This is a genomic window from Streptomyces sp. NPDC037401 (assembly GCF_055602345.1).
In genome coordinates this window covers 1-41,398 of sequence record NZ_JBVJWO010000021.1, presented here as the reverse complement: position 1 = coordinate 41,398, position 41,398 = coordinate 1, and the positions used below count along the sequence as shown (strand labels likewise).

General features: G+C 73.2%; 31 protein-coding genes, 1 tRNA gene, 1 rRNA gene and 1 pseudogene. 13 read left to right on the top strand and 21 right to left on the bottom strand.

The features are described 5' to 3' along the window. Positions 1-215 precede the first annotated feature (215 nt). From ACZ7H1_RS22830 to ACZ7H1_RS22815, 4 genes are all read left to right on the top strand, one after another. A complete protein-coding gene (locus ACZ7H1_RS22830) occupies positions 216-1,940 on the top strand; it encodes an FAD-dependent monooxygenase (protein WP_470789115.1) in 1,725 nt (574 codons plus the stop codon). 40 nt (positions 1,941-1,980) lie between these two features. After that, a complete protein-coding gene (locus ACZ7H1_RS22825) occupies positions 1,981-2,067 on the top strand; it encodes a putative leader peptide (RefSeq protein WP_470789237.1) in 87 nt (28 codons plus the stop codon). Between the two features lie 85 nt (positions 2,068-2,152). After that, on the top strand, positions 2,153-2,707 hold the full coding sequence (locus ACZ7H1_RS22820; protein WP_470789113.1) for a cupin domain-containing protein: 555 nt from the start codon (positions 2,153-2,155) through the stop codon (positions 2,705-2,707). Then, positions 2,704-3,105: a rhodanese-like domain-containing protein gene (locus tag ACZ7H1_RS22815; protein WP_470789111.1), complete on the top strand. Its 402-nt coding sequence runs from the start codon at positions 2,704-2,706 to the stop codon at positions 3,103-3,105. Before ACZ7H1_RS22820 ends, ACZ7H1_RS22815 begins: the two co-directional genes overlap by 4 nt. Positions 3,106-3,240: 135 nt before the next feature. On the opposite strand, the gene ACZ7H1_RS22810 is transcribed toward ACZ7H1_RS22815, so the two are convergent. The 4 genes and pseudogenes from ACZ7H1_RS22810 to ACZ7H1_RS22795 all read right to left on the bottom strand — a co-directional run bounded on the left by ACZ7H1_RS22810 (position 3,241) and on the right by ACZ7H1_RS22795 (position 9,335). Further along, the gene (locus ACZ7H1_RS22810; protein ID WP_470789235.1) at positions 3,241-5,817 is read right to left on the bottom strand and encodes an ABC transporter permease; all 2,577 of its coding nucleotides are present in this window, start codon (positions 5,815-5,817) and stop codon (positions 3,241-3,243) included. 129 nt (positions 5,818-5,946) lie between these two features. After that, a pseudogene (recX, locus tag ACZ7H1_RS22805) lies at positions 5,947-6,645 on the bottom strand (recombination regulator RecX); the annotation flags it as partial. Beyond that, complete coding sequence (recA, locus tag ACZ7H1_RS22800; RefSeq protein WP_470789109.1) at positions 6,528-7,655, bottom strand: recombinase RecA; 1,128 nt, start codon at positions 7,653-7,655, stop codon at positions 6,528-6,530. The gene recA and the pseudogene recX, both read right to left, overlap by 118 nt. A 147-nt stretch (positions 7,656-7,802) precedes the next feature. Next, entirely contained in the window at positions 7,803-9,335 is a 1,533-nt protein-coding gene (locus ACZ7H1_RS22795; RefSeq protein ID WP_470789108.1) for an alpha/beta hydrolase, read from the bottom strand. Between the two features lie 174 nt (positions 9,336-9,509). Between ACZ7H1_RS22795 and ACZ7H1_RS22790 the strand changes: the two genes are divergently transcribed. Then, positions 9,510-10,343: an MBL fold metallo-hydrolase gene (locus ACZ7H1_RS22790; RefSeq protein WP_470789106.1), complete on the top strand. Its 834-nt coding sequence runs from the start codon at positions 9,510-9,512 to the stop codon at positions 10,341-10,343. Between the two features lie 94 nt (positions 10,344-10,437). After that, a complete protein-coding gene (locus ACZ7H1_RS22785; protein ID WP_470789104.1) occupies positions 10,438-11,181 on the top strand; it encodes a Clp protease N-terminal domain-containing protein in 744 nt (247 codons plus the stop codon). Here the strand turns inward: ACZ7H1_RS22785 and ACZ7H1_RS22780 are convergent. Both ACZ7H1_RS22780 and ACZ7H1_RS22775 read right to left on the bottom strand, forming a co-directional pair. Beyond that, entirely contained in the window at positions 11,135-12,223 is a 1,089-nt protein-coding gene (locus ACZ7H1_RS22780; protein WP_470789234.1) for an AI-2E family transporter, read from the bottom strand. The two genes, ACZ7H1_RS22785 and ACZ7H1_RS22780, sit on opposite strands and share 47 nt — an antisense overlap. A gap of 315 nt (positions 12,224-12,538) precedes the next feature. Further along, positions 12,539-12,733, bottom strand: a complete 195-nt coding sequence (locus ACZ7H1_RS22775) for a DUF3046 domain-containing protein (protein WP_470789102.1) — start codon at positions 12,731-12,733, stop codon at positions 12,539-12,541. An 80-nt stretch (positions 12,734-12,813) separates the two neighbouring features. Between ACZ7H1_RS22775 and ACZ7H1_RS22770 the strand changes: the two genes are divergently transcribed. Continuing rightward, the gene (locus ACZ7H1_RS22770; protein ID WP_470789100.1) at positions 12,814-13,755 is read left to right on the top strand and encodes a hypothetical protein; all 942 of its coding nucleotides are present in this window, start codon (positions 12,814-12,816) and stop codon (positions 13,753-13,755) included. Here ACZ7H1_RS22770 and ACZ7H1_RS22765 read toward each other — a convergent pair. Both ACZ7H1_RS22765 and ACZ7H1_RS22760 read right to left on the bottom strand, forming a co-directional pair. Beyond that, positions 13,724-14,032 (bottom strand): AzlD domain-containing protein, encoded by a 309-nt coding sequence (locus ACZ7H1_RS22765; protein WP_470789098.1) that lies wholly within the window; start codon positions 14,030-14,032, stop codon positions 13,724-13,726. The genes ACZ7H1_RS22770 and ACZ7H1_RS22765 overlap by 32 nt on opposite strands. Then, on the bottom strand, positions 14,029-14,799 hold the full coding sequence (locus tag ACZ7H1_RS22760) for an AzlC family ABC transporter permease (RefSeq protein ID WP_470789233.1): 771 nt from the start codon (positions 14,797-14,799) through the stop codon (positions 14,029-14,031). Before ACZ7H1_RS22760 ends, ACZ7H1_RS22765 begins: the two co-directional genes overlap by 4 nt. Before the next feature lie 175 nt (positions 14,800-14,974). On the opposite strand from ACZ7H1_RS22760, the gene ACZ7H1_RS22755 reads away from it, so the two are divergent. Next, the gene (locus tag ACZ7H1_RS22755; RefSeq protein ID WP_470789096.1) at positions 14,975-15,832 is read left to right on the top strand and encodes an AraC family transcriptional regulator; all 858 of its coding nucleotides are present in this window, start codon (positions 14,975-14,977) and stop codon (positions 15,830-15,832) included. A gap of 74 nt (positions 15,833-15,906) precedes the next feature. Further along, complete coding sequence (locus tag ACZ7H1_RS22750) at positions 15,907-20,559, top strand: ATP-dependent helicase (protein ID WP_470789094.1); 4,653 nt, start codon at positions 15,907-15,909, stop codon at positions 20,557-20,559. Here ACZ7H1_RS22750 and ACZ7H1_RS22745 read toward each other — a convergent pair whose 3' ends face one another. Next, a complete protein-coding gene (locus tag ACZ7H1_RS22745) occupies positions 20,560-21,267 on the bottom strand; it encodes an NADPH-dependent F420 reductase (RefSeq protein WP_470789092.1) in 708 nt (235 codons plus the stop codon). Continuing rightward, the gene (locus ACZ7H1_RS22740) at positions 21,264-21,698 is read right to left on the bottom strand and encodes a VOC family protein (protein WP_470789091.1); all 435 of its coding nucleotides are present in this window, start codon (positions 21,696-21,698) and stop codon (positions 21,264-21,266) included. The genes ACZ7H1_RS22745 and ACZ7H1_RS22740 overlap by 4 nt, the downstream gene beginning before the upstream one ends. 118 nt (positions 21,699-21,816) lie before the next feature. Between ACZ7H1_RS22740 and ACZ7H1_RS22735 the strand changes: the two genes are divergently transcribed. Genes ACZ7H1_RS22735 through ACZ7H1_RS22725 form a run of 3 tightly spaced genes read left to right on the top strand, consistent with a single transcriptional unit; the run spans position 21,817 to position 24,110 of the window. Beyond that, complete coding sequence (locus ACZ7H1_RS22735; protein ID WP_470789089.1) at positions 21,817-22,389, top strand: TetR/AcrR family transcriptional regulator; 573 nt, start codon at positions 21,817-21,819, stop codon at positions 22,387-22,389. A 50-nt stretch (positions 22,390-22,439) separates the two neighbouring features. Next, positions 22,440-23,249, top strand: coding sequence for an Fpg/Nei family DNA glycosylase (locus ACZ7H1_RS22730; protein ID WP_470789088.1), 810 nt, complete (start codon positions 22,440-22,442; stop codon positions 23,247-23,249). Positions 23,250-23,294: 45 nt separating this feature from the next. After that, on the top strand, positions 23,295-24,110 hold the full coding sequence (locus tag ACZ7H1_RS22725) for an SDR family NAD(P)-dependent oxidoreductase (protein WP_470789087.1): 816 nt from the start codon (positions 23,295-23,297) through the stop codon (positions 24,108-24,110). On the opposite strand, the gene ACZ7H1_RS22720 is transcribed toward ACZ7H1_RS22725, so the two are convergent. The 9 genes from ACZ7H1_RS22720 to ACZ7H1_RS22680 form a co-directional block, all read right to left on the bottom strand. Beyond that, positions 24,058-24,381, bottom strand: a complete 324-nt coding sequence (locus ACZ7H1_RS22720; protein WP_470789086.1) for a hypothetical protein — start codon at positions 24,379-24,381, stop codon at positions 24,058-24,060. The two genes, ACZ7H1_RS22725 and ACZ7H1_RS22720, sit on opposite strands and share 53 nt — an antisense overlap. Before the next feature lie 103 nt (positions 24,382-24,484). After that, positions 24,485-24,865, bottom strand: a complete 381-nt coding sequence (locus tag ACZ7H1_RS22715; protein ID WP_470789084.1) for a helix-turn-helix domain-containing protein — start codon at positions 24,863-24,865, stop codon at positions 24,485-24,487. 109 nt (positions 24,866-24,974) lie between these two features. Then, positions 24,975-25,520: a CinA family protein gene (locus tag ACZ7H1_RS22710; RefSeq protein WP_470789083.1), complete on the bottom strand. Its 546-nt coding sequence runs from the start codon at positions 25,518-25,520 to the stop codon at positions 24,975-24,977. A 37-nt stretch (positions 25,521-25,557) separates the two neighbouring features. Continuing rightward, positions 25,558-26,217: a CDP-diacylglycerol--glycerol-3-phosphate 3-phosphatidyltransferase gene (gene pgsA, locus ACZ7H1_RS22705; RefSeq protein ID WP_470789081.1), complete on the bottom strand. Its 660-nt coding sequence runs from the start codon at positions 26,215-26,217 to the stop codon at positions 25,558-25,560. Further along, the gene (gene rimO / locus ACZ7H1_RS22700) at positions 26,214-27,692 is read right to left on the bottom strand and encodes a 30S ribosomal protein S12 methylthiotransferase RimO (protein WP_470789080.1); all 1,479 of its coding nucleotides are present in this window, start codon (positions 27,690-27,692) and stop codon (positions 26,214-26,216) included. The genes pgsA and rimO overlap by 4 nt, the downstream gene beginning before the upstream one ends. A gap of 147 nt (positions 27,693-27,839) precedes the next feature. Beyond that, positions 27,840-28,697: a helix-turn-helix domain-containing protein gene (locus ACZ7H1_RS22695; protein ID WP_470789079.1), complete on the bottom strand. Its 858-nt coding sequence runs from the start codon at positions 28,695-28,697 to the stop codon at positions 27,840-27,842. 216 nt (positions 28,698-28,913) lie between these two features. After that, positions 28,914-31,643: a DNA translocase FtsK gene (locus tag ACZ7H1_RS22690; RefSeq protein ID WP_470789077.1), complete on the bottom strand. Its 2,730-nt coding sequence runs from the start codon at positions 31,641-31,643 to the stop codon at positions 28,914-28,916. A 150-nt stretch (positions 31,644-31,793) separates the two neighbouring features. After that, positions 31,794-32,474: a response regulator gene (locus tag ACZ7H1_RS22685; RefSeq protein WP_470789076.1), complete on the bottom strand. Its 681-nt coding sequence runs from the start codon at positions 32,472-32,474 to the stop codon at positions 31,794-31,796. A 229-nt stretch (positions 32,475-32,703) separates the two neighbouring features. Continuing rightward, the gene (locus ACZ7H1_RS22680) at positions 32,704-38,205 is read right to left on the bottom strand and encodes a HAMP domain-containing protein (protein ID WP_470789075.1); all 5,502 of its coding nucleotides are present in this window, start codon (positions 38,203-38,205) and stop codon (positions 32,704-32,706) included. Between the two features lie 252 nt (positions 38,206-38,457). On the opposite strand from ACZ7H1_RS22680, the gene ACZ7H1_RS22675 reads away from it, so the two are divergent. Beyond that, positions 38,458-41,124 (top strand): SpoIIE family protein phosphatase, encoded by a 2,667-nt coding sequence (locus ACZ7H1_RS22675; protein ID WP_470789073.1) that lies wholly within the window; start codon positions 38,458-38,460, stop codon positions 41,122-41,124. Positions 41,125-41,224: 100 nt separating this feature from the next. Here ACZ7H1_RS22675 and ACZ7H1_RS22670 read toward each other — a convergent pair. Beyond that, a tRNA-Thr gene (locus tag ACZ7H1_RS22670) sits at positions 41,225-41,300 on the bottom strand. 5 nt (positions 41,301-41,305) lie between these two features. Continuing rightward, positions 41,306-41,398, bottom strand: a 5S ribosomal RNA gene (gene rrf, locus ACZ7H1_RS22665); the annotation flags it as partial.

Sequence of the window (41,398 nt, the reverse complement as noted above, 5' to 3'; positions counted from 1 at the left end):
CACCACACCCCGACCAACCCCCCCCCCCCCCACCCCCCCCCCACCCCCCCCCCCCCCCCCCCCCCCCCCCCCCCCCCCCCCCCCCCCCCCCCCCCCCCACGGCGTTTCCGAACCCCGCTGCGAAACGCGCTGTCGGGCCTCCGTCACTTGACGCAAGCACGCGCAGTGGGTTGCATACGTTCTGTGATCAATTACCGGACCGCCGGAGTCGTGCCATGGACCCGGTGATCGTCGTCGGCGCGGGGCCCGTCGGGCTTGCGCTCTCCCTTGCCCTCGCGGGGCAGGGGGTGCCCTCCGTGCTGCTCGACGAAGGCCCCGGCAAGGACGAACCGCGCCCCGCGCGCACCGTCGTACTGCACTCCGACACCGCCGCGATGGCCCAGCGTCTGGGCTGTGCGACCCTGCGCGATGAAGGCGCCCGCTGGGCGGCCTGGCGCACGCTGCGCCGCCGCCAGGAGCCGGTACGCACCGTCTTCGAGGACTCCGGGCCCGCCCGGACGGCACCCCTGCACGTGCCGCAGCACGCGCTGAGCCGCGGGCTGCGCGACGCCGCCACGGCCCACCCGCTGGTCCAGCTGGTCACCGACTGCAAACTGGACTCCCTGGAGCAGGACCCGCACGGCGTCACCGTGCACACCCGCGGCTCCGAGACCACCTGGTGGCGCGGGAGTTACCTGGTCGGCTGCGACGGCGCCCGGTCGACCGTGCGCAAGCTCCTCGAGATCCGCTTCCCCGGCCGCACCGCCGTCGAGCGGCACGCCGTGGCCGCCCTGCGCACCGAACTCCCCTGGCCCGGCGAGGGCGTACTGCACCGCATGCCGCCCTGGCTGGACGCCGGCGCCGCCGGCGAGGTCACCGCCCGGCCGCTGCCCGACGGCGTGTGGCGGCTGGACTGGCTGCTGCCCCCGCGCGGCGAGCTCGTCACCCCGGAGATGCTCGTGGGCTGGATCCGCGACACCCTCGCGGGCTGGTGCGGGGGCACCACTCCCCCGTACGACCTGCTCGACACCGGGGTGCACACCCTGCACCACCGGCTGGCCCGGCGCTGGCGCTCCGGACGGGCCTTCCTCGCCGGGGACGCGGCCCACCTGCTGGGCGCGCTCGGCACCCAGGGGGTCGAGGAGGGCCTGCGGGACGCGGAGAACCTCGCCTGGAAGCTCGCTCTCGCCTGGCACCACGGAGCCTCGAAGACCCTGCTCGACAGCTACCAGTCGGAGCGGCGCACGGCGGTGGCGGCCCGGCTGCGCGCCGCCGACCAGGCCCTGCCGCTGCTGCGCGGCGGCGGGGGCCTGCGCACGCTCCTGCCCGGGGCGGCCCGCAGCCACGACGCCCTGCTGACCGACGGCCACCTGGGACGCGGGCCGCTGGGCTCGGCACCGGGGTACGGCCGCTCCCAGCTCGCCCCGGCGCCCTCGGAGTCGGGTACGCCGACGGCCACCGAGCCCGGCGCCCCGGTGAGCGACGTACGGGTGACCGCGCCGGACGGGGCGACCGTACCGCTGCGCGACCTGCTGGGGCGCGGACGGCTGCTGGTGGTGCTGGTCGCGCCGGGAACCGGGGTGTGGGACCGACGGCACTGGCTCACGGCCGGGGTGATGCCGCGGCTCGCGGCGGCGGTCAGCGCCCTCCCGGTGCGGGCCGAACTGCTCGTCACCGAGGCGTACCCGGGGGCTGCGGCGCACACGGTGCTGCTGGTCCGCCCGGACGGGCACCTGGCCGCGGCGTTCGCGGGCGTGCGCCCGGCCGAGCTGTACACGGCGGCCGACGCACTGCGCGGCGGCCCTGTCGTTGCTGCGGGCACGAAGAGCACAGACGGCACGGACGGCACGGACGGCACGGACGGCACGGGAGCCGCGGCGGTCGCCGGCGGCCCGGGGCGCGAGGCGGCCGTGCCCGCGGCCGCCCCGGGCGCCTCGCCGTTCAACCCGCCCCAGCAGTGATCGATTGACCCTCGAGGCCGCTCGTGGTGTACTCCGGGACATGACCGGCAACGACGTACGCCTCTGGCGGAGGGTCCACATGGACCTGCTCCGCTTCGCGGGCTGCGTGTGTCGCCCGTCCTGCTGATTCGCCTTCCCTCGCGCGCCCCGCGCCGCCCGCCTCCGTGCCCGCGGCCCGCGCGCCCCCATGCGAACCCTCAGGACGGTCTTCTGTGTCTGCTTCCGCCCACGCCCCCTCGGCGCACGCCCCGCACGCCCCGGCACGCCCGCTGACGGGCCCCACCGCCGCCGAGCTGCTCGACTTCGCCCTGCGCACCGCCGCCGATCCCGAGCTGGTCGCAGCCCTGCCGCTGGATCCGGAGGGCCGTACGTGGGTACGACTCGACGGGCCGGGCGGCAGCGAGGCCTGGCTGATCGGCTGGCCGCCGGGCACCGGGACCGGCTGGCACGACCACGCCGAGTCGCGCGGCGCCTTCGCGACCGCCACGGGCCGTCTCACCGAGCACTCCCTCGCCGCCCGGCTGCCCTCCGAGGGGTGGCGGAGCCTGGAGCTGGCCGGGGACGTGGACCGCAGCCGCACGCTGAGCGCGGGATCCGGGCGGGCCTTCCGCGAGTTCCACGTGCACGAGGTGTTCAACGGGTCCGAGACCGAGCACGCGGTCTCGGTGCACGCGTACTACCCGCCGCTGCCCCTCATCCGCCGCTACAGCCGCACCGGAAGCGTGCTGCGGCTGGAGCACGTCGAGCGCCCGGCGGACTGGCAGTGAGCGCGGCCACGCCCGGGCCGACCGGGATCGACGCGCTCCTGGAGCAGGTGCGGGCCGGATACGAGCGGATCGGGGCGCGGGAGGCGTACGCGGCCTGGCAGGCCGGTGCGCTGCTCGTCGACACCCGCTACCAGGCCCTGCGGGAGCGGGACGGGACCGTGCCGGGGGCGCTGGTGATCGAGCGCAACGAGCTGGAATGGCGGCTCGACCCGCAGGGCAGCCACCGGACGCCCGAGGCCACCGGGCACGGCCTGCGGATCGTGGTGTTCTGCAACGAGGGCTACGCCTCCAGCCTCGCCGTGGCCTCCCTGCACCAGCTGGGCCTGCACCGGGCCACCGACCTGGTCGGCGGCTTCCAGGCGTGGAAGGCGGCCGGCCTCCCGGTGACCGGCGCCTGAACAGGCACCTGAACCGGCACCTGAACCGGCACCTGAACGGCCTCTGGACAGGAACCCGAACGGGCCCCTGAACACGCGGCAGAACCGGCCGCTGCCCGGACGCGGGGACCCCGGGCGGTCCCCGCGTCCGGACGGTCAGTGGGCGGCGGTGGCGACGTCGACCGGCCGGGTCCGGAGGGCCGCCCGGCCCGGCAGGGCGGTCGCGGCGAGCGCCGGCAGCGCGGCCGCGCCGAGGACGGTTGCGTAGGCGAGGGGCACGATCGCGGGCGCCGCGCCGCCGGTCATGCCGACACTGAAGGCCGTCAGCACCGCCAGGGCGATGCCCGATCCGAGGACCGCCCCGATCAGGAGCACCGACAGCGCCTCCAGGCGCAGCATCCGGAGCACCTGGCGGCGGGTTGCCCCGGCGAGGCGGAGCAGCCCGAACTCGCGGATCCGCTCGGCGGTGGACATCGCCAGGGTGTTGACCACGGCGACGGCGGTGAAGACGAGGACCAGGCCCATGGCGAGCAGGTTGAGCTCGGCACTCGCCCGCTGCCGCTCTGCGCGCACCGTGTCGGCCTCCGATGCGGAGAGGACCGTGGCGCCCGGGAACTCCGCGACCGCGGCGGCCAGTCGGGCGCGCCCGGTGCCCGGCTCGGCGGCGATCAGCACGCTGCGGGCGAGCGGATTGTCGACATGGGCGGCGACCAGGCCGTGGGCGAGGGTCAGGTCTCCGAAGCCGAGCCCGCGGGCGTAGACGGCCGAGACGGTGAGGGTGACGGGGGTCCCGTCGCCGAGAGTGAGCTTCAGGGGGCTACCGGGTCCCACGCCCAGCCGGTCGGCGGCCAGTTCGCTGACCGCGGCGCTGCCCGTGCCGAACCCGTCGAGGCTGCCGCGGGTGACGTCCGGGTTCCAGGTGCGGGCGAGTCCGGTGGGCGTGACGCCCTGGGCGGCGTACTTGTCGAGGCCTACCCGGACGGTGGTGGGAACGATCTCGGTGGCGGCGGTGACTCCCGGCGTACGGCGGATCTTCTCGGCGGCGCCGGGGGTGACGCCGGGGCCCTGCGAGGCGAGCACCCAGTCGGCGCGGATGCCGTCGCGGGCCTGGGCGCGGGCGGCATGGCCGAGGGTGGGCTGCACGAAGAGGACCGTGCACGTCATGCCGACGAGCAGGGCGAGCGGGGTGACGGCGGATGCCATGCGGGTGGCGTTGCCGCGCAGATTGGCGGTGGCCAGGCGGCCGTTGGCACCGGCGATCCGCAACGGGCCGCCGAGCAGCGCGGCGGCGGCGCGCACCAGCAGCGGGCCGAGCAGGGCGACCGCGCCGGCCAGGACCACGACGGCCAGGAAGGTGACCGGGGTGGAGGCGGGCTCGGTGCGCAGGGTGCTGAGGACGGCGACGAGGACGGCTCCGCCGGCGAGCAGCAGGGCTCCGGCGGCAGTCCGGGACCAGCCCGGCCGGCTGGGCTCGACGGCGGCTTCGGCGAGGGCTTCGGCCGGGCGGATCCTGGTGAGGCGGCGGGCGGCGATCCGGGCGGCGGCCCACGCGCCGAGCAGGGTGGCGGCGACGGCGGCGAGCATCGGGAAGATCCCGGCGGTGCGCTCCAGGGTGGCGGGGACGGCGCCGCTCTCGACGAACCGGCCGTGCAGCCAGGCCCCGAGGGGCAGGCCGGCCAGGGCGCCGAGCACTCCTGCGGCCAGGCCCACGATCATCGCCTCGCGGGCGAGGAGGCGGCGGACCTGCCGCGGGGTGGCGGCGATGGCGCGCAGCAGGGCGAGTTCGCGGTGGCGCTGACGGACGGAGAGGGCGAAGGTGCCGGAGACGACGAGGACCGATACGAGGAGGGCCGTGCCTCCCATCGCGCCGCCCATGGAGACGAGCGCGGTGCGGGCGCCGGCCGCGTCGAGGAACTCGACCGCGCCGCGCTCGTCGCCGCTGCTGATCCGGGCGCCGGTGCCGCGGAGCGCGTCGGCGAGTGCGGTGCGCAGCTCGCCGGTGCCGACTCCCGGCCGGGGCAGGACGCCGATGGCCGTGACCTGCCCCTGGCGGCCGGCCAGCCGCCGGGCCTCGGCGGCGGAGAAGAAGAGGGAGGTCTGGTGGGCGAGCGTGCCGTCCGCGGTCCGGGCGATGCCGGTGATCGTGTACGTCCGGGGCTCCGAGGTCGCCTGGACGGCGAGCCGGGATCCGGGGCGGAGTCCGGCACGGGCGGCCAGGTCGCGGTCGACGACGATCTCGCCCCCGGTCCGGGGCGCGCGCCCCGCGGCGAGGGTGAACGGGGTCAGCGCGGCGGACTCCCAGGCGTGGCCGTAGGAGCGCTTGCCGGAGTCGGGGCCGGCGGAGGGGCCGACGGAGGGATCGGCGCCGCGGCCGGTCAGCGGCACTGCCGGGAAGGTGAGTTCGGGCACGGCCTGCGCCACTGCGGGCACCGTCCGGACCGTTGCCAGGGTTCCGGCCGGCAGCCAGGCCCGCTCTGCGAGGGGCTTGGCCTTGTGCTTGACCTTGGTCTTGCCCTTCTTCTCCTTGACCGTGGTCCGGTGGACGTTCTGGTCGGCGGAGACGATCACCGGGGCGCCGGCGTAGCGCTCGGTGCCGATCGTCCCGCGCAGTCCGGTTTCCAGCAGGGTGCCGCAGGCCGTGACCAGGGCCGCCGCACGCATGAGGGCGACGAAGGCGCCGAGGAAGCCTGCTTTGCGGTGCCGGACGGTCTGGAGTGCGTAGCGCAGCATCATGACCGCAACGATGCTGGCCGGCACCGCCCCGGCACATTGGCGTGACCCGCCGTGTGGCCACGGGGGGTACCCCCACCCCGGCCGGGGGCGGCCTCCCCCTGCCGGAAGGGCTCGAGGCTCTGGAAGGGTTCAGAAGGGTTCGTATCCCGGGCCGTCGAGGTCGTACACGTCCTCGGCGGACTCGCCTTCGTATTCCAGGGCGCTGCGGACGACCCGCAGGGCCATGCCCTCGGGGTAGCCCTTGCGGGCGAGCATGCCTGCGAGGCGGCGGATCCGCTTGTCGCGGTCCAGGCCGCGGGTGGCGCGGAGCTTGCGCTCCACGAGCTCCCGGGCCGTGTGCTCTTCCTGTTCGGAGTCGAGCTGCCCCATCGCGTCGTCGATCAGTGCCGGGGCGACTCCCTTGGTGCGCAGTTCGCGGGCGAGTGCCCGGCGGGCGAGCCCGCGGCTGTGGTGCCGGGACTCCACCCACGCGCCCGCGAAGGCGGCGTCGTCGATGAGGCCGACCTCCTCGAATCGGGAGAGGACTTCATCGGACACGTCCTCGGGGATGCCCCGCTTGTGCAGGGCGTCCGCGAGCTGGCGCCGCGTGCGCGGGGTCCCGGTGAGCAGGCGCAGGCAGATGGCCCGCGCCTGCTCCTCGGGACTCTGCGGGGGCAGTTCCCGCTCGGCCCTCGACGAGCCGGAACCGCCCTCTTCCGCACGCTCCACGGTCAGCTCTTGGCCGTGGTGGCCGTCCCGGCCTTGGCCGTCTTGGCCTTGGACGCCGGGGCGGGCACGGTCTTGGCCGCGTCCTCGGCGGGGGCACCCGCCGCGTCGGGACCGGGCTCGGCGTCGGGGGCCTTGCGGACACCCACGCCCAGCTTCTCCTTGATCTTCTTCTCGATCTCGTTGGCGAGGTCGGGGTTGTCCTTGAGGAAGTTGCGGGCGTTCTCCTTGCCCTGGCCGAGCTGGTCGCCCTCGTACGTGTACCAGGCGCCGGCCTTGCGCACGAAGCCGTGCTCCACGCCCATGTCGATCAGGCCGCCCTCGCGGCTGATGCCCTGGCCGTAGAGGATGTCGAACTCGGCCTGCTTGAAGGGCGGCGCGACCTTGTTCTTGACGACCTTCACGCGGGTGCGGTTGCCGACCGCGTCGGTGCCGTCCTTGAGGGTCTCGATGCGGCGGATGTCCAGACGCACGGAGGCGTAGAACTTCAGCGCCCGGCCACCGGTGGTGGTCTCCGGGGAGCCGAACATCACACCGATCTTCTCGCGGAGCTGGTTGATGAAGATCGCGGTGGTCTTGGACTGGTTGAGCGCGCTGGTGATCTTCCGGAGCGCCTGGCTCATCAGACGGGCCTGGAGGCCGACGTGGGAGTCGCCCATCTCGCCCTCGATCTCGGCACGGGGCACGAGCGCCGCGACGGAGTCGATCACGATGAGGTCGAGGGCGCCGGAGCGGACGAGCATGTCGACGATTTCGAGCGCCTGCTCGCCGGTGTCCGGCTGGGACAGGATGAGGTTGTCCGTGTCGACGCCGAGGGCCTTGGCGTACTCGGGGTCGAGCGCGTGCTCGGCGTCGACGAAGGCGACGGTGCCGCCGGCCTTCTGCGCGTTGGCCACGGCGTGCAGGGTCAGCGTGGTCTTGCCGGAGGATTCCGGTCCGTACACCTCCACGACGCGGCCGCGCGGGAGGCCGCCGACGCCGAGGGCGATGTCCAGAGCGGTCGACCCGGTGGGGATGACCTCGATGGGGTCGTTCGGCCGGTCGCCGAGGCGCATCACTGCGCCCTTGCCGAATTGTCGTTCAATCTGTGCGAGCGCGGCGTCGAGCGCCTTCTCGCGGTCGGTGCCTGCCATGGGTTCCACCCGGGATGCTTGAGTCGATCGCTTCACGTGAAAGACGCTAACGCCTGCCACTGACAATGCGCCTCCACGCCCTTTTCGGCTGTGGATAACTCATCAGAATGGATGTTCGATTTCCGTGTCAAGCGCGCCACGCGCGTGTCAGTTGGGGCAGGTCGTGTCCCTGCCGGGGCGCGCGCCTGTGACGAGGAACTCCGTGACCGTCCGGTCGCCGCACGCGTTGCCGTTGCCCAGATAGACGCCGTGGCCGCCCTGCTCGACGGTGACCAGGCGGGCGCGGTCGCCCAGGGCCGCGCGCATCTTGAGGGCTCCGGAGTGGGGGGTCGCCGGGTCCCGGCGGCTCTGGACCATCAGGATGTTGGAGGGTCCCTCGGGGGTGATCCGGACGGGCTTCTGCGCGGGCCGGTCCTTCCAGAAGGAGCAGGGCAGGACGTTCACCGGCATGCCGGCGGTCAGCGGGTGCGCGGCGCGGTCCGCCGCGACCGCACGCCGGGTCGCGGCCGCGGACGTCCGCGGCCAGGCGACGTCGTTGCAGATGACGCCGACCATGATCGCGGCGCCTTCGTCGGAGATCGGCCGCGCGAGCTCGGCCGGCAGGTCCGGCGTCCGCGCCGGGTCCTGGGCCGCCTTGACCAGGCGGGCGAAGGGGGCGAAGGCGGCGTCGGAGTAGAGCGCGTTCTGCAGGTTCTGGCGCAGGCCGTTCCCGGTCAGGGGCACGCCGGGGGTCGTCGACTCCTTCGGCGTCCGGTCGAGCGCGGCGGCGAGCGCGAGGACCAGGGGGCGTACGTCCTGCGCCCGCGCGGCCAGCCGCAGCCCGTCCCGCTCCCGGTCGGGGTGGGCGGCCCAGGCGGCGAAGTCGGGGAAGCGGTCGTCCGCGCCCCGTGACATGTTCGCGAGCCAGCCCCGGGCGACGCGCTCCGGGTCGGGGTCGCCGCTGCTGTCGAGGACCCAGCGGTCGGTGCGCTGCGGGTACTGCTGGGCGTAGGCGGCGCCGACGTACGCACCGTAGGAGACCCCCCAGGCGGAGAGCTTCTCCTCGCCGAGGGCAGCCCGGAAGCGGTCGGTGTCGCGGACCTGGTTGGCGGTGGTGAAGCTGCGCAGCTCGGGTCCGCCGTTGCGGTGGCAGGCCTCGGCGATGCGCCGGGAGCGGGCCGCGTTCTCCGCGGCCCCTCCGTCCGCGCCGGGCCAGGACCGCAGGGTGGTCAGGTACCGGTCGGCGGGGTCGAGGCCGCAGCTCGCGGTGGTGCTGCCGCCGACCCCGCGCGGGTCGAGGGCAACGAGGTCGTACGCGCCGCCGGTCGCGCGCCGCAGCGCCGCGCCCTTCGCGGTGAGCCGCTGGACGCCTGATCCGCCCGGTCCGCCGGGGATCACGATGAGGGTGCCGCGCCGGGCTTCGGGCCGGTCGCCGGGGACGCGGCTGACGGCGATGTCGACCTGCCGGCCGTGCGGGTCGGCGTAGTCGAGCGGTACGGAGAGCGTGGCGCACTGCTGACCGGTGGGTCCGTCGGGCTTGGTGCAGTCGCGCCAGGCGAGCGCGGGGGTGCCGGCCGTGGTCGGGGTGCCGGCCGTGGCCGGGGGCCCGGTCCGGGCGGTGGCCGGGGCGGCCGTCAGTGCGGAGGCCGCCGCGGCGGCGGAGACGGCGAGGAGCAGGAACTTCTTCGTCGGTGTCGTCATGCCGCAAGCCTTGTCGGTGACACGTCACGGACCCATCCTGCGGGCCCGCCGGATCCGCGTGGGGGTAGCCCCCGCGCGGCGCCTGCGGCCCGCCCCCCGCGCCGTGCGCGCGGATCCGGACGGACCCACGATGGAAGGGTCCCGTCCGCCCAGGGGGGCCATCGGAGCCCGATCATGACCATTACCAAGGCCGGCCAGGACGTGACCGTGCTCGGGGACTGCCTCGAGGTGCCCGGGATAGGCTTCCTGCCCGTCAACGCCTTCGTCCTGCACGCCGCCGAACCGGTGGTGGTGGACACCGGGCTCGGCCTGCCCGACCGGGACTTCCTGGAGGCGCTCGGCTCGGCCGTCGACCCCGCGGACGTGCGGTGGATCTGGCTGACCCACCCGGACCGGGACCACACCGGCGGCCTGTTCGCCCTGCTCGAGGCCGCGCCGCAGGCCCGCGTGGTGACCACGTTCATCGGCGCGGGGATCATGTCCACCGAGCGTCCGCTGCCCATGGACCGGATCTTCCTGCTCAATCCGGGGCAGTCCCTCGACGTGGGCGACCGCACGCTCGCCGCCTTCCGGCCGCCGCTCTTCGACAATCCGGCGACCGTGGGCTTCTACGACGGCCGGTCGGGCACCTGCTTCAGCTCCGACTGCTTCGGCGGCCCGATGCCGAGCGCGGACATGGCCGACGGCGGCGAGGCGGCCGCACTCGGCGCCGCGGACCTCCGGGCGGCGCAGCTGCTGTGGGCCGCGGTGGACAGCCCCTGGGTGCACAACGTCGACCAGTCCAAGTACCTGGCCACGGTCCGGCCGCTCCAGGAGATGGACGCCGAGCGGGTGCTGAGCACGCACCTGCCCCCTGCGGCCGGGATCACCGCCCGGATGATCGAGACGCTGAGCGGGGCGCCGGACGCGGACCCGTTCACCGGGCCGGACCAGCAGGCGATGGAGCAGATGCTGGCGGGCTTCGAACCGGGAGGGGTGGCGGACCGGTCCCCGGGGAGCCGGCCCTGAAAGGCCCCCACAGGCTCTGCCGGACTCCGCCACACACCCTTCGAGTGTCAACCGATGGTTGACACCCCTCCGACTGTCAACCTAGGGTTGCCTCATGACGAACCCTTCCGTGGAACCCGTTCGCATGACCAATCCGGTACGCCTCGACGACCTCATCGAGGCCATCAAGCAGGCCCACACCGACGCCCTGGAGCAGCTCAGCGGGGCCGTCGTCGCCGCCGAGCACCTGGGCGACGTGGCCGACCACCTGATCGGGCACTTCGTCGACCAGGCCCGCCGCTCCGGGGCCTCGTGGACCGACATCGGCAGGAGCATGGGCGTCACCCGGCAGGCCGCCCAGAAGCGCTTCGTCCCCAAGGGCGACGGCGACCTCGACCCGAGCCAGGGCTTCGGCCGGTTCACCGACCGCGCCCGCAACGCCGTCGTCAGCGCGCAGAACGAAGCCCGTGCGGCCGGCAACACCGAGATCCGCCCCGAGCACCTGGTCCTCGGTCTGCTCGCCGAGCCCGAGGGCTTCGCCGCGATGGCCCTGCGCGCCCAGGGCGTGTCCCTGGACGACGTACGCACCGCCGCGTCCGCCGCCCTGCCGGCGCCGGCCGAGACCGTCCCGGACCTGATCCCCTTCGACGCCGGCGGCAAGAAGGCGCTGGAGCTGACGTTCCGCGAGGCCCTGCGCCTGGGCCACAACTACGTCGGCACCGAGCACGTCCTGCTCGCGCTCCTCGAACTGGAAGACGGCAAGGGCGTGCTCGGCGGCCTCGGCGTGGACAAGGCCGCCGTCGAGACGACCGTCACCGAAGCCGTGGCCGCCGTACTCGACGCACCCGCCGGCGGCTAGGGACCGCAGCGGCGGCCACGACCTCGTACCGCTTGACGTACGCCCCCAGGAACGCCTGCAGCGTGGCGACGACCGGGATCGCGATGAGCGCCCCGACCGCGCCGAGCAGTGCGGTGCCCGCGATGACCGACCCGAAGGCCACGGCCGGATGGATGTCCACGGTCTTCGAGGTCAGCTTGGGCTGGAGGACGTAGTTCTCGAACTGCTGGTAGACCACCACGAATCCGAGGACGTAGAGCGCGTACCAGGGGTTGACCGTGAAGGCGATCAGCATCGGCAGCGCGCCCGCCAGATAGGTGCCGATGGTCGGGATGAACTGGGATACCAGGCCGACCCACACCGCGAGCGCGGGCGCGTACGGCACCCCGAGCACGGCCAGCAGGACGTAGTGCGCGGCGCCCGAGATCAGGGCCATCAGCCCGCGCGAGTAGAGGTAGCCCCCGGTCTTGGTGACCGCGATGTCCCAGGCCCGCAGTACTTCGGCCTGCTTGGCGGGCGGCAGTACGGAGCACAGCGCGCGCCGCAGGCGGGGCCCGTCCGCGGCGAAGTAGAAGGAGAACAGCGCGATCGTCAGCAGCTTGAAGAGTCCGCCGAGGACGGTGGTGGACACGTCGAGCACGCCGCTCGCGCTGTTCTGCACGTACTTCTGGAGCCAGTCGGAGCGCAGCAGACTGTCCTGGATCTCCAGGCGCGACAGCTCGGTGTGGAAGGTGGAGTTGATCCACTTGATCACCGAGTCGAAGTAGGCAGGCAGGTCCGCGACCATCTCGACGATCTGACCGGCGAGCATCGAGCCGAGCAGGAAGACGAATCCGCAGGCGGCGATCATCACCCCGAGGAAGACGAGGAAGGTCGCGAGCCCGCGGCGCATGCCGCGGGCCGCCATGCGCGCGACGGCCGGTTCGATCGCCAGGGCCAGGAACAGCGCGATCAGGATGTTGACGAGCAGGCCGAGCAGCTGGTGGAAGGCCCAGCTGCCGAGCTGGAAGCAGGCGTAGAGGGCGAGGACGAGCACCGCGGCCCGGGGCAGCCAGCGCGGCATCCGCGCCGGGCCTGCGGGCGGTGCGGCCGGAGGTCCTGCCGGGGGCCCGGCCGGCGGTGGCGCTCCGGCTCCCTGCGGTGGCGCTCCCGGTCCCGGCAGCGGTGCCCCGGCCCCGGCGCCCGCCGTGGGATCCGGGTCCGCCGTCGCGGCGGCCTCCGCGGCCGGCTGGTGGTCGGGCTGATCGGTCTCATGCGTCGCTGCCACGCGGCCCAGTCTTCCGTACGCACCCCTCGAACATCCGTCGCCCGCCTGACATCCGGCTGACATCGGCGCTCCGGCAGCCGAGAGCCGTCCGACGGCGGTGCTCCGCCGCCGTCAGCGCCGCTCGCCCGGCACGTCCATCGCCGTGCACACCGCGCGCCACACGTCCCGGGCCTCCCAGCCCGCGTCGAGGGCCTCGCGCACGGTGCGCCCGCCGAGTTCGGCCATCACGTGGTCGCGCGCGAAGGAGTCCGCGTACGCGGCGCCGAAGTGGTCGGCCATCCGCTCCCAGAAAATCGTCAACCGCATGCAACCAGTATCCCGCCCCGGAGAGTGGCCCCGGCCCGTTCCCCCCGCCGCGCACCCCGCACCGCCCTACGGTTTCGACCATGGCTGGAGACGAGGCATCACCGCTGGCCCGCGCCGAACAGTTCATCTGGCTCACCGCCCGGGTGCTGGAACAGCGCCGGTTCGCCTTCCACTTCCTCGGCGGCGGGCCCGACCCGGTCGACGCCGCCCTGGGCGCGTACCTCAACGGCGACGGCGGCTACGGGCACGCGCTCGATCCGGACCTGCGCGGACCGGCCAGCCAGCCCCTGCACACCGCGCACGCGCTGCGGGTGCTCGACAGCCTGGGCCGGTGCGCGGGGCAGCGCATCGAGCGGCTGTGCCGCCACCTGACCGAGGTGTCCACGCCGGAGGGCGCACTGCCGCTGCTGTGCCCGGCCCCGCGGGTGCTTCCCGCGCCGTTCCACCCCGTACTCGACGACGCGCCGGGCGAGCTGCTCACGACGGGCCCGGTGGTCGGGGTGCTGCAGCGCAACCGCGTGTGGCACGCGTGGCTGTTCCGGGCCACCGAGTGGTGCTGGGAGCGGATCGAGACCCTGCGGCACGGGCACCCGTACGAGATCCAGGCAGCCGTCGCCTTCCTGGAGGGCGTGCCCGACCGGTCCCGCGCGCTGGCCGCGGCCGACCGGCTCGGGCGGCTGGTGCGCGAGCGCGGCCTGGTCGTCCTCGATCCGTGCCGACGGGAGGACTACCCGCCGGCTCCCGGCTGCGCGCCCGGTGAGCAGCTCTTCCCGCACGATCTCGCGCGGCGGCCCGAGTCCCCGGCCCGCGGCTGGTTCACGGACGAGGAGCTGAGCCGCTCGCTGGACTACCTGGTGTCGGAGCAGCAGGAGGACGGCGGCTGGCCGGTGCACCGCCGCGCCTGGGCCCCGGGCAGCGCGCTGGAGCGCCGTCCGATCGCGACGATCGAGGCGCTGCTGACGCTGCGCGCGTACGGCCGGGTGCCGGGCGTCAGCCGCCCACAGCCCGCACGCCCGCGGTGACGACCACGGCCGCCCCGACGACGACGAGGAACGGCGCCCTCAGCAGCAGCGCGGCACCGGCGGCGGCCAGCCCCGCGGCGCGGGCGTCCAGGGCGAGGGCCTGGCCGGAGCTGAAGGTCTGCTGGGCGGTCAGCGCCGCGAGCAGGGCCACGGGCAGCAGGGCGGCCAGCCGCTGCACGACCGGCCGCTCCAGGGCACCGGCCGGGACGAGCAGTCCGGCGAGCTTGAGGAGGTAGCAGCCGGCCGCCGTGGCGGCGATGGCGATCCAGACGGTCATGAGCGGGTTCCCTTCCGGCCGGCGCGGCTGCCGGGGCTGCGGGGGCTGCGGCCCTTGAGGAAGAGGACCGCGGGGGCCGCGAGGGCGGCGACGAGCACCGGCAGGCCCGCCGGCAGGAAGGGCAGCAGCCCGAGGCCGAGGACGAGCGCGAGGACGGCCACGGCCCGTTCCGTGGCCGTGCGCAGCATGGGGGCGAGCAGGGCCAGGAAGACGGCGGGTCCGGCGGCGTCGAGGCCCCAGCGGTTGGTGTCGCCGATGGCCTCGGCGCCCAGGGCGCCGAGCAGGGTGGTGAGGTTCCACAGCACGTACAGGCTGAGCCCCGTGACCGTGAAGCCGAGGCGGGCGTGGGCCCGGCTCTTCTGGGCCAGGGACACGGCCGCGGTCTCGTCGATCACCCAGTGCGCGGCGAGGGGGCGGACGGCCCCGGGCAGGGCGAGCAGCTGGGACAGCCGCAGGCCGTAGAAGGCGTTGCGGGTGCCGAGGAAGAAGGCTCCGGCGGCCGCGGTGAACGGGTTCCCGCCGGCCGCCAGCGCGCCGACCAGCGCGAACTGCGAGGCGCCGGTGAAGACGAGCAGGCTCAGCGCACAGGCCTGGAGCACGGTGATGCCGGAGCCCGCGGCCGTGACGCCGAAGGCGAACCCGGACAGGCCGACGGCCACGCCCACGCCCAGTGCGTCCCGGATCACGGCGCGTCGGGCGCCCTCCCCCGCGGGCCCGTCGCCACCCGGCGCCGTGGCGCGGGGTTCTTCCCGGGGTGTTTCTCGTATCGCTGCGCCTGCTGTCCGGTCTCCCACGCCGCGAACGTACGGCGGCGGCCCCGGCTGCGTCTTGTACGTTCTTGCGCGACGGGCTCGGGGGACGTCGGCGGGCGACGGTCCTGCGGAACGTCCGTGCGCGTCGCCCCCGCGCGTTCCCGCCCGTTCCTGCACGCAGAATGGCCGTATGGGCGGCTCCACGCGCGGTTCCACGCGCGGCGACGGCGAATGGGCACGGCACTGGCAGTACGAGCAGCTGCCGGGGCTGGACCTGCTGCGCGCCCACTACGTCCGCCACACCTTCCCGCGGCACGCGCACGACGGGTACGTGATCGCGGCCGTCACCGGCGGGATCGAGGAGATCGGCCTGCCGGGCGGCACCGACCGGGCCGGTCCGGGCAGCGTGGTCCTGATCAACCCCGAGGTGCCGCACACCGCCCGCGCCGGGGCCCCCGAAGGCTGGGCGTACGCGACGCTCTACCCCGCGCGGAAGATCGTCACCGAGGTGGCCGCGGAGCTCTCCACGCTCTCCGGCACCCCCGGTTTCACGGAGACCACCGTGCCGGACCCGGAGACCGCCCGGCTGATCAGCGAAGTGCACCGGGCGGCCGAAGAGGGCAACGCCCTCGCCGCCGACAGTCTGCTGCGGGTCGTCGTGGCCCGGACGCTGCGCCGGTACGGCGGCCCGCTGCCGGCCCGCCCGGCGGCCGGGGCCGGAGCCGCGGCGGCGGCGCGCGCACGGGCCGTACTGGAGGAGCGGCTGACGGACCCGCCCTCGCTGGAGGCCCTGGCGGCCGAGCTGGGCACGAGCCCGTTCGCGCTGCTGCGGTCCTTCCGCGACGCGTACGGCATGCCGCCGCACACCTGGCTCACCGACGCCCGGGTGCGGCGGGCCGGGCGGATGCTGGCGGCGGGGGCGGCACCGGCGGAGGCGGCCGTGGCGGTCGGGTTCACGGACCAGCCGCACCTGAACCGGCACTTCACGCGGATCGTGGGGGTGCCTCCGGGGGCGTACCGGCGCGAGCGCCGCGGCCTGCGCGGCTGAGGCGGACCGGGCGGACACCGGCGGCGGGGGCGGGGTGCGGCCCGATGTCAGTGGGCGGGTGCACGATGGGGGGCATGGCCGGCAGCGCGCTCGACTCGTTCTCCCCCGCGACCCGATCCTGGTTCACGGGGGCCTTCCCGCTGCCCACGGCCGCCCAGGAGGGTGCCTGGCGGGCGATCGGCGAGGGCTCGGACGTCCTGGTGGTCGCGCCGACGGGCTCGGGCAAGACCCTGGCGGCCTTCCTCGCCGCGCTCGACCGGCTGGCGAGCGTACCGCCGCCCGCCGAGGCGAAGAAGCGCTGCCGGGTGCTGTACGTGTCGCCGCTCAAGGCCCTCGCGGTGGACGTGGAGCGCAATCTGCGCAGCCCGCTGACCGGGATCCGGCAGGAGTCCGTGCGGCTGGGGCTGGCGGAGCCGGACATCCGGGTGGGGATCCGATCCGGTGACACGCCGGCCGCCGAGCGGCGGGCCCTGTCCACCCGGCCGCCGGACATCCTGATCACCACGCCCGAGTCGCTGTTCCTGATGCTGACCTCGGCGGCGCGGGACGCGCTGGCGGGGATCGAGACGGTGATCCTGGACGAGGTGCACGCGGTCGCGGGGACCAAGCGCGGCGCGCATCTGGCGCTGTCCCTGGAGCGCCTGGACGAGCTGCTGCCGCGGCCTGCGCGCCGGATCGGGCTGTCCGCGACGGTCCGGCCGGTCGACGAGGTGGCCCGCTATCTTTCCCCGCAGCGCAAAGTGGAGATCGTCCAGCCGCCTTCGGGCAAGGAGTTCGACCTGTCGGTGGTCGTGCCGGTGCAGGACATGGGCGAGGTGTCGGTCCCCGCACCGAAGGCCGGGGGCGGCTCCCCGGACGACCGGGAGGGCGGCGACAAGCCGTCGATCTGGCCGCACGTGGAGGAGCGGATCGTCGATCTGGTCCAGGCCCACCGGTCGACCATCGTGTTCGCGAACTCCCGCCGCCTCGCGGAGCGGCTGTGCAACCGGCTGAACGAGATCGCCACCGAGCGCGCCCTCGGCAGCGCGCTGCCCGACGGGGCTCCGCCGGCGCAGATCATGGCCCAGTCTGGGGCGGCGAAGGGCGCGCCCGCGGTGCTGGCGCGCGCCCACCACGGTTCGGTCTCCAAGGAGCAGCGGGCCCTGGTGGAGGAGGACCTGAAGGCGGGCCGGCTGCCGGCCGTGGTCGCGACGTCCAGTCTGGAGCTGGGCATCGACATGGGGGCCGTTGACCTGGTGGTGCAGGTCGAGTCACCGCCGTCGGTGGCGTCCGGGCTCCAGCGGGTGGGTCGGGCGGGCCACCAGGTGGGCGCCGTCTCGACGGGCGTGGTGTTCCCCAAGTACCGGGGCGACCTGGTGCAGGCGGCGGTGGTCACCGAGCGGATGCGCAGCGGGTCCATCGAGTCGCTGCGCGTCCCGTCGAATCCGCTGGACGTGCTGGCCCAGCAGCTGGTCGCGATGACGGCGATGGACACCTGGCAGGCCGACGAGCTGCTGGCGCTGGTGCGGCGGGCCGCGCCGTTCGCGGCTCTGCCGGAGTCGGCGTTCACCGCGGTCCTGGACATGCTGGCCGGCCGCTATCCGTCGGACGCGTTCGCGGAGCTGCGGCCGCGGGTGGTGTGGGACCGGGTCGCGGGCACGGTCACGGGCCGGCCGGGTGCCCAGCGCCTCGCGGTCACCTCGGGCGGCACGATCCCGGACCGCGGGCTCTTCGGGGTGTTCCTGGCGGGCTCGACGGACTCCGACGGCGCCTCGGGGCGCAAGGGCGGCGGGCGGCGGGTCGGCGAGCTCGACGAGGAGATGGTCTACGAATCCCGCGTGGGCGACGTCTTCACCCTGGGCACCAGCTCCTGGCGGATCGAGGACATCACCCGGGACCGGGTCCTGGTCACCCCGGCGCCCGGCGTGCCGGGCCGGCTGCCGTTCTGGAAGGGCGACCAGCTGGGCCGTCCGCTGGAGCTGGGCCGGGCGGTCGGCGCGTTTCTGCGGGAGGTCGGCGGGCTCACGGACGAGGACGCCCGGCTGCGGCTGGTCGCGGCCGGGCTGGACGCGTGGGCGGCGGACAACGTCCTCGCGTATCTGGCGGAGCAGCGCGAGGCGTGCGGTCACGTGCCGGACGACCGGACCATCGTGGTCGAGCGGTTCCGCGACGAGCTGGGCGACTGGCGGGTGGTGGTCCACTCCCCCTTCGGGGCGCAGGTGCACGCCCCGTGGGCGCTGGCGCTGGGGGCCCGGCTCGCCGAGCGGTACGGCATGGACGCGCAGGTGATGCACGCGGACGACGGGATCGTGCTGCGGCTGCCGGATGCGGACCTGCTGGGGCTGGACCTCCTGGACCACGACCCGGCCGGAGTCGGCGTCGCGTCCTTCGAGTTCGACAGCGCGCAGGCACCGCTCGGCGCGGCCGACGTCACCTTCGACAAGGGCGACGTCGACCGGATCGTCACGGAGCAGGTCGGCGGCTCGGCGCTGTTCGCGTCGCGGTTCCGGGAGTGCGCGGCGCGGGCGCTGCTGCTGCCGCGCCGCAGTCCGGGCAAGCGCACCCCGCTGTGGCAGCAGCGCCAGCGGGCGGCCCAGCTGCTCCAGGTCGCGTCGGAGTTCGGTTCGTTCCCGATCGTGCTGGAGGCCGTACGCGAGTGCCTCCAGGACGTGTTCGACGTGCCGGGGCTCACGGAGCTGATGGGCGACATCGAGGCGCGCCGGGTCCGCCTCGTCGAAGTGACCACCCCGGAGCCCTCGCCGTTCGCCCGCTCGCTGCTCTTCGGGTACGTCGCGCAGTTCCTGTACGAAGGCGACTCCCCGCTGGCGGAGCGGCGGGCGGCGGCGCTCTCGCTCGACTCGAGGCTGCTGGCCGAGCTGCTCGGCCAGGCGGAGCTGCGGGAACTGCTGGACCCGGAGGTGCTGGCGGAGCTGGAGCGGGAGCTCCAGTGGCTGACGGAGGAGCGGCGGGCCAAGGACGCCGAGGGGGTGGCGGACCTGCTGCGGCTGCTGGGCCCGCTGACGGACGCCGAGCTGGCCGCGCGGGGCGCGGAGCCCGCCTGGGCGCAGGAGCTGTCGGCGGCCAGGCGGGCCATCGCGGTCCGGATCGCCGGTGAGGACCACTGGGCGGCGGTCGAGGACGCGGGCCGGCTGCGCGACGCGCTGGGCACCGCCCTGCCCGTGGGCGTGCCCGAGGCGTTCACGGAGCCGGTCAAGGATCCGCTGGGCGACCTCCTCGCCCGGTACGCCCGCACGCACGGCCCGTTCACTTCGGCCGCGGCCGCGGCACGGTTCGGCCTGGGCGTGGCGGTGACGGAGGGCACGCTGCACCGGCTCGCCGCCGTGGGCCGGGTGGTCCAGGGCGAGTTCCATCCCGCGGGCATCGGCCAGGAGTGGTGTGACGCGACGGTGCTGCGCCGCCTGCGCCGGCGTTCCCTGGCGGCGCTGCGGCAGGAGCTGGAACCCGTGCCGCCGGCCGCTCTGGCCACTTTCCTGCCGCAGTGGCAGCACCTGGGCGGTGCCCTGCGGGGGATCGACGGGCTGGCCCGTGCGATCGAGCAGCTCCAGGGTGCCCCGGTGCCTGCCTCCGCCCTGGAGAAGCTGGTCCTGCCGTCCCGCGTCAGCGGGTACTCCCCCGCTCTGCTGGACGAGCTGACGACGACGGGCGAAGTGGTGTGGGCGGGGGCCGGGGCGCTGCCCGGCAAGGACGGCTGGGTCTCCCTGTACCTCACGGACGCGGCCCCGCTGCTGCTCCCGCCGCCCCACCCGCTGGAGTTGTCCCCGCTGCACCAGGCGGTCCTGGACGCGCTGGCGGGCGGGTACGGCCTGTTCTTCCGGCAGATCGCGCAGCATGTCCGCTCCGTGGAGCCGGAGGTGACGGACCTCCAGCTGGCCGACGCGGTGTGGGACCTGGCATGGTCGGGCCGGCTGACCAACGACACCCTGGCGCCGCTGCGCTCCCTGCTCGGCTCGGGCCGCACCGCGGGCTCGACGGCCCACCGGGCCAAGCGGACGGTGCCGAGGGGCCGTTACGGCACGCTCAGCGCGACGGTGTCCCGCTCGGGCCCGCCGACGGTCGCGGGGCGCTGGGCCCTGCTGCCGACTGCCGAGGCGCGGACCACGCACCGGGCGCATGCCCTGGCCCGTACGCTGCTGGACCGGCACGGCGTGGTGACACGCGGGGCGGTCGCCGCGGAAGGCGTCGAGGGCGGCTTCTCGGCGGTCTACCGCGTCCTGTCGGCGTTCGAGGACAGCGGCCAGGCCCGCCGGGGTTATGTGGTCGAGGGCCTGGGAGCGGCCCAGTTCGCGATGGACGGCGCGGTCGACCGGCTGCGCGCGGCGGCCGCGGCCCGCGACCGGGGCGGTGCGGGCGCCGACCTGCAGGCCCTGGTGCTGGCGGCGGCGGACCCTGCCAATGCGTACGGCGCCGCGCTCGCCTGGCCGGATCCGCCGCAGGACGCGGGCCACAAGCCGGGCCGCAAGGCGGGGTCGCTGGTGGTGCTCGTCGACGGCGAGCTGACGCTCTATCTGGAGCGGGGCGGCAAGACGCTGTTGTGCTGGCCGGAATCGGACGATCCGCGGCTGCCCGCGGCCGCGGGCGGGCTCGCCGCGGCGGGTCGCGCGGGCATGCTGCCCACCCTCACGGTGGAGCGGATCAACGGCTCCGCGGCGCTGACCTCGCCGCTCGGCAAGGCCCTGGAGGCGGCGGGCTTCCATGCCACCCCCAGGGGGCTGCGGCTGCGCGGCTGATCAGCGCATGACCTTGATCCCGAAGTGCCCGCCGAGGGCGAACTGGATCGCGCTGTGCAGGTAGGAGTACATCTCCATGCCCCGCGCGGAGACGAGCGGCCCGAGGTCGAGCACGTCCTGCCAGCCGTAGGCCCGCAGCAGTGCGGTGACCTCCTGCTTGGCCTCGGCGTTCTCGCCGGCGATGAAGATCGTGTGGTCGCCGCCGGCCACACCCTGCGGGTTGACGACGGTCGACTGCTCCTGGGTGACGCCCGCCTTGACCACCCGCGCCTCGGGGAAGGCCCGCTGGATCTGCTCGCCGAGGCTGTCCGTGTCGACGGGGTCGAACTTCGGCATCACGCCCCAGGGCGTCGGCCAGGGGTGTTCGACCTCGGGGTTGTAGACGAACGGCACGGCGTAGTCCATGACCGTCTTGCCGGCCAGGTTCGCGGCGCCCGCGCTGGTGAGGGCCTTCACGGAGTTGATGCCGTCGGTGCCGTTGACGATCAGGTCGCCGGCCGCGGCGGCTTCGGCGAAGGTGGCGAGCCGGATGCCGGGATGCCGGGCGAGCCACTGGCCGTAGGGTTCGTTCCCCATCATGTCGGGCTCGGTGCGGGCCAGGGTGGCCTTCGGGTCGCGCGTTCCGACGACGACTTCGTGGCCGAGTTCGAGGAGCCGGACCGCGTGCTCGCGGCCTCCGCCACCGGTGCCCAGGACTGCGATCTTCATGCGGACGCTCCGTTCTCGCCGGCGTTCCGGCCGCTGTCGCCGCCGTCCTGGCCGCGATCGCACAGGAACCATTCATTGCCCCACGGATCCCGGACGACCGCGACCTTGACGGGTCCGGTCTGGCGTGCGGGCGCGGCGATCTCGCCGCCGTGCCGCTCGACCTCGGCGACCGTGGCCTCCATGTCCTCGGTGCCGAGGAACGGCACCGCCTTGCCCGTCCGCCAGAACCCCGACAGGTCCCCGGACTGCGGGTTGCCCTCCCACATCAGCCCGACCTGGCTGCCGCCCGCGCCGGTCCCCATGATCGGGTAGCCGGGAATGTCCACCTCCACGCTCCAGCCGAAGGTGTCGGTGTAGAAGCGGCGGGCTTCGTCGTGCGCCTCGCGCGGGACGGTGACGTCCACGAGGTTCAGGGGATGTGCGCTTGCCATGACGTTCCTCTTTCCATCCGGCCCCCCTGACTTCTCCACCACCTAACATTGGTACGGACGTCCGTACCAATAAAATTCTGTGGGAGAGTGTGCCCGGCAGGGAAGGAGCCCGACCACAGTGACCGAGAAAGCGCGCCGCACCCGGCGACACGACCCGAACCGCCGCGAGCGGATCGCCGAGGTGGCCGAAGAGCTGATCGCCGAGCGCGGCCTCGAGGGCCTGACCCACCGCGCGATCGCCGAGCGGGCCGACGTGTCCCTGAGCTCGACGACGTACCACTTCGCGGACCGCGAGGCGCTGGTCCACGCCGCCCTGGAGCGGGCCGCCGGACGCTTCGCCTCCTTCGTCCGCCAGTGGGCGCAGGACCACGCCGACGCCACCCGCGAAGAGATCACCGAAGCCCTGGCCGACAGCGTGATGCGCTGCCTCGGCGAGGGCCGGACCCAGGCCGTGGTCGAGTACGAGCTCCACGTCGCCGCGCTGCGCCGCCCCGAGCTCCGGTCGGCCGCGAGCCTGTCGGCCGAGGCGTCCGTGGAGGTCCTGACCCCGCTGCTCGGCCCGGTCGCCGCCGCGACGGTCCCCCCGCTGATGACGGGCCTGTGCCTGCACGCCATGACCGCACCCGCGCCACCCGCCCGGGAGGACGTACTCGCCGTCCTGCGCCAGGCCCTGGGCTGCGCCGGCTCCTGAGACCGCCCCGCCCCCGCCCCGCCCGCCCGCATCGTGCGGACAATGGACCCATGCCCGAAGGAGACAGCGTCTGGCGTGCGGCCGCCCGGCTGCACGCCGCCCTGGCGGGCCGCGTGCTGATCCGCAGCGACCTGCGGGTCCCCCGCCTGGCCACCGCCGACCTCACCGGCCGCGAGGTCCTGGACGTCACCCCGCGCGGCAAGCACCTGCTGACCCGCATCGAGGGCGGCCTCACCCTCCACAGCCACCTGCGCATGGACGGCGCCTGGCACGTCTACCCGTCCGGCGCCCACTGGCGCGGCGGCCCCGACCACCAGGTCCGGGCCGTCCTGGGCACCGCCGACGACACCGCGGTCGGCTACCGCCTGCCCGTCCTCGACCTGCTGCGCACCGCCGACGAGGACGGCGTCGTCGGCCATCTCGGCCCCGACCTCCTCGGGCCGGACTGGAACCCGGACGCGGCCGCCCGCAACCTGCTCGCCGCGCCCGGCCGGCCGCTCGGGGAAGCCCTCCTCGACCAGCGCAACCTGGCCGGCATCGGGAACATCTACAAGAGCGAGCTCTGCTTCCTCGCCGGGGTCACCCCGTGGACCCCGGTCGGCGGCCTCCCCGATCCCGCCTCCACCACCGTCCGCCTGGCCGCTGCCGCCCAGCGCCTGCTGGCCGCGAACACCGGACCGCCCGGCGCCGGGCACCACCGGCGCAACACCACCGGCAGCCGCCGCCCCGGCCAGGACCTCTTCGTCTACGGGCGCGAGCACCGCCCTTGCCTGCGCTGCGGCACCCCGGTCCGCAGCGCACAGCAGGACGACCGGCCGACGTACTGGTGCCCGCACTGCCAGTCGGGCCCCGCCGCATGACCACCCCGTGACCACCACGCGGCAGATCGCGCAGCCGCCGCGTAGTTGACGGTCCGTCAGAAACGGTCGTACCGTCCCGGCATGCCCACACCCATCGCCTCGTACGACCTCACCGGCCGCACCGCGCTGATCACCGGCGCCGCAGGCGGCATCGGACGGGCCACCGCCGTACTCCTCGCCGCGGCGGGCGCCGCCGTCCACTGCGCCGACCTGGACGAGAAGGGCCTCGACGAGACCGCCGGGCTGGTCCGCGCAGCCGGCGGCACCGCCGCCGTCCACCCCCTCGACGTCACCGACCGGACCCAGGTGAGGGCCGCGGTCGCCGCCGCCGGCCCCCTCGACATCACCGCCGCCATCGCCGGCATCATGCACACGAGCAGCGTCCTGGACACCCTGGACGAGGACCTCGACCGGGTCCTCGACGTCAATTTCAAGGGCGTGCTCCACGCCTGCCAGGAGTCGGCCCGCGCCATGACCGCGCCGGAAGCGGCCGGCCGCCCGCGCAGCATCATCACCATGGCCTCCGGCGCCGTGGACGCCGCCCAGCCCGGTCTGCTCTGCTACAGCGCCGCCAAGGCCGCGGTCGTCCAGCTCACCAAGACCCTCGCCACCGAGGTCGGCCCGCTCGGCATCCGCGTCAATGCCGTGGCCCCCGGCTGGATCCGCACACCGATGACCAGTCGCCACAGCCCCGAGGTCCAGCAGCAGACCGAGGCCGCAATGGTGCGCATGTCCCCGCTGCGCAGGGTGGGCGAGGCCGCCGACATCGCCCAGACGGTGCTGTTCCTCGCCTCGGACGCCTCGTCGTTCATGACCGGTCAGATCCTCCGCCCGAACGGCGGCGTCGCCATGCCCTGGTAGCGGCCGGGACGAGCACCCCGTCCCCGCGGCGCCGGGCCGCGGACACCCCCGCCGCCCGTGCCAGCGGCACGGAGTGGACCGGCAGCAGGCTCAGGCTCCACCCGCCCACCGCCACCGCACCCTCGACCACACCGGCCCGGCCGGGCACCAGGGTGAGCCGCAGCACCGCCCACCACCAGAGCACCCCGCCGGCCACCGCAGCGGCCACCCGAACGGGCGCCGGTAACCGCCACACGGCTGCCTCCTCCGGCCGGGGTAGGGACGCGCCCATCCTCCCGTACCCCCCGGCCGCCCGCATCCAGAACGGTCACGGACAGCACGAGGCCCTGGTCAGGCGCACACGCACCCGACCAGGGCCTCACCCACGCTTCACCTCAAGCGGCTACGACATCCACCGCTTCGGCCGGCGCCTTGATGGTCACCCGCTCCGTCGGAACGGTGACCGAAGTCACCGAGACCGAATTGAGCATCGGGCGGACCGGTACAGGCACCGGTTCGCTTGCCGCGGCCGACTGGGCCAGCTCGGCGAGCGAGAGTTCATCGCTGACTTCGCGCATCAGCTCGGACATCCGTACGTCCAGCGCGTCACAGATCGCGGAGAGCAGCTCGGAGGATGCCTCCTTCTGCCCCCGCTCCACCTCGGAGAGATAGCCGAGCGAAACTCGGGCGGACGAGGAGACTTCGCGCAGAGTACGGCCCTGGCGCTGGCGCTGCCGACGCAGCACGTCACCCAGCAGGCGACGGAGCAGAATCATCGGTGGCTCCCTCCTCTGACCGTGTAGCGGCATCCTTCACGCCCCACCGTACCGCCTCCCGCCGCGGCCGTGCGGGGAGCGATGTCGTGTTCACTCAGGGCTGTAAACATCAAGTCCCCCCGTTCTGTTTCCCACCCTGTGTCCGCGCCGTCGCGCGGAGTTCCCCCAGAAGCAGTTCGAGCACCCTCCGTACACTCTCCCTACGGATGTCCGAACGGCTGCCGTTCAACCACAATGCCGTGGATTTCCCGCCCCCGGGACCGGCCACGGCGACGAAGACCGTCCCCACCGGCTGCCCGTCCTGCGGGTCCGGCCCGGCCACGCCGGTGGTCGCGATCCCCCAGACCGCACCCAGCGCCTGCCGTACCCCGGCCGCCATCTCCGTCGCGACCTGCGCGTTCACCGCACCGTATGCGGCCAGTAGCGGGCCGTCGACGCCGAGCACCTGTTCCTTGAGCTCGGTGGCGTACGCGGTGACCGAGCCGCGGAAAGAACGCGAGGCCCCCGGAACCGAAGTCAACTCGGCCGCGACCAGTCCTCCAGTGAGCGATTCGGCGACGGCGAGGGTCTCCTCACGCTCCGCAAGCAGCCGGAGTACGTCCGCCGCGGTCCCGCCCGCACCGGCGACCTCACTGCCCCCAGCAGCACCTGTCATGACCGTTCTCGCCACTCAGTCCTGTCACTCGCTCCGGTCAGCCCCGCGCGGCGCGCTCCGCCGCCAGCCCTTCACGCCGCAGCACGACCGCCCGGCGTACGTAGTCCAGGCCCGTCAGCACCGTCAACGCGACGGCAACCGCCATCACCCAGAAGCGCAGCGTCGCCAGCGGACCGGTCAGAGCCAGAACGTACATGCCCACGGCCGTCCCCTGGGCCAGGGTTTTCATCTTTCCGCCGCGACTGGCCGAAATCACGCCGTATCTGATCACCCAGAAGCGCAGCAACGTAATGCCGAGCTCCCGCCCGAGGATCACCCCCGTGACCCACCAGGGCAGGTCCCCGAGCCAGGAAAGGCAGATCAGCGCCGCACCCATGATCGCCTTGTCCGCGATCGGGTCGGCGATCTTGCCGAAGTCCGTGACCAGGTTGTACGTCCGCGCCAGATGACCGTCGAACAGGTCGGTGATCATCGCGACGGCGAATGCGGCCCAGGCCAGCGACCGCCACGCCGGGTCGTACCCGCCCTCCGCGAGCAGCAGGAAGACGAATCCCGGCACGAGCAAGAGGCGGATCATCGTGAGGATGTTCGCGATGTTCCACAGGCTGGCCTGATTGACGGCCGCAGCCCCCAGCTTTCCGCCGGGGGCGGGCCGGCGTCCGGCGCCTCCCGCCGCTGATGCCGGGACTCCGGTCATCCGGCCGCCTCCTCAAGGTGCAGGGGTTCGGCGACCAGGTCCACGCCCAGACTGCCGACCACCTTTGCCATGACCATACGGCCCGGGACCAGGCCCTCGCTTGTCGTGAACACCACCTGGCCGTCCGTTTCGGGGGCCTGGTGCGCAGCGCGCCCGGTGGCCCCGTCCTCGTCGCCGGCCTCTTCGCCCACGGCCTCGACGAGCACCTCCAGGGTCTCGCCGATCCGCTCCTCGGCCCGCTGGGAGGTCAGCTCCTCGGCGAGCCGCTGCATGTGGGCGAGGCGCTCCGCGATGACGTCCTCGTCGAGCTTGTGGTCGTAACCGACCGCCTCCGTGCCGTCCTCGTCGGAGTAGCCGAAGACGCCGATCGCGTCGAGCCGCGCGTGGGTGAGGAAGCGCTCCAGCTCGGCGAAGTCCGCCTCGGTCTCCCCGGGGAAGCCCACGATGAAGTTGGACCGGACGCCGGCCTGCGGGGCCTTGGCGCGGATGGTGTCCAGCAGCTCCAGGAACCGGTCCGTGTCGCCGAAGCGCCGCATCGCCCGCAGCACGTCCGGGGCGGAGTGCTGGAACGACAGGTCGAAGTACGGCACGACCTTGGGCGTGGAGGTGAGCACGTCGATCAGGCCGGGGCGCATCTCGGCGGGCTGCAGGTAGCTCACGCGGACCCGCTCGATGCCGTCGACCTCGGCCAGCTCGGGCAGCAAGGTCTCCAGCAGCCGGATGTCGCCGAGGTCCTTGCCGTACGAGGTGTTGTTCTCGGAGACCAGCATGATCTCCTTCACGCCCTGCTCGGCCAGCCAGCGGGTCTCGCCGAGCACGTCGCTCGGGCGCCGCGAGATGAAGGAGCCGCGGAAGGACGGGATGGCGCAGAAGGAGCAGCGCCGGTCACAGCCGGACGCGAGCTTGACCGAGGCCACCGGGCTCGTGTCGAGGCGGCGGCGCAGGGGCGCGCGGGGACCCGAGGCCGGGGCGAGGCCGTCCGGCAGGTCCTCCGGAGGAGTGTCCTGGGCGTGGCCGGGGAGCGCCACCTCGGGGGCGTCCTGGCGCTCGGCCGGGCTGATCGGCAGCAGCTTGCGGCGGTCGCGCGGGGTGTGCGACGCGTGGATGCCGCCGTTCAGGATGGTCTGGAGGCGGTCGGAGATGTCGGCGTAGTCGTCGAAGCCGAGCACGCCGTCGGCCTCGGGCAGCGCCTCGGCGAGCTCCTTGCCGTAGCGCTCGGCCATGCAGCCGACCGCGACGACGGCCTGGGTCTTGCCGTGATCCTTGAGATCGTTGGCTTCCAGGAGGGCGTCTACGGAGTCCTTCTTCGCGGCTTCGACGAAGCCGCAGGTGTTGACGACGGCTACGTCCGCGTCGGCGGCGTCCTGGACGAGCTCCCAGCCATCCGCCGCCAAGCGGCCTGCGAGCTCCTCCGAGTCCACCTCGTTACGGGCGCAGCCAAGAGTGACAAGGGCGACGGTACGGCGTTCGGGCATGGACTCAAGAGTACTTCGTCCGGCAGCGGGCCCCCGCCGGGTGCCCCGGACCGGCGCGGAGCCCCGGGGTGCGGCGCCGCACCCCGGGGCTCCGGGCGGTGATCATGCAGGTCGGGCCGCAGGTGAGCCCTCGGGTCGGCCCGCGGGTCAGCCCTCCTGGAGCGGGGCCTCCTGCGGGTCGTCCTTGGTGTAGGTGAGCCGCTCGACCTGGCCCGGCTGGAACTCGTCCTTGATCTCCTTGCCGTTCACGAACAGCGTGACGGCGCCGGCGTCGCCGAGGACGAGGTCGACGGACTCCTTGTCCGTGAAGGTCTTGGAGTCGCCCTGGTTGAGCATGCCGTCGAAGAGCAGCCGGCCGTTGTGGTCCTTGGCGGAGATCCAGCTCTCGCCGTCCACCGCCGACAGCACGACGGTCACCAGGTCCTTGGGCGCGGCCGCGATGGCACTGTCCGAGGGCTCGGGTTCGGGCTTGGGCTGCGGGGCCGGCGGGACGGGCTTGGCCCCGCCACTCTGCTTGGGCGCCGGCTGCGGCGAGACGGAACCTTCCGCCACCGGCTTCTTCGCGGCGTCGTCGGATCCGTTGAACATGGTGAAGCCGACGAAACCGATCACGGCGACGATCGCCGCGACCATGGCAGCGGTCCAGTTCGGACGCTGCCGTTCGGGGCGGATCCGCTCCGCCTCGAACATGGGTGCGGCCGGGGTGGGTGCCGGCCGACCGCCGTGTTCGGCGTCGTAGCGCTCGATCAGGGGTTCCGGATCGAGCCTGACGGCGCGGGCGAGGGTACGGACATGGCCACGGGCGTACACGTCGCCGCCGCAGCGGGTGAAGTCGTCCTGCTCGATCGCGTGCACGATCGGAACGCGCACGCGGGTCGTGCTGCTGACCTCTTCGACGGTGAGTCCCGCGCGGATCCGGGCCTGTTTCAGGGCACGCCCGATGGAGGGCCGGTCCTCGGTCGAAGGCCGGTCGTCTTCGGGGGAGTTGGAGTTGCCGATGGACACGAGGGCGCCTTTCGAGCGTGTAGCCACCTGCTGGATGTCCAGTCTAGGGGGGTGACGAAAGGGTGGAGCAACCGGAGGGTGGACTCTGTACGCCATCGGTATGGCTCTGTGTCCGAACGGGCCCGGAGGACCCCGGACGAGCCGGGATGGCGCGGCAGCTCCGCCCCTTTCCTCAACTTGACGCACGGCCAGGAGAAACGGTTGCCGCCCGATCCCTTACGGGTGAGACTCGCCGCGGATGACCGCGAGCACGCCGTCCAGCTCGTCCGGCTTCACCAGGACGTCCCGGGCCTTGGACCCCTCGCTGGGCCCCACGACACCGCGCGATTCCATGAGGTCCATCAGCCGCCCGGCCTTCGCGAAGCCCACGCGCAGCTTGCGCTGGAGCATCGAGGTGGATCCGAACTGGGTGGAGACCACCAGCTCGGCCGCCTGGCACAGCAGGTCCAGGTCGTCGCCGATCTCCTCGTCGACTTCCTTCTTCTGCTTCTGTCCCACCGTCACGTCGTCCCGGAAGACGGGGGCCATCTGGTCCTTGCAGTGCTGGACGACCGCCGCGATCTCGTCCTCGGTGACGAAGGCGCCCTGGAGGCGGACCGGTTTGTTCGCTCCCATCGGCAGGAACAGCCCGTCGCCCTTGCCGATGAGCTTCTCCGCACCCGGCTGGTCGAGGATGACCCGGCTGTCCGCCAGCGACGAGGTGGCGAAGGCGAGCCGGGAGGGCACGTTCGCCTTGATCAGACCGGTCACCACGTCCACCGAGGGCCGCTGGGTCGCCAGTACCAGGTGGATTCCGGCGGCGCGGGCCAGCTGGGTGATGCGGACGATCGCGTCCTCGACGTCGCGCGGAGCGACCATCATCAGGTCGGCCAGCTCGTCGACGATGACCAGCAGGTACGGGTACGGCTGGAGCTCGCGCTCGCTGCCGGGGGGCAGCTTCACCTTGCCGTCGCGGATGGCCTTGTTGAAGTCGTCGATGTGCCGGTAGCCGAACGCCGCCAGGTCGTCGTAGCGCAGGTCCATCTCGCGCACGACCCACTGCAGGGCCTCCGCGGCCCGCTTGGGGTTGGTGATGATGGGCGTGATGAGGTGCGGGATGCCCTCGTACGCCGTGAGCTCCACCCGCTTGGGGTCGACCAGCACCATGCGGACGTCCTCGGGCGTCGCCCGGACCATCACGGACGTGATGAGGCAGTTGATGCAGGAGGACTTTCCGGAACCGGTGGCTCCGGCGACCAGTACGTGCGGCATCTTGGCCAGGTTGGCCATGACGTAGCCGCCCTCGACGTCCTTGCCGAGCGCCACCAGCATCGGGTGGTCGTCCTCGGCGGCATCGGCCAGCCGCAGGACGTCGCCCAGGTTGACCATCTCGCGGTCGGTGTTCGGGATCTCGATGCCGACCGCCGACTTGCCGGGGATCGGGCTGATGATCCGCACGTCCGGGCTGGCCACGGCGTACGCGATGTTCTTGGTCAGCGCGGTGATCCGCTCGACCTTCACGGCGGGGCCGAGCTCCACCTCGTACCGGGTCACGGTCGGGCCCCGGGTGAAGCCGGTGACGGCCGCGTCGACCTTGAACTCCGAGAAGACGTTGGTCAGCGAGGCGACCACCGCGTCGTTGGCGGCGCTGCGGGTCTTGCCCGGCCCGCCCCGCTCCAGCAGGTCGAGCGAGGGCAGCGCGTACGTGATGTCCCCGCGCAGCTGGAGCTGCTCGGCGCGCGGCGGCAGCGGAGCAGAGGCCTCCGGCGGGGCCTTCGTCAGGTCCGGTACGGAGGCGGCGGCCGGTGCGGGGGCGGCGGCAGGACGTGCGGGGGCGGCCTCGCGGGCCGGCGGCACCGGCACGGTGTGCTCGGCCGGGCGCTCCGGTGCGACCCCCTGGGTCAGGTCGGCCACCACGGGCGAGGGCGGCAGACCGTTCAGCACGGCCCCGTCGAGCGCGGCGGCTGCCGCCGCGGCCACGTCCACGGCGTCCAGCGGCCGGTCGAGCCGCGGCTGTGCGGGGGCGCGCCGGGGGCGGCGCCTCCTGGCGAGCGCCTCCTCCTCGGCCTGCCCGGGTCCGTCCGCGTCGGGCTCGGCGCCCCGCCGGGACCGGGCCTGCCAGCGCTCCGGATCGTGCTCGGTGCCGGTGTCCGTGCCGTACGGGTCGTCCTCGTCGACGGCCACGATGCCGAGGCGGACCCCGAGCTGGCGCAGCCGCTGCGGGATCGCGTTGACCGGCGTCGCGGTGACGACGAGCAGGCCGAAGATCGTCAGGAGGATCAGCATCGGCACGGCGAGCGGCGCACCCATGGTGAAGATCAGCGGCTGGGACGCGGCCCAGCCGACCAGCCCGCCCGCGTCGCGCATCGCCTCCGTGCCCGCGTCCCGGCCGGGTGCGCCGCAGGCGATGTGCACCTGGCCCAGCACGCCGATGACCAGGGCGCTGATCCCGATGCCGATCCGGCCGTTGGCGTCGGCCTGTTCGGGGTGGCGGATGAACCGCACGGCCATGAAGCCGAGCAGCAGCGGCACCAGCAGGTCGAGCCGGCCGAAGGCGCCGGTGACCAGCATCGTGACCAGCTCGCCCACGGGTCCGCGCAGGTTCGACCAGGTGCCCGCGGCGACGATCAGGGCGAGGCCGAGCAGGAGGAGCCCGAGCCCGTCCTTGCGGTGGGCGGGGTCGAGGTTCCTGGCTCCGCGTCCCACCCCGCGGAAGATCGCGCCCACTGCGTGGGCGGCGCCGAGCCACACGGCGCGCACCAGCCGGACCACGCCCCCGGTGGGCGACGGCGCCGGCTTCGGCGCGGCCTTCTTCGCGGGCGCCCGCTTGGCGGGCGCTGCGGACTTCTTGGCGGGGGGCTTGCGCGCGGGGGCCGCCTTCTTCGCCGCCGGCGTCGTACGGGCGGTGCGGGCCTTCGCGGTGCCCTCGCTGCTCTGGGAACCCTTGCCGGACGTACGTGAGGCCATGGGGGCGAGGTTACCGGTGCTTGGCGCGCCGGACACGTGTGCCCACCCCTTCACCCGTTCGTGTCGGGCCGTGCGTCGGCAGTTTGACGTACCGGCGCACCTGACGCGGCCTCACCCCTCAAAGGGGCAGGGGCGGGTGCCGCCGGCCCCTCAGGTCTGGACGGGGACCACGGCCGGGTGGCCTCCGGTGCCCGGCTCCAGGGCGTCCAGCGCCCGGCGCAGCCCGGTGAGTTTGCGCTCCAGATGCGCGGCCGTGGCCACGGCCGCCGCGTCCGCGGCATCGTCGTCCAGCTGCTTGGACAGGGCTTCCGCCTGCTCCTCGACGGCCGCCAGGCGCGCCGAGAGCTCGGCAAGCAGGCCGGCTGCCTCCTTGGGGCCGCCGGTGCCGCCCTGTCCGCCCTCCAGCTGGAGCCGCAGCAGCGCCGCCTGCTCGCGCAGCTGGCAGTTCTTCATGTACAGCTCGACGAAGACCGAGACCTTGGCCCGGAGGACCCACGGGTCGAACGGCTTGGAGATGTAGTCCACCGCTCCGGCCGCGTATCCGCGGAAGGTGTGGTGGGGTCCGTGGTTGATGGCCGTGAGGAAGATGATCGGGATGTCCCGGGTCCGCTCACGCCGTTTGATGTGTGCCGCGGTCTCGAATCCGTCCATACCCGGCATCTGAACGTCGAGCAGGATGACCGCGAAGTCGTCCGTCAGCAGCGCCTTGAGCGCTTCCTCCCCCGACGACGCCCGGACCAGTGTCTGATCGAGCGCAGAGAGGATGGCCTCAAGCGCCAGCAGATTCTCCGGTCGGTCGTCGACCAGGAGGATCTTGGCCTTCTGCACCATGCCCTGTCCTCCTCGCCCCGGCATGGGGCCACCCCGACTCGCAGAGCCCGCCCGTCCTTGTGCCGGTCATGGTAGCCCCACTCCCGAGATCGCCACACCCTGTCACCAAGATGTCACTGTGCACATAGCGGGAACGTCGTGGGAGAGCGGAAGGTTCCCGGTTTCCCGCCCTCCCCCGCGGCCGCTGCCGCACCGCGCCTTCAACACGGCACAGCACCGGCCCACATGATCACTTCCCGCGCATCCACTGCTCCATCACGGTCAGCAGATAGTCAGGATCGACCGGCTTGGTGACATAGTCGGAAGCACCCGAGTCGATGGCCTTCTCCCGGTCCCCCTTCATCGCCTTCGCCGTCAGCGCGATGATCGGCAGACCGGCGAACTGGGGCATCCGCCGGATCGCCGACGTCGTCGCATACCCGTCCATCTCCGGCATCATGATGTCCATCAGCACGACCGTCACATCGTCGTGCTGCTCCAGGACTTCGATCCCCTCGCGGCCGTTCTCCGCGTACAGCACCGCCAGCCCGTGCTGCTCCAGCACGCTCGTGAGCGCGAAGACGTTCCGTACGTCGTCGTCCACGATCAGCACCTTCTCGCCGTGGAAGTCGTACGTCCGCGGCGGGACCGGCAGCTCCTCCGGCGCCTGCGTCCAGCTCTCCTGGCCGTGCGGAACGGCGCTCGGCTGGCCCGGCAGCGCCGGCCGCGGCTCCAGGTCGCTCAGCGCCTTGCGGCGGCGCCGGAACAGCGTCGGAGCCGCCCCCTGCCCCCGCGAGCCCGGATCCGCGGACACCGCCGGATACGGCCCGGCCGGCGGCGCGGGCGCCTCGGCGGGCAGCTCGGCCACGGCCCGGCGGCGGAACTGGTCCCCCCGCCCGCCCGGCGACGGCGGCGCGTACCCCTGGGGCGGCAGCTCGCTCGGGTGCAGCGGCAGGTACAGGGTGAACGTCGACCCGCGGCCCGGCTCGCTCGCCGCGTGGATCTCCCCGCCCAGCAGCCGGGCGATCTCCCGGCTGATGGACAGGCCCAGACCCGTGCCCCCGTACTTGCGGCTCGTCGTGCCGTCCGCCTGCTTGAACGCCTCGAAGATCACTAGCATCTTGCTCGCCGCGATCCCGATCCCGGTGTCCGTCACCGAGAAGGCGATCAGGTCGGCGTCCGCCTCCCGCAGCGAACCCGCCTCCAGCAGCTGCTGCCGGATCGCGACCGGCACGTCCGCCCCGGCCGGCCGGATCACCAGCTCCACCGCCCCGCTGTCCGTGAACTTCACGGCGTTCGAGAGCAGGTTGCGCAGCACCTGCAGCAGCCGCTGCTCGTCGGTGTGCAAGGTGGCCGGCAGCTCGGGCGAGACCCGCACAGAGAAGTCCAGCCCCTTCTCCGCGGTCAGCGGCCGGAAGGTCGCTTCCACGTAGTCGACCAGCTGCACCAGCGCGATCCGGGTCGGACTGACGTCCATCTTCCCGGCCTCGACCTTCGAGAGGTCCAGGATGTCGTTGATCAGCTGGAGCAGGTCCGAACCCGCCCCGTGGATGGTCTCGGCGAACTCCACCTGCTTCGGCGAGAGGTTGCCGTCGGCGTTGTCGGCCAGCAGCTTGGCCAGGATCAGCAGCGAGTTCAGCGGCGTGCGCAGCTCGTGCGACATGTTCGCCAGGAACTCCGACTTGTAGCGCATCGAGACCGCGAGCTGCTCCGCGCGCTCCTCCAGGACCTGCCGCGCCTCCTCGATCTCGGTGTTCTTCACCTCGATGTCGCGGTTCTGCTGCGCCAGCAGCTCGGCCTTCTCCTCCAGCTCGGCGTTCGCGGCCTGCAGGGCCTTCTGCCGGTTCTCCAGCTCGTCCGAGCGCTCCCGCAGCTGCTCCGTCATCTCCTGCGACTGCTTGAGGAGCACCTCCGTCTTGGAGTTGACGCTGATGGTGTTGACGCTCGTACCGATCATCTCGGCGATCTGGCTGAGGAAGTCCTTCTGGATCTGCGTGAACGGCTGGAACGACGCCAGCTCGATCACGCCGAGCACCTTGCCCTCGAAGAGCACCGGCAGCACGATCACGTGCGCCGGCGGCGCCTCCCCCAGCCCCGAGGAGATCTTCAGGTACCCGGGCGGGGTGTTCTCCACCAGGATGGTGCGCTTCTCCTCCGCCACCGTCCCGATCAGCCCCTCGCCCGGCCGGAACGACGTCGGCATCGCGCTGCCCGCATACGCGTAGCTGCCGCGCATCCGCAGCTCGTACGGCCCGTCCGCACCCACCTCGGTGTCGATCTCGCCCACCCCGCCCGACGGCTGCGCCAGATAGAACGCACCGTGCTGCGCCGAGACCACCGGGGTCAGCTCGCTCATGATCAGCCCGGCCACGTCGTCCAGCTCCCGGCGGCCCTGCATCAGACCCGAGATCCGGGCGAGGTTGCCCTTGAGCCAGTCCTGCTCCTTGTTCGCCAGGGTGGTGTCGCGCAGGTTGACGATCATCGTGTTGATGTTGTCCTGCAGCACCTGGATCTCACCGGCGGCGTCCACGTCGACCTTCAGGCTCAGGTCGCCGCGGGTCACCGCCGTGGCCACGGCCGCGATCGCACGCACCTGCCGCGTCAGGTTGCCGGCCATCTCGTTCACCGACTCGGTGAGGTCGCGCCAGGTCCCGTCCACGTCCCGCACCCGGGCCTGGCCGCCGAGGATGCCCTCGGTGCCCACCTCGCGGGCCACCCGCGTCACCTGGTCGGCGAACGACGACAGCTGGTCCACCATCGTGTTGATGGTGGTCTTCAGCTCGAGGATCTCGCCCCGCGCATCGATGTCGATCTTCTTGGTCATGTCGCCCTTGGCGATGGCGGTGGTGACCATGGCGATCTGGCGGACCTGCCCGGTCAGGTTGGACGCCATCGAGTTCACCGACTCGGTGAGGTCCTTCCACGTACCCGAGACGCCCGGCACGTGCGCCTGACCGCCCAACCGGCCCTCGGTGCCCACCTCGCGGGCCACCCGGGTCACCTCGTCCGCGAACGAAGACAGCGTCGTCACCATCGTGTTCACGGTGTCGGCGAGCTGCGCGACCTCACCGCGCGCCTCCACCGTGACCTTCTTCGTCAGGTCGCCGTTGGCCACCGCCGCCGAAACCTGCGAGATGTTGCGCACCTGCGAGGTCAGGTTGTTGGCCATCAGGTTGACGTTGTCGGTGAGGTCCTTCCAGATGCCGGTCACCCCGCGCACCCGGGCCTGACCGCCCAGCTGGCCCTCCGAACCCACCTCGCGGGCCACCCGCGTCACCTGCTCCGCGAACGAAGACAGCTGGTCCACCATCGTGTTCACGGTGGTGACGAGCTCGAGGATCTCGCCCTTCGCATCGACGGTGATCTTCTTCGACAGGTCGCCCATGGCCACCGCGGTCGTCACCTCGGCGATGTTGCGCACCTGCGACGTCAGGTTGTTCGCCATGAAGTTGACGGACTGCGTGAGGTCCTTCCAGGTGCCCGAGACGCCCTTCACCTCGGCCTGGCCGCCGAGGATGCCCTCGGTGCCCACCTCGCGGGCCACCCGCGTCACCTGCTCCGCGAACGAAGACAGCTGGTCCACCATCGTGTTGAGGGTGTTCTTCAGCTCCAGGATCTCGCCGCGCGCATCCACGTCGATCTTCTGCGACAGGTCACCGCGCGCCACCGCCGTCGCGACCTGCGCGATGTTGCGCACCTGCGACGTGAGGTTCCCCGCCATGCCGTTCACGGAGTCGGTCAGGTCGCGCCACACCCCGGCGACGCCCGGCACCTGTGCCTGACCGCCGAGCCGGCCCTCCGTACCCACGTCCCGGGCCACCCGCGTCACCTGCTCCGCGAACGCGGACAGCTGATCGACCATCGTGTTGATGGTGTTCTTCAGCTCCAGGATCTCGCCGCGCGCATCCACGTCGATCTTCTGCGACAGGTCACCGCGCGCCACCGCAGTCGTCACCTGCGCGATCTGCCGCACCTGCGAGGTGAGGTTCCCCGCCATGAAGTTGACGGAGTCGGTGAGCTCCTTCCAGGTACCGGAGACCCCCTCGACCCGGGCCTGACCGCCGAGCCGGCCCTCCGTACCCACGTCCCGCGCCATCCGCGTCACCTGGTCCGCGAACGAAGACAGCTGGTCCACCATCGTGTTCACGGTGTTCTTCAGCTGGAGCATCTCGCCGGACACGTCCACGGTGACCTTCTGCGACAGGTCGCCGTTGGCCACCGCCGTCGTCACCTGCGCAATGTTGCGCACCTGCCCGGTCAGGTTCCGGAAAGCCGTGTTCACCGAGTCGGTGAGGTCCTTCCACGTACCCGCCGCACCCGGCACCTGCGCCTGCCCGCCGAGCTCGCCCTCGGCCCCGACCTCCCGGGCCACTCGCGTCACCTCGGACGAAAACGACAGCAGCTGGTCCACCATCGTGTTGACGGTGTTCTTCAGCTCCAGCATCTCGCCCGCGACGTCGACCGTGACCTTCTGCGACAGGTCGCCGTTGGCCACGGCGGTCGTCACCTGGGCGATGTCACGCACCTGCGTGGTCAGGTTCCGGAAGACCGTGTTCACCGAGTCGGTGAGGTCCTTCCACGTACCCGCCGCACCCGGCACCTGCGCCTGCCCGCCGAGCAGGCCCTTCGCGCCGACCTCGCTCGCCACCCGGGTGACCTCGTCCGCGAACGTCCGCAGCGTCTCGGTCATCTGATTGATCGTTTCGGCGAGCTGCGCCACCTCCCCGCGCGCGCTCACCGTCACCTTCTGCGACAGGTCGCCACTGGCCACCGCCGTCGTGACCTGTGCGATCCCGCGCACCTGCGCGGTCAGGTTGCCCGCCATCGTGTTGACGGAGTCCGTGAGGTCCTTCCACACGCCCGCCACGCCCGGCACCTGCGCCTGACCGCCGAGTTCGCCCTCCGTGCCCACCTCGCGGGCCACCCGGGTCACCTCGGACGAAAACGACGACAGCTGGTCCACCATCGTGTTCACGGTGTTCTTCAGCTGGAGCATCTCGCCGGCCACGTGCACCGTGACCTTGCGCGACAGGTCGCCCTTGGCCACCGCCGTCGTGACGAGGGCGATGTCACGCACCTGAGCGGTGAGCCGGTACGCCATCGTGTTGACGGAGTCCGTCAGGTCCTTCCACGAACCCGACATGCCGCGCACCTGCGCCTGCCCGCCGAGCTTGCCCTCGGTACCCACCTCCAGGGCCACCCGCGTCACCTCGTCGGTGAACGCCGACAGCTGGTCCACGAGGTTGTTGACCGTACGCCCGACCTTCAGGAACTCACCGCGCAGCGGGTGCCCGACCCCGTCCGCCGACTGCGTCCGCAGGTCCATCCGCTGGTCGAGGTCGCCCTCGGCGACCGCCGACAGCACCCGGCCGACCTCCGAGACCGGCCGGGCAAGATCGTCCACCAGCGCGTTCGACGCGTCGATCGCGGCCGCCCAGGAGCCCTCGCAGGCCCCCGTCTCGAGCCGTTCGCTGAGCTTGCCCTCGCGGCCGACCATCCGCCGGACCCGGGACAGCTCCCCGGTCAGGTGGAGGTTGCGGTCGGCGACCTCGTTGTAGACGGCGGCGATCTCCGCCATCACGCCGTCGCCGGACACCGTCAGCCGTTTGCGGAAATTCCCGTCCCGCATGGACACGAGAGCCGTCAGCAACCGGTTCAGGGCAGCCGTGTCCACCTCCGTCGTCCCGTTTCGCCGGGACCGTCCGCCCTTCACGCGCGTACTGGTCCTCCGCGCGCCTACGCCAGACTCCACCGTGTCCCTCCCGAAAGGGTCGACCACTGCCCGGGCTCCCTGCCAAGCCTTCCCAGTGTTTCACCATGCCCGAACACGGCCATAACACTTCGGCACCTTCGTACAACGACCCGCTCCTCGGAGTGGAATCCCCGCCGAGCGCGCCCGTACCGACCGCGAAGGTAAGTAACCTGGCATCCGACTGTCCAACCGTCCCGGTCCGCCCGGCTGGGACGGGGGCGCGGAAACACCGGGCACCGGAGGGGTGGTCCGATGACGGATCCGGGCGCGGAAACACGACAGAGGAGTCCTGTGATCACGGCCCGGGCGGCTGCCAGCTTCGAACCTGTCCCGCGCTCGGTCGCCGGTGCCCGCGCCTTCGTCCGCGACACCTTGCAGGGCTGGGGCTTCGCCGACATCGTGGACGACGCCGTCGTCCTGACCAGCGAACTGGTCACGAACGCCGTCATCCACGCCGGCACCAGCGCCGACGTCCTGTGCCTGCGCGCCGCCGACGGAGTCCGCGTCGAGGTCGCCGACCGCTACCCCGAGCGCGAGGTCCCCCTCCAGCACCCGGAGCGCGGCTACCCCTCCCAGGAGCAGGAGAGCGGCCGCGGCCTCATGCTGTGCGGCGCCCTGGCCACCCGCTGGGGAGTCGACTACGCCCCCACCCGCAAGCACGTCTGGTTCCAGCTGGACCTCCCCGCCCGCCCCGTGGGCGCCCGCTACGCCGGCCCCGCCGTCCCCGACCGGCAGCTGCCCGTCGCCGAGGCCCGGGTCCGCGTCGCCGTCCTCCAGATCGACAGCGACGGCCGCGTCGCCTCCTGGAACGAAGACGCGGAGCACCTCTTCGGCTACCCCGCCGAGAAGGCCACCGGCCGCCCGCTCGGCGATCTCGCCGCCTGGCCGCACACCCCCGGCACCAGCACCGGCATCGCCGACGCCCTGCGCCTGTCCCGCTGGGAGGGCAGCTACGGCATCCGCTGCTCCGACGGCCGCGTCATCCCCGTCTACGCCTCCCACCTGCGGGTCCGCGACGCCGAAGGCGAAGCGTCCACCGTCTGCCTCCTCGTCCACGACCAGGAGCGCGCCGTTCTGCAGACCCCGGTCCGCACCCCGGCCGCCGCCGACCCCGGCCAGCTGTCCGAGAACCGCGCGGCCGACCCCTTCGAGGTGTTCATCGGCTCCCCGGCCCCCGACGACCTCGACAGCCTGCTCCAGCGCACCGTCGAGCGGGCCCGCGACATGCTCGACGCCGATGCCGCCTTCCTCCTGCTCGCGACCGACGACGAGACGGAGCTGGAGGTACGGGCCACGACCGGACTGCCCTCCACCCGCCAGCGGTTCGCCCGCGTCCCCGTCGAAGCGGGCACCGGCCGGTACGGCTCCGCCCGGATGCCCGCCGTCCACGACGACCTCATCGCCGTCCCCGGCGCCGTGCCCCTCCTCGGCGGCACCGGCATGCGCTCCGTCGTCACCGTCCCCCTCAAGGTCGAGGGCCGCCTCACCGGCTCCCTCGGCGTCGCCGCAGAAGTCCCCGGCCGCTACTCCAACGAAGAAGCCCTGCGCCTCCAGTTCGCCGCGGACCGCATCGCGCTGGCCGTCGAGTCCGCCCGCCTCGGCGAGCTCGAACGGCTCCGGCGCGGCTCCCTGTCCTTCCTCGTCGAAGCCTCCGACCTGCTGGCCGGCACCCTCGACCGGGACCAGACCCTGGCCCTGATGGCCCAGATGACCGTCCCGACCCTGGCGACCTGGTGCGCCGTCTACACCATCGCCGACCCGGCCTCGGACCCGCACCTCGCGTACGTCCTCCACGAGGACGAGGACCGCATCGACGGCCTCAAGGCCCTCCTGAGCCGGATCACGCCGCCCGAGCCGCTGAACACCCCGGGCGCCCGCCCCTGGTCCGCGCCCTCCGAGGCCGCCCACCAGGCCGCCCTGCGCACGTCCATGCGCACGGTGGGCCTCGGCTCGCCCTCCGACTTCACCTCGGGCATCGGCACGACCCTGGCCACGGCCGCTGCCGTCAGCGGCGAGACGGTCGTCCTCCCGCTGATGGCCCGCAACCGCGTCATCGGCATGCTGACCCTCGGCAAGCCGGCCGAGGAGCACTTCCGCCAGGAGATCGTCGAACTGGCCGAGGACCTGTCCCGCCGGGCCGCGCTCGCCCTGGACAACGCCCGCCTCTACTCCGAGCGCACGGCCATCAGCCGCTCCCTCCAGCGCAGTCTCCTCCCGCCCAGCGCCCCCGCCATCCCGGGGATCGAGGTCGAGGTGATCTACCGCGCGGCCGGCGAGGGCAACGAGGTCGGCGGCGACTTCTACGACGTCTTCCCCATCCGCGACGGCGCGTACGGCTTCGCCATCGGCGACGTCTGCGGTACGGGCCCGGAGGCGGCCGCCGTCACGGGCCTGGCCCGGCACGCACTGCGCCTGCTGGCCCGCGAGGGCCTCGGCGGACCGGCGGTTCTGGAGCGGCTCAACGCCGCCATCCTCGACGAGGGCACCCGCAGCCGCTTCCTCACCCTCCTCTACGGCGAACTGAGCCCCCGCGAGGACGGCGCGGCGCAGCTCAAGCTGGTCTGCGCCGGCCACCCGCTACCGCTGCGCCTGCGCCCGGACGGCCGCGTCGAGTCGGCCGCGGAGCCGCAGCCGCTGCTCGGCGTGCTGGAGGACCTCGAGCTGTACGAGCAGACGCTGACGCTCGACCCGGGCGACGTCCTGCTGTGCGTCACCGACGGGGTCACCGAGCGCCGCGAGGGCACCCGCATGCTCGGCGACGACGGCCTCGCCGACGTCCTCACGACGTGTACGGGCCTCACCGCGGGCGCGGTGGCCGCGCGTGTCCTGCGCGCGGTGGAGCGCTTCGCCGCCGAGCCGGCCTCCGACGACATGGCCATCCTCGCCTTCCGCGTCCCGGAGCCCCGCCGGGGCGAGTAGCCCGTGCGGGGGTGGGGCCCGGGTCGGCCTCGGGGCAGGGCCTCAAAAGCGGTCCGGAAACGCAAGAAGGCCCCCACCGAATGGTGGGGGCCTTCTTGTTTGGAGCCCTTTAACGGAATCGAACCGTTGACCTTCTCCTTACCATGGAGACGCTCTACCGACTGAGCTAAAAGGGCGGGTTGTTCGGCGGCGTCCTACTCTCCCACAGGGTCCCCCCTGCAGTACCATCGGCGCTGAAAGGCTTAGCTTCCGGGTTCGGAATGTAACCGGGCGT

Coding starts and splice junctions, on each gene's coding strand:
- ACZ7H1_RS22775 (WP_470789102.1), bottom strand. CDS start 12,733: ATGCGGTTGACGATTTTCTGGGAGCGGATGGCCGACCACTTCGGCGCC.
- ACZ7H1_RS22785 (WP_470789104.1), top strand. CDS start 10,438: ATGACGAACCCTTCCGTGGAACCCGTTCGCATGACCAATCCGGTACGC.
- ACZ7H1_RS22690 (WP_470789077.1), bottom strand. CDS start 31,643: ATGGCCTCACGTACGTCCGGCAAGGGTTCCCAGAGCAGCGAGGGCACC.
- ACZ7H1_RS22765 (WP_470789098.1), bottom strand. CDS start 14,032: ATGACCGTCTGGATCGCCATCGCCGCCACGGCGGCCGGCTGCTACCTC.
- ACZ7H1_RS22675 (WP_470789073.1), top strand. CDS start 38,458: ATGACGGATCCGGGCGCGGAAACACGACAGAGGAGTCCTGTGATCACG.
- ACZ7H1_RS22755 (WP_470789096.1), top strand. CDS start 14,975: ATGGGCGGCTCCACGCGCGGTTCCACGCGCGGCGACGGCGAATGGGCA.
- ACZ7H1_RS22740 (WP_470789091.1), bottom strand. CDS start 21,698: ATGGCAAGCGCACATCCCCTGAACCTCGTGGACGTCACCGTCCCGCGC.
- pgsA (WP_470789081.1), bottom strand. CDS start 26,217: ATGACCGGAGTCCCGGCATCAGCGGCGGGAGGCGCCGGACGCCGGCCC.
- recA (WP_470789109.1), bottom strand. CDS start 7,655: ATGGCAGGCACCGACCGCGAGAAGGCGCTCGACGCCGCGCTCGCACAG.
- ACZ7H1_RS22715 (WP_470789084.1), bottom strand. CDS start 24,865: ATGATTCTGCTCCGTCGCCTGCTGGGTGACGTGCTGCGTCGGCAGCGC.
- ACZ7H1_RS22685 (WP_470789076.1), bottom strand. CDS start 32,474: ATGGTGCAGAAGGCCAAGATCCTCCTGGTCGACGACCGACCGGAGAAT.
- ACZ7H1_RS22770 (WP_470789100.1), top strand. CDS start 12,814: ATGGCTGGAGACGAGGCATCACCGCTGGCCCGCGCCGAACAGTTCATC.
- ACZ7H1_RS22745 (WP_470789092.1), bottom strand. CDS start 21,267: ATGAAGATCGCAGTCCTGGGCACCGGTGGCGGAGGCCGCGAGCACGCG.
- ACZ7H1_RS22720 (WP_470789086.1), bottom strand. CDS start 24,381: ATGGGCGCGTCCCTACCCCGGCCGGAGGAGGCAGCCGTGTGGCGGTTA.
- ACZ7H1_RS22780 (WP_470789234.1), bottom strand. CDS start 12,223: ATGCCGCGCTGGCTGCCCCGGGCCGCGGTGCTCGTCCTCGCCCTCTAC.
- ACZ7H1_RS22750 (WP_470789094.1), top strand. CDS start 15,907: ATGGCCGGCAGCGCGCTCGACTCGTTCTCCCCCGCGACCCGATCCTGG.
- ACZ7H1_RS22810 (WP_470789235.1), bottom strand. CDS start 5,817: ATGATGCTGCGCTACGCACTCCAGACCGTCCGGCACCGCAAAGCAGGC.
- ACZ7H1_RS22795 (WP_470789108.1), bottom strand. CDS start 9,335: ATGACGACACCGACGAAGAAGTTCCTGCTCCTCGCCGTCTCCGCCGCC.
- ACZ7H1_RS22825 (WP_470789237.1), top strand. CDS start 1,981: ATGACCGGCAACGACGTACGCCTCTGGCGGAGGGTCCACATGGACCTG.
- ACZ7H1_RS22830 (WP_470789115.1), top strand. CDS start 216: ATGGACCCGGTGATCGTCGTCGGCGCGGGGCCCGTCGGGCTTGCGCTC.
- ACZ7H1_RS22730 (WP_470789088.1), top strand. CDS start 22,440: ATGCCCGAAGGAGACAGCGTCTGGCGTGCGGCCGCCCGGCTGCACGCC.
- ACZ7H1_RS22790 (WP_470789106.1), top strand. CDS start 9,510: ATGACCATTACCAAGGCCGGCCAGGACGTGACCGTGCTCGGGGACTGC.
- ACZ7H1_RS22710 (WP_470789083.1), bottom strand. CDS start 25,520: ATGACAGGTGCTGCTGGGGGCAGTGAGGTCGCCGGTGCGGGCGGGACC.
- rimO (WP_470789080.1), bottom strand. CDS start 27,692: ATGCCCGAACGCCGTACCGTCGCCCTTGTCACTCTTGGCTGCGCCCGT.